This window comes from Sphingobium xenophagum, assembly GCF_031457465.1.
In the GTDB taxonomy this organism is placed as follows: domain Bacteria; phylum Pseudomonadota; class Alphaproteobacteria; order Sphingomonadales; family Sphingomonadaceae; genus Sphingobium; species Sphingobium xenophagum_A.
Map to the genome: position 1 here is coordinate 1 of NZ_JAVDWV010000017.1, position 54,031 is coordinate 54,031.

The 54,031-nt window shown below is 62.6% G+C and carries 61 protein-coding genes and 1 tRNA gene (1 of these 62 cut by a window edge); 31 read left to right on the forward strand and 31 right to left on the reverse strand.

Annotated elements, in window-relative coordinates; translation table 11 throughout:
- Nucleotides 1-109: 109 nt before the first annotated feature.
- Entirely contained in the window at nucleotides 110-1,015 is a 906-nt protein-coding gene (locus J2W40_RS16570; protein WP_310226882.1) for a pirin family protein, read from the reverse strand.
- Nucleotides 1,015-1,302, reverse strand: a complete 288-nt coding sequence (locus tag J2W40_RS16575; protein WP_037472779.1) for a BolA family protein — start codon at nucleotides 1,300-1,302, stop codon at nucleotides 1,015-1,017. Before J2W40_RS16575 ends, J2W40_RS16570 begins: the two co-directional genes overlap by 1 nt.
- A 44-nt stretch (nucleotides 1,303-1,346) precedes the next feature.
- Here J2W40_RS16575 and J2W40_RS16580 point away from each other — a divergent pair, with 44 nt between their 5' ends.
- The 8 genes from J2W40_RS16580 (at nucleotide 1,347) to J2W40_RS16615 (ending at nucleotide 8,036) form a co-directional block, all read left to right on the forward strand.
- Nucleotides 1,347-1,967, forward strand: a complete 621-nt coding sequence (locus J2W40_RS16580) for a molecular chaperone DnaJ (protein WP_310226885.1) — start codon at nucleotides 1,347-1,349, stop codon at nucleotides 1,965-1,967.
- A 180-nt stretch (nucleotides 1,968-2,147) separates the two neighbouring features.
- Nucleotides 2,148-3,440 (forward strand): Hsp70 family protein, encoded by a 1,293-nt coding sequence (locus tag J2W40_RS16585; protein ID WP_310226887.1) that lies wholly within the window; start codon nucleotides 2,148-2,150, stop codon nucleotides 3,438-3,440.
- Nucleotides 3,441-3,526: 86 nt separating this feature from the next.
- On the forward strand, nucleotides 3,527-4,534 hold the full coding sequence (gene cobS, locus J2W40_RS16590; RefSeq protein WP_310226889.1) for a cobaltochelatase subunit CobS: 1,008 nt from the start codon (nucleotides 3,527-3,529) through the stop codon (nucleotides 4,532-4,534).
- Between the two features lie 7 nt (nucleotides 4,535-4,541).
- Nucleotides 4,542-4,964, forward strand: a complete 423-nt coding sequence (locus J2W40_RS16595) for a HEPN domain-containing protein (protein WP_310226891.1) — start codon at nucleotides 4,542-4,544, stop codon at nucleotides 4,962-4,964.
- Nucleotides 4,943-5,317, forward strand: a complete 375-nt coding sequence (locus J2W40_RS16600) for a hypothetical protein (protein ID WP_310226893.1) — start codon at nucleotides 4,943-4,945, stop codon at nucleotides 5,315-5,317. The genes J2W40_RS16595 and J2W40_RS16600 overlap by 22 nt, the downstream gene beginning before the upstream one ends.
- A 2-nt stretch (nucleotides 5,318-5,319) precedes the next feature.
- Nucleotides 5,320-5,736, forward strand: coding sequence for an OsmC family protein (locus J2W40_RS16605; RefSeq protein ID WP_310226895.1), 417 nt, complete (start codon nucleotides 5,320-5,322; stop codon nucleotides 5,734-5,736).
- A complete protein-coding gene (gene cobT / locus J2W40_RS16610; RefSeq protein ID WP_310226896.1) occupies nucleotides 5,736-7,562 on the forward strand; it encodes a cobaltochelatase subunit CobT in 1,827 nt (608 codons plus the stop codon). Before J2W40_RS16605 ends, cobT begins: the two co-directional genes overlap by 1 nt.
- A gap of 3 nt (nucleotides 7,563-7,565) precedes the next feature.
- On the forward strand, nucleotides 7,566-8,036 hold the full coding sequence (locus J2W40_RS16615) for a GreA/GreB family elongation factor (RefSeq protein ID WP_310226898.1): 471 nt from the start codon (nucleotides 7,566-7,568) through the stop codon (nucleotides 8,034-8,036).
- A gap of 54 nt (nucleotides 8,037-8,090) precedes the next feature.
- On the opposite strand, the gene J2W40_RS16620 is transcribed toward J2W40_RS16615, so the two are convergent.
- The 3 genes from J2W40_RS16620 to J2W40_RS16630 all read right to left on the reverse strand — a co-directional run bounded on the left by J2W40_RS16620 (nucleotide 8,091) and on the right by J2W40_RS16630 (nucleotide 9,582).
- Nucleotides 8,091-8,582 (reverse strand): Dps family protein, encoded by a 492-nt coding sequence (locus tag J2W40_RS16620; protein ID WP_310226900.1) that lies wholly within the window; start codon nucleotides 8,580-8,582, stop codon nucleotides 8,091-8,093.
- A gap of 99 nt (nucleotides 8,583-8,681) precedes the next feature.
- Entirely contained in the window at nucleotides 8,682-9,248 is a 567-nt protein-coding gene (locus J2W40_RS16625; protein ID WP_310226902.1) for a TMEM165/GDT1 family protein, read from the reverse strand.
- Nucleotides 9,249-9,261: 13 nt separating this feature from the next.
- On the reverse strand, nucleotides 9,262-9,582 hold the full coding sequence (locus J2W40_RS16630) for a hypothetical protein (protein WP_310226904.1): 321 nt from the start codon (nucleotides 9,580-9,582) through the stop codon (nucleotides 9,262-9,264).
- A gap of 255 nt (nucleotides 9,583-9,837) precedes the next feature.
- Between J2W40_RS16630 and J2W40_RS16635 the strand changes: the two genes are divergently transcribed.
- Both J2W40_RS16635 and rpmG read left to right on the forward strand, forming a co-directional pair.
- Nucleotides 9,838-11,958, forward strand: coding sequence for a calcium-binding protein (locus J2W40_RS16635; protein WP_310226906.1), 2,121 nt, complete (start codon nucleotides 9,838-9,840; stop codon nucleotides 11,956-11,958).
- 183 nt (nucleotides 11,959-12,141) lie between these two features.
- A complete protein-coding gene (gene rpmG, locus J2W40_RS16640) occupies nucleotides 12,142-12,309 on the forward strand; it encodes a 50S ribosomal protein L33 (protein WP_037472289.1) in 168 nt (55 codons plus the stop codon).
- 89 nt (nucleotides 12,310-12,398) lie between these two features.
- Here rpmG and J2W40_RS16645 read toward each other — a convergent pair whose 3' ends face one another.
- A complete protein-coding gene (locus J2W40_RS16645; protein WP_310226908.1) occupies nucleotides 12,399-12,782 on the reverse strand; it encodes a response regulator in 384 nt (127 codons plus the stop codon).
- 74 nt (nucleotides 12,783-12,856) lie between these two features.
- On the opposite strand from J2W40_RS16645, the gene J2W40_RS16650 reads away from it, so the two are divergent.
- The 5 genes from J2W40_RS16650 to J2W40_RS16670 are packed head-to-tail and all read left to right on the forward strand — an operon-like array spanning nucleotide 12,857 to nucleotide 16,087.
- Nucleotides 12,857-13,144: a DUF3572 domain-containing protein gene (locus J2W40_RS16650; protein ID WP_069065580.1), complete on the forward strand. Its 288-nt coding sequence runs from the start codon at nucleotides 12,857-12,859 to the stop codon at nucleotides 13,142-13,144.
- On the forward strand, nucleotides 13,141-13,797 hold the full coding sequence (locus J2W40_RS16655) for an HAD family hydrolase (RefSeq protein ID WP_310226911.1): 657 nt from the start codon (nucleotides 13,141-13,143) through the stop codon (nucleotides 13,795-13,797). Before J2W40_RS16650 ends, J2W40_RS16655 begins: the two co-directional genes overlap by 4 nt.
- Nucleotides 13,794-14,255 carry a RidA family protein gene (locus tag J2W40_RS16660; protein ID WP_037477227.1) on the forward strand — a complete coding sequence of 154 codons (462 nt, stop codon included), beginning with the start codon at nucleotides 13,794-13,796 and terminating at the stop codon, nucleotides 14,253-14,255. Before J2W40_RS16655 ends, J2W40_RS16660 begins: the two co-directional genes overlap by 4 nt.
- A complete protein-coding gene (locus J2W40_RS16665) occupies nucleotides 14,239-14,964 on the forward strand; it encodes a glycerophosphodiester phosphodiesterase family protein (protein ID WP_310226913.1) in 726 nt (241 codons plus the stop codon). Before J2W40_RS16660 ends, J2W40_RS16665 begins: the two co-directional genes overlap by 17 nt.
- Nucleotides 14,957-16,087: a GNAT family N-acetyltransferase gene (locus J2W40_RS16670; protein WP_310226915.1), complete on the forward strand. Its 1,131-nt coding sequence runs from the start codon at nucleotides 14,957-14,959 to the stop codon at nucleotides 16,085-16,087. The genes J2W40_RS16665 and J2W40_RS16670 overlap by 8 nt, the downstream gene beginning before the upstream one ends.
- Nucleotides 16,088-16,090: 3 nt before the next feature.
- Here the strand turns inward: J2W40_RS16670 and J2W40_RS16675 are convergent, their stop codons facing one another.
- Entirely contained in the window at nucleotides 16,091-16,387 is a 297-nt protein-coding gene (locus J2W40_RS16675) for an SEL1-like repeat protein (RefSeq protein ID WP_037477232.1), read from the reverse strand.
- A 227-nt stretch (nucleotides 16,388-16,614) separates the two neighbouring features.
- Here J2W40_RS16675 and J2W40_RS16680 point away from each other — a divergent pair, with 227 nt between their 5' ends.
- Complete coding sequence (locus J2W40_RS16680; RefSeq protein ID WP_310226917.1) at nucleotides 16,615-17,889, forward strand: multidrug effflux MFS transporter; 1,275 nt, start codon at nucleotides 16,615-16,617, stop codon at nucleotides 17,887-17,889.
- A gap of 78 nt (nucleotides 17,890-17,967) precedes the next feature.
- Here J2W40_RS16680 and J2W40_RS16685 read toward each other — a convergent pair whose 3' ends face one another.
- Entirely contained in the window at nucleotides 17,968-19,551 is a 1,584-nt protein-coding gene (locus J2W40_RS16685; protein WP_310226919.1) for an amino acid permease, read from the reverse strand.
- Between the two features lie 149 nt (nucleotides 19,552-19,700).
- Between J2W40_RS16685 and pgeF the strand changes: the two genes are divergently transcribed.
- A complete protein-coding gene (gene pgeF / locus J2W40_RS16690) occupies nucleotides 19,701-20,462 on the forward strand; it encodes a peptidoglycan editing factor PgeF (protein ID WP_310227025.1) in 762 nt (253 codons plus the stop codon).
- A 27-nt stretch (nucleotides 20,463-20,489) separates the two neighbouring features.
- Here the strand turns inward: pgeF and J2W40_RS16695 are convergent, their stop codons facing one another.
- Complete coding sequence (locus J2W40_RS16695; protein WP_310226921.1) at nucleotides 20,490-21,374, reverse strand: bestrophin family protein; 885 nt, start codon at nucleotides 21,372-21,374, stop codon at nucleotides 20,490-20,492.
- Between the two features lie 217 nt (nucleotides 21,375-21,591).
- Here J2W40_RS16695 and J2W40_RS16700 point away from each other — a divergent pair, with 217 nt between their 5' ends.
- Nucleotides 21,592-22,842 carry a dicarboxylate/amino acid:cation symporter gene (locus tag J2W40_RS16700; protein ID WP_409050396.1) on the forward strand — a complete coding sequence of 417 codons (1,251 nt, stop codon included), beginning with the start codon at nucleotides 21,592-21,594 and terminating at the stop codon, nucleotides 22,840-22,842.
- A gap of 87 nt (nucleotides 22,843-22,929) precedes the next feature.
- Here J2W40_RS16700 and J2W40_RS16705 read toward each other — a convergent pair whose 3' ends face one another.
- The 6 genes from J2W40_RS16705 to J2W40_RS16730 form a co-directional block, all read right to left on the reverse strand.
- A complete protein-coding gene (locus tag J2W40_RS16705; protein WP_310226926.1) occupies nucleotides 22,930-23,112 on the reverse strand; it encodes a hypothetical protein in 183 nt (60 codons plus the stop codon).
- A gap of 5 nt (nucleotides 23,113-23,117) precedes the next feature.
- On the reverse strand, nucleotides 23,118-24,407 hold the full coding sequence (locus J2W40_RS16710) for an adenylosuccinate synthase (RefSeq protein ID WP_310226928.1): 1,290 nt from the start codon (nucleotides 24,405-24,407) through the stop codon (nucleotides 23,118-23,120).
- A 132-nt stretch (nucleotides 24,408-24,539) separates the two neighbouring features.
- A complete protein-coding gene (locus J2W40_RS16715) occupies nucleotides 24,540-25,676 on the reverse strand; it encodes an ATP phosphoribosyltransferase regulatory subunit (protein WP_310227027.1) in 1,137 nt (378 codons plus the stop codon).
- Between the two features lie 2 nt (nucleotides 25,677-25,678).
- Nucleotides 25,679-26,071: an endonuclease domain-containing protein gene (locus tag J2W40_RS16720; RefSeq protein ID WP_310226930.1), complete on the reverse strand. Its 393-nt coding sequence runs from the start codon at nucleotides 26,069-26,071 to the stop codon at nucleotides 25,679-25,681.
- 53 nt (nucleotides 26,072-26,124) lie between these two features.
- On the reverse strand, nucleotides 26,125-27,705 hold the full coding sequence (gene serA / locus J2W40_RS16725) for a phosphoglycerate dehydrogenase (protein WP_069065783.1): 1,581 nt from the start codon (nucleotides 27,703-27,705) through the stop codon (nucleotides 26,125-26,127).
- A 118-nt stretch (nucleotides 27,706-27,823) separates the two neighbouring features.
- Nucleotides 27,824-28,984, reverse strand: coding sequence for a phosphoserine transaminase (locus tag J2W40_RS16730; RefSeq protein WP_310226933.1), 1,161 nt, complete (start codon nucleotides 28,982-28,984; stop codon nucleotides 27,824-27,826).
- Between the two features lie 158 nt (nucleotides 28,985-29,142).
- Between J2W40_RS16730 and J2W40_RS16735 the strand changes: the two genes are divergently transcribed.
- The 4 genes from J2W40_RS16735 (at nucleotide 29,143) to dapD (ending at nucleotide 32,393) form a co-directional block, all read left to right on the forward strand.
- Nucleotides 29,143-29,823, forward strand: coding sequence for an extensin family protein (locus tag J2W40_RS16735; RefSeq protein WP_409050394.1), 681 nt, complete (start codon nucleotides 29,143-29,145; stop codon nucleotides 29,821-29,823).
- 41 nt (nucleotides 29,824-29,864) lie between these two features.
- A complete protein-coding gene (locus tag J2W40_RS16740; RefSeq protein WP_310226937.1) occupies nucleotides 29,865-30,740 on the forward strand; it encodes an LOG family protein in 876 nt (291 codons plus the stop codon).
- A gap of 148 nt (nucleotides 30,741-30,888) precedes the next feature.
- Nucleotides 30,889-31,560, forward strand: coding sequence for a pyrimidine 5'-nucleotidase (locus J2W40_RS16745; RefSeq protein WP_310226940.1), 672 nt, complete (start codon nucleotides 30,889-30,891; stop codon nucleotides 31,558-31,560).
- Nucleotides 31,557-32,393 (forward strand): 2,3,4,5-tetrahydropyridine-2,6-dicarboxylate N-succinyltransferase, encoded by an 837-nt coding sequence (dapD, locus tag J2W40_RS16750; protein WP_310226941.1) that lies wholly within the window; start codon nucleotides 31,557-31,559, stop codon nucleotides 32,391-32,393. Before J2W40_RS16745 ends, dapD begins: the two co-directional genes overlap by 4 nt.
- A gap of 51 nt (nucleotides 32,394-32,444) precedes the next feature.
- On the opposite strand, the gene J2W40_RS16755 is transcribed toward dapD, so the two are convergent.
- The gene (locus J2W40_RS16755; protein ID WP_310226942.1) at nucleotides 32,445-33,017 is read right to left on the reverse strand and encodes a PAS domain-containing protein; all 573 of its coding nucleotides are present in this window, start codon (nucleotides 33,015-33,017) and stop codon (nucleotides 32,445-32,447) included.
- A gap of 278 nt (nucleotides 33,018-33,295) precedes the next feature.
- Between J2W40_RS16755 and J2W40_RS16760 the strand changes: the two genes are divergently transcribed.
- Together J2W40_RS16760 and J2W40_RS16765 are read left to right on the forward strand one after the other, a co-directional pair.
- Nucleotides 33,296-33,835 carry a glycoside hydrolase family 108 protein gene (locus tag J2W40_RS16760; RefSeq protein WP_310226944.1) on the forward strand — a complete coding sequence of 180 codons (540 nt, stop codon included), beginning with the start codon at nucleotides 33,296-33,298 and terminating at the stop codon, nucleotides 33,833-33,835.
- 10 nt (nucleotides 33,836-33,845) lie between these two features.
- Nucleotides 33,846-34,118, forward strand: a complete 273-nt coding sequence (locus J2W40_RS16765) for a 3TM-type holin (RefSeq protein WP_310226946.1) — start codon at nucleotides 33,846-33,848, stop codon at nucleotides 34,116-34,118.
- Between the two features lie 4 nt (nucleotides 34,119-34,122).
- Here the strand turns inward: J2W40_RS16765 and J2W40_RS16770 are convergent, their stop codons facing one another.
- The 12 genes from J2W40_RS16770 to coxB all read right to left on the reverse strand — a co-directional run bounded on the left by J2W40_RS16770 (nucleotide 34,123) and on the right by coxB (nucleotide 45,190).
- Complete coding sequence (locus tag J2W40_RS16770) at nucleotides 34,123-34,794, reverse strand: hypothetical protein (protein ID WP_310226948.1); 672 nt, start codon at nucleotides 34,792-34,794, stop codon at nucleotides 34,123-34,125.
- 26 nt (nucleotides 34,795-34,820) lie between these two features.
- Nucleotides 34,821-35,591, reverse strand: coding sequence for a hypothetical protein (locus J2W40_RS16775; protein ID WP_310226950.1), 771 nt, complete (start codon nucleotides 35,589-35,591; stop codon nucleotides 34,821-34,823).
- Nucleotides 35,592-36,144: 553 nt separating this feature from the next.
- On the reverse strand, nucleotides 36,145-36,696 hold the full coding sequence (locus tag J2W40_RS16780) for a hypothetical protein (protein WP_310226951.1): 552 nt from the start codon (nucleotides 36,694-36,696) through the stop codon (nucleotides 36,145-36,147).
- A gap of 57 nt (nucleotides 36,697-36,753) precedes the next feature.
- Entirely contained in the window at nucleotides 36,754-37,623 is an 870-nt protein-coding gene (locus J2W40_RS16785; RefSeq protein ID WP_310226953.1) for a class I SAM-dependent methyltransferase, read from the reverse strand.
- Nucleotides 37,624-37,703: 80 nt separating this feature from the next.
- Nucleotides 37,704-39,104 (reverse strand): threonine synthase, encoded by a 1,401-nt coding sequence (gene thrC, locus J2W40_RS16790; RefSeq protein WP_310226955.1) that lies wholly within the window; start codon nucleotides 39,102-39,104, stop codon nucleotides 37,704-37,706.
- Between the two features lie 44 nt (nucleotides 39,105-39,148).
- Nucleotides 39,149-39,808 carry an SURF1 family cytochrome oxidase biogenesis protein gene (locus J2W40_RS16795; RefSeq protein WP_310226957.1) on the reverse strand — a complete coding sequence of 220 codons (660 nt, stop codon included), beginning with the start codon at nucleotides 39,806-39,808 and terminating at the stop codon, nucleotides 39,149-39,151.
- Nucleotides 39,809-39,893: 85 nt separating this feature from the next.
- A complete protein-coding gene (locus tag J2W40_RS16800) occupies nucleotides 39,894-40,721 on the reverse strand; it encodes a cytochrome c oxidase subunit 3 (protein ID WP_310226959.1) in 828 nt (275 codons plus the stop codon).
- Nucleotides 40,722-40,758: 37 nt separating this feature from the next.
- Nucleotides 40,759-41,334: a cytochrome c oxidase assembly protein gene (locus J2W40_RS16805; RefSeq protein ID WP_310227029.1), complete on the reverse strand. Its 576-nt coding sequence runs from the start codon at nucleotides 41,332-41,334 to the stop codon at nucleotides 40,759-40,761.
- Nucleotides 41,334-41,471 (reverse strand): hypothetical protein, encoded by a 138-nt coding sequence (locus J2W40_RS16810; protein WP_171899237.1) that lies wholly within the window; start codon nucleotides 41,469-41,471, stop codon nucleotides 41,334-41,336. The genes J2W40_RS16805 and J2W40_RS16810 overlap by 1 nt, the downstream gene beginning before the upstream one ends.
- The gene (locus J2W40_RS16815; RefSeq protein WP_310226962.1) at nucleotides 41,468-42,376 is read right to left on the reverse strand and encodes a heme o synthase; all 909 of its coding nucleotides are present in this window, start codon (nucleotides 42,374-42,376) and stop codon (nucleotides 41,468-41,470) included. The genes J2W40_RS16810 and J2W40_RS16815 overlap by 4 nt, the downstream gene beginning before the upstream one ends.
- 90 nt (nucleotides 42,377-42,466) lie before the next feature.
- Entirely contained in the window at nucleotides 42,467-44,161 is a 1,695-nt protein-coding gene (gene ctaD, locus J2W40_RS16820; RefSeq protein ID WP_310226964.1) for a cytochrome c oxidase subunit I, read from the reverse strand.
- A gap of 15 nt (nucleotides 44,162-44,176) precedes the next feature.
- Nucleotides 44,177-45,190, reverse strand: coding sequence for a cytochrome c oxidase subunit II (gene coxB, locus J2W40_RS16825; RefSeq protein ID WP_310226966.1), 1,014 nt, complete (start codon nucleotides 45,188-45,190; stop codon nucleotides 44,177-44,179).
- A gap of 284 nt (nucleotides 45,191-45,474) precedes the next feature.
- Here coxB and pyrE point away from each other — a divergent pair, with 284 nt between their 5' ends.
- The 4 genes from pyrE to lepB all read left to right on the forward strand — a co-directional run bounded on the left by pyrE (nucleotide 45,475) and on the right by lepB (nucleotide 48,246).
- Nucleotides 45,475-46,056 carry an orotate phosphoribosyltransferase gene (gene pyrE / locus J2W40_RS16830; protein ID WP_310226968.1) on the forward strand — a complete coding sequence of 194 codons (582 nt, stop codon included), beginning with the start codon at nucleotides 45,475-45,477 and terminating at the stop codon, nucleotides 46,054-46,056.
- A 3-nt stretch (nucleotides 46,057-46,059) separates the two neighbouring features.
- Nucleotides 46,060-46,797, forward strand: coding sequence for a pyridoxine 5'-phosphate synthase (locus tag J2W40_RS16835; protein ID WP_310226970.1), 738 nt, complete (start codon nucleotides 46,060-46,062; stop codon nucleotides 46,795-46,797).
- A gap of 160 nt (nucleotides 46,798-46,957) precedes the next feature.
- Entirely contained in the window at nucleotides 46,958-47,359 is a 402-nt protein-coding gene (acpS, locus tag J2W40_RS16840) for a holo-ACP synthase (protein WP_310226972.1), read from the forward strand.
- A gap of 62 nt (nucleotides 47,360-47,421) precedes the next feature.
- A complete protein-coding gene (lepB, locus tag J2W40_RS16845; protein ID WP_310227031.1) occupies nucleotides 47,422-48,246 on the forward strand; it encodes a signal peptidase I in 825 nt (274 codons plus the stop codon).
- Here the strand turns inward: lepB and bla are convergent, their stop codons facing one another.
- Complete coding sequence (gene bla / locus J2W40_RS16850; protein ID WP_310227032.1) at nucleotides 48,247-49,077, reverse strand: subclass B3 metallo-beta-lactamase; 831 nt, start codon at nucleotides 49,075-49,077, stop codon at nucleotides 48,247-48,249.
- A 194-nt stretch (nucleotides 49,078-49,271) separates the two neighbouring features.
- On the opposite strand from bla, the gene J2W40_RS16855 reads away from it, so the two are divergent.
- Nucleotides 49,272-50,162, forward strand: coding sequence for a LysR substrate-binding domain-containing protein (locus tag J2W40_RS16855; protein ID WP_310226974.1), 891 nt, complete (start codon nucleotides 49,272-49,274; stop codon nucleotides 50,160-50,162).
- 111 nt (nucleotides 50,163-50,273) lie between these two features.
- Here the strand turns inward: J2W40_RS16855 and J2W40_RS16860 are convergent.
- Nucleotides 50,274-50,348, reverse strand: a tRNA-Thr gene (locus tag J2W40_RS16860).
- A 115-nt stretch (nucleotides 50,349-50,463) separates the two neighbouring features.
- On the opposite strand from J2W40_RS16860, the gene J2W40_RS16865 reads away from it, so the two are divergent.
- Nucleotides 50,464-50,589 carry a hypothetical protein gene (locus J2W40_RS16865; RefSeq protein ID WP_257785054.1) on the forward strand — a complete coding sequence of 42 codons (126 nt, stop codon included), beginning with the start codon at nucleotides 50,464-50,466 and terminating at the stop codon, nucleotides 50,587-50,589.
- Here the strand turns inward: J2W40_RS16865 and J2W40_RS16870 are convergent.
- Nucleotides 50,586-52,376: an aminopeptidase P family protein gene (locus tag J2W40_RS16870; protein ID WP_310226977.1), complete on the reverse strand. Its 1,791-nt coding sequence runs from the start codon at nucleotides 52,374-52,376 to the stop codon at nucleotides 50,586-50,588. The genes J2W40_RS16865 and J2W40_RS16870 overlap by 4 nt on opposite strands.
- A gap of 121 nt (nucleotides 52,377-52,497) precedes the next feature.
- On the opposite strand from J2W40_RS16870, the gene J2W40_RS16875 reads away from it, so the two are divergent.
- Nucleotides 52,498-54,031, forward strand: partial view of a S9 family peptidase gene (locus J2W40_RS16875; protein WP_310226980.1) — the 5' portion only. Its footprint extends 530 nt past the window's final position; 1,534 of the gene's 2,064 nt are visible here — the first part of the coding sequence; it begins with the start codon at nucleotides 52,498-52,500; its stop codon lies off the right edge, out of view.

Sequence of the window (54,031 nt, forward strand, 5' to 3'; positions counted from 1 at the left end):
CCCGGACAAGGGATCAATCAAAGGCAAAATCAAACGAGCAGGGTGGAACGATGCATTCCTTCTCTCAATGCTTGGTCATATGCGATAGCCCTGCCGTGCCGGGGAGGAATTAGGGGTAGCTTACCGTTTTGGGGCGGCCCTGGGGAATGGGGATATACTCCTGATCGTCGCCGGGGATCAATGGGAAGCGGAGGGCTTCCCAGTCTTCGCGCGCCTGCATGAGGCGGTCGGGGCGGGATGAGACGAAATTCCACCAGACATGGCGGGGCGAGGTGAAGGCTTCGCCGCCGCACAGCATCACGCGGCCGCCATCGACGCTCCTCAGCGTGGCGCGGGTGCCGGGACGCAGGACGTAGAGCGTCTGCGGCGTCAGCATCATGCCATCGAGTGCGGCATCGCCGCCGGAGACATAGATGGCGCGTTCGTCGGCTGATGGGTCGATCGGGATGCGGCCACCGGGTGCCAGCTGGATGTCGGCGTAGATGGTCTGCGCATAGGTGGTGACCGGGGAGGTTTCGCCCCAGAGGGACCCCATGATGACCCGCGCGCGGCTGAGGCCGTCCTCGATCACTGGCAGGCGGCCTTCGCTGACATGTTCGAAGGCGGGGTCCATTTCTTCCAGCGCGTCGGGCAGCGCCAGCCAGGTCTGGATCGCGGACAATTTGGAGGCCTTGGCCCGTTCGTCATTGGGCGAGCGTTCGCTATGAACGATGCCCTTGCCCGCCGTCATCAGGTTGATCGCGCCCGCTTCGATCAGTTGCTCGGTGCCCAGCGAATCGCGGTGGAGGAAAGCGCCTTCATACATATAGGTGACGGTCGACAGGTTGATGTGCGGATGGGGGCGCACGTCGATGCCATGGCCTGCATCCAGCTTTGCCGGGCCAGCCTGATCGAAGAAGATGAAGGGGCCGACCATCGTGCGCCCCTTGGTCGGGAGGGAGCGGTGGACCTTGAAATCGCCCAGATTATGGGTGGTGGGCGCGATGCTTTGCAGGATGAGGTCGTCCAGGGTCATCAGGCTTCTCCGGGGGCGCGGGCCTTGATCGCCAGCGCGTGGACTTTATCGCGCAGCAGATCGGCCAGCGCGGCGTTGACGAGACGCTGACGCGCGACGCGGCTTTGCCCGGTGAAGCGATCAGCGACGATGTCGACGGTGAAATGGCTTTCGCCCGACCCGTCATGCCCGGCATGGCCGCGATGCTTTTCGCTGTCGTCGATCACGGCGAGCTGTTGCGGGTTCAGGGCGTCGCGCAGCCGCGCCTCGATTTCGGTGGCCACGGGGCCTTTCAGAATCTGGGTCATGCCCCCTATATAAACGCTTTGCCGCATCATGCATCAGGACAAGTTTGTCGACCGACCCTTTCTCGAACCGTCGTTTCAACCGCTTTCATGGCCGGGTGGAAGGCGACCGCCCCTGTGCGGCGCCCGGATGCCCGGAACCCGGCGAATTCCGCGCGCCCCCGGCAGAAGGCAGCGCCCGGCCGGGCGATGAGGGGCCGCGCTGGCGCTGGTTCTGCCTCGACCATGTCAAGGCGTTCAACCAGGGCTATAATTTCTTCACCGGCATGACGCCAGACGAGATCGCGGCGGCGCAGCGCCCCTATGCGGGGTGGGAGCGGGAGACGCGCGCCTTTTCCGCCAACGCGCATAGTCCTTCTCCCAAATGGGCCGATTTCGTCGATCCGCTCGATGCGATCGGCGCGAAGTTCAAGGAACGGATGGCCAAGGCGCGCGCCGATGCGCAGGTGCGGCAGGATGGCCAATTTCTGTCGGCCGAGGATCGCAAGGCCTTGGGCGTCATGGGGCTGGGCATCGATACCGACCGCAAGGCGCTGCGGACGCGCTACACCCAGTTGGTGCGCCGCTATCACCCCGACCATAATGGCGGCGACCGCAGCCATGAGGGCGCGTTGCAGGGCGTGATCCAGGCCTATGCCCATTTGCGCAAGGCGGCGGTTTTCGCTTAGCTTCGCATATTTCCCGCTATTTTCGATATTTTCGTTCGCCGTCTCGTAATTTTATTACGTTGCCTCTGGCCTCGACACCATATGCTTATAGCGATCGGCGGCCTTGTAGGACAGAGGCTAGCCTTGCGGGCACACGGCGCTGCTGTCATAGCGCGCAGCCCCCTTCCCCGGAGATGAAACATGCAGGATGTGCCGCGCGCGCTGGGCCTAGATTTCGGCACGACCAACAGCGTCGTCGCCATCGCGACCGGCCAGCAGTCCGATCTGGTGGACTTTGTCGGCGATCAAGCGACCGGCGCGGTGTTTCGATCGGCCTTGTGCTTCTGGCATGAGGAAGGGGCCAAAGGCGGTTTGGCGCATGAGGCGGGGCCGTGGGCGATCGCCGAATATATGGAATATCCCGAAGACAGCCGTTTCCTCCAGTCGTTCAAGTCGGTGGCCGCCAGCCCGATCTTCGAGAGCGCCAACGTGTTTGAAAAACGGTTCCGGTTCGAGGAACTGGGCGCGATGTTCCTGGCGCGCATGATCGACCATGCAGGGGGTGCGCTGGCAACCCGGCCGGAGCGGATCGTCGTCGGGCGACCGGTGGAATATGCCGGATCGCGTCCCGACGAAGCGCTGGCGCGCAAACGCTATGACGCGATGTTCGCCGGGTTCGGCACCGACATCCATTATGTCTATGAGCCGCTGGGCGCGGCGTTCAGCTATGCCAGCCGCCTGACCGAACCCGCGACGATTTTGGTCGCCGATTTCGGTGGTGGCACCAGCGATTTTTCGATCGTGCGCGTGGAAGCCCCCGGCGCGGCGCGACGGTGCGTGCCGCTGGGGTCGGCGGGCATCGGCATAGCGGGCGACCGGTTCGATTATCGGATCATGGACCATCTGGTGCTGCCGATGCTGGGCAAGGGCGGCAGTTATCAGTCGTTCGGCAAGACATTGGAGATACCGCGCAGCCATTTCGCCGATTTCGCCGACTGGTCGCGCCTGGCGCTGATGCGCAACCGGCGGACGATGGACGAGCTGGCGCGGCTGAAGAAGGCGGCGACCGACCCGGCGGCGATCGGGCGGATGATCACCGTGATCGAAAAAGAATTGGGCTATCCGCTCTATGATGCGGTGGGGTCGCTCAAGCGCGCCTTGTCCGACGCGGACAGCGCGACGTTCCGCTTTTCGGGCGGGGGGCTGGAGATCGAGCAACAGGTGCAGCGGCGCGATTTCGAGGCGTGGATTGCGCCCGATATTGCGCGGATCGAAGCGACCGTGGACGCGGCGCTGGCCAAAGCTGGGGTGACCCCGGATGCGATCGACCGGCTGTTCCTGACTGGCGGATCGTCGCTGATCCCGGCCATTCGCGCGATCTTCCGCAAGCGCTTTGGCGAGGGGCGGATTGCCAGCGGCGGCGAGCTGACCTCCATCGCCCATGGGCTGGCGTTGATCGGACAGGAAGCCAATCTGGCCGAATGGGCCGCTTGATCCGGCTGGCGGCAGCCCCCATTGTCTCGACATCGCCTTCCTGGATCGGTTAGGGCTGGCATGACTCGCAGGAAGATGATGACCCGATGAACGATATTTCCAACGTCCAGCCCGATACCCGCGCCGAAACGCTGCTGGATGCCCCCGATCGGTTTGTGAACGCGCGCGATATGTTCGGCATCGATGTCGACATGCAGATCCCGGCCTTTTCCCAGGCCGACGAGCGCGTGCCCGACCTCGACCCCGCTTATGTGTTCGATCCCGACACCACGCTGGCGATCCTGGCGGGCTTTGCGTTCAACCGCCGCGTCATGGTGCAGGGCTATCATGGCACCGGCAAGTCGAGCCATATCGAGCAGGTCGCTGCGCGGCTGAAATGGCCGTGCATCCGCATCAACCTGGACGCGCATATCAGCCGTATCGACCTGGTCGGCCGCGACGCCATTGTCCTGAAAGAAGGCCAGCAGGTTACCGAGTTCAAGGAAGGGCTGCTGCCCTGGGCCTTGCAGCGGCCGGTCGCCCTGGTGTTCGACGAATATGATGCGGGGCGCCCCGACGTGATGTTCGTGATCCAGCGCGTGCTGGAAACCGACGGCAAGATGACCTTGCTCGACCAGAATCGCGTGATCCGGCCCAACCCCTATTTCCGCCTGTTCGCGACCGCCAATACGGTGGGCCTGGGCGATACGACCGGCCTCTATCATGGCACGCAGCAGATCAACCAGGGTCAGATGGACCGCTGGAACCTGGTCGTGGCGCTCAACTATCTGCCCGCCGCGACGGAAGCGCAGGTGGTGTTGGCCAAGTCGGGCGAATATGATCATGAGGGCGGCCGCAAGGAAGTCGAGAATATGATCAAGGTCGCCGAACTGACGCGGCAGGGCTTCATCAACGGTGATATCTCGACTGTCATGTCACCGCGCACGGTCATTAGCTGGGCGCAGAATGCGCTGATCTTCAAAAATGTCGGCTTCGCCTTCCGCTTGAGCTTCCTCAACAAATGCGATGAGGCGGAGCGGGCGCTGGTGGCGGAATATTATCAGCGCGTGTTCGGCAAGGATCTGCCCGAAAGCGTCGCGGGTCGGGTAAGTTGAGCGAGTCATGCAGAGCCTGAGGAAGGAAGACCTTAAAGCGCTTAGTGCTGCAAAATTAGCTGATGCTCAGCTTTTATTTAGGCACGATCGGTGGTCAAACGCATATTACTTGGCTGGATACGCAGTTGAGCTAGCCATAAAGGCATGCCTTGCTGGACAATTTTATGCAGACGCGATACCGGACAAAAAGCTTGTCCTAGATTTGCATACCCACGACTTACCCAAGCTGGTATCGTTAGCAGGATTACAAACTGAACTGAAGAATCGTCAGGACCAGGATAACGAGTTCGCTCAAAATTGGGGTCTTACCGCAGAATGGAAACCCGATTCTCGGTATGAGACAAATGACAAAAGTTCAGCAGATTACCTCATTCAAGCGGTCGGTAACGACGCGCACGGAGTCCTGCCATGGATACAGATATTTTGGTGAAAGAAGGCCAGCGGCTTGTTCGCTATCTTGATGACAGCAAGTTGCGTCCACTTGGAGCTGTATGGGTTTATAGCTCTGACACAAGCAATTGGAAATTATGGATAATTCCTTCTTCTGATGTAACAGACAAGAGGGAATTTTATCGCATCGTGGCACAAACCATCAGCGAACATCGAACAGATTTACCTAGCTTGGATGTGGGGCTTGTGGAGTTTAAGAAGGCCGATCATCCGGCAGTCAAAGGTCTCGGCAAATTCATGCGCATGGAAGGTATCGGAGCCGTTACATTGTCGAACAATCGCTTCAATGGCTTCTTTTTGCCCGATGGCGTCATATTGCGCATGGCGGTCTGAACATGATCGTCGTCGAGCGGATCGCGCCGGACGGGACGGCGCATCGGATCAGCATAAGGGGGCATGAGATCGTCGCCGACATGGCCGCGCCCGATGGCGCGGATGAAGGCCCGGACCCGCATGACCTCTATGATGCGGCGCTCGGCACCTGCAAGGCGATGACGATGCTATGGTATGCGCAGCGCAATGCGATTCCGGTGGAGGGCATCCATGTCGGCGTGATCCGCGATGCGAGCGAGGAGCGCAAGGGCGTCTACAAGCTGACCACGCGCATTGCGCTGACCGGGCCGATGACCGACGAGCAGCATGAGAAGCTGATTGCGGTCGCGGCGAAATGCCCGATCCACAAGCTGATGGCGCAAGTCGAGACGCAGATCGAGACGATCGCCGTGCCGCGCACCGGCGACCCGGAAGGCTGATGACCGAACGCTCCCCCATTGATGCCTTCAAGGATGTGCTGTCGGGCACGGCGCGGTCGATTGCGCGTGATGCGGAGGTGGAGGTGGGCTTTACCGCCGATGCGCCGCATGTGGCGGGCAAGGCGATCAAGGTGCCGACGCCGGGGCGCAATCTGCCCGCCGATCAGGTCGCGCTGGCGCGGGGTTTTGCCGACGCCAATGCGCTGAAGCTGCGCTATCATAACGCGAAGATTCACGGGTCTTCCGCGCCGGGCGAGGCGGTGGCGCGGGCGGTGTTCGATGCGGTCGAGCAGGCGCGGGTCGAGGCAATCGGGTCGCGGGCGATGGCGGGCGTGCGCGCCAACCTCAACCATGCGCTCGACATGCGGCTGAAATCCGATGCGATCCGCCGGGCGCGGTCGGCCGACGAGGTGCCCTTGTCCACCGCGCTGGCGCTCAAGGTGCGCGAACGGCTGACCGGACAGGCGATCCCCAAGGATGTCGCGGCGGGCGTGGCGATGGTCGATCAGTGGATCGAGGACAAGGCCGGGCATGACCTGGACGCGCTGGCGCTGGCGATCGATGACCAGCGCGCGTTCCAGAAGCTGACCACGGCGATGCTGGAACATCTGCAACTGATCGATGCCGATGTGCCGCCCGATCTGGACGAGCCCGAAGCGCAGGATGAGGGCGAGGATCAGGAGGATCAGTCCGAGGACGGCGACAGCGGGCAGGACGAGTCCGGCGACAGCGATGTGAATGCCGAGGCGCGCGCCGAGGACCAGGGCGGCGATACCGAAGAGGGTGAGACCGACTATAGCGACGAGTTCGAGGCCGACAGCGATGCGGGCGCGGACGATATGGGCGAGGAAGGCATGATGCCGGTCCGCCCCAATCGGCCGATGTCCGACCTGCCGCCGGGCTTCGATTACAAGGCCTATACGCTCAAGCATGACGAGATCGTCACGCCCGACGAATTGTGCGACGAGGATGAGCTAGTGCGGTTGCGCGGCTTCCTCGACCAGCAATTGGTCAGTTTGCAGGGGGCGGTGACCAAGCTCGCCAACCGGCTGCAGCGGCGGTTGATGGCGCAGCAGTCGCGGTCATGGGATTTCGATCAGGATGAGGGGATGCTGGATGCGGCGCGGCTGGCGCGCGTCATCATCGACCCGACCCGATCGCTGACCTACAAGATCGAGCGCGATACCGAGTTTCGCGATACGGTGGTGACGCTGCTGATCGACAATTCAGGCTCCATGCGCGGGCGGCCGATCAGCATCGCGGCGATCAGCGCTGACATCATGGCACGCACGCTGGAACGGTGCGGGGTCAAGACCGAGATATTGGGCTTTACCACGCGGGCGTGGAAGGGCGGGCAGGCGCGCGAGGAATGGCTGGCGGCCGGACGCCCGCCAATGCCGGGGCGGCTCAACGACCTGCGCCACATCGTCTACAAAAAGGCGGATGATCCGTGGCGGCGGGCGCGCAAGAATCTGGGCCTGATGATGCGCGAAGGGCTGCTGAAGGAAAATATCGACGGCGAGGCGCTGCTGTGGGCGCATAGCCGGTTGATCGCGCGCCAGGAGGAACGGCGCATCCTGATGGTGATTTCCGATGGCGCGCCGGTCGATGATTCGACCCTGTCGGTCAATAGCGGCACCTATCTGGAACGGCATTTGCGGCAGGTGATCGACTGGATCGAGAATAGGTCGCCGGTGCAACTGGTTGCGATCGGCATCGGCCATGACGTGACGCGCTATTATAAGCGGGCGGTGACGATCATGGATGCCGAACAATTGGGCGGGACCATGGTGGAGCAACTCGCCGGGTTGTTCGATGAGGATTGAGGCGTGAGTGTCGCCTTTCGCCGGGAAGGCGACGACGAGCATATGGAGCCCAAGTTCGAGCTGCCGCTGCCGCCCGGTCCCAATTGGGTGACGGCGCGGGGGCTGCGGCTGACGCAAGAGATGGCGGCGACGCTGGAGGTCGTCGATATTGGCGCCATGGAGGAAGATGCCGCCAAGAAGCATAAGCGGCTGTTGCGCTATTGGCGGACGCGGCGGGCTACGGCGCAGTTGCAACCGGTTGCCGATGGCGAGGCGGTCAGCTTTGGGTGCCGGGTGACCTATCGCCTGAATGGGCGTGACAAGAGCGTCATGATCGTCGGCGATGACGAGGCCGATCCCACCGATGGGCGGATCAGTTTCTCCTCGCCGCTGGCGCGCGCGATGATGGACGCGGGCGTTGGCGAGACGGTGGATTTTGCCGGGAAGGCGGATGCGGTCGAGATCGTCGCTATTTCGGTCGTCACAGAGGCCTGACTTCCCCCGCCGTTCGGCTCGAGCCTGTCGAACCGAACGGTTGAGGACTAAAAATCAGGCGCCGCGGCCTGCTTCGAACAGGAACCAGGCGCGCTGTTCGGCCTGGTCGGTCCAGTCATCGACGACGCCTTCGGTGGCATTGTCGCCTGCATCCGCCGCCGCTGCCTTCACGACGCGGAAGGTTTCGACCAGCGCCAGATTGTCGTCGCGCAATTCCTTGAGCATGTCGACCGGGCTGACGAAATCGGCGTCATTGTCCTTGAGGCTCTGATGCCGGGAGATGTCGCCGATCGAGCGCAGGGTGACATTGCCGGTCTTGCGCACGCGCTCGGCAATCAGATCGGTCGTAGCGAGGATTTCGGCAGCCTGCTCGTCGAACATCAGATGATAGTCGCGGAAATGCGGGCCGGAGACGTGCCAGTGGAAATTCTTGGTCTTGAGGTAGAGCGCATAGCTGTCCGCGAGCGCACCGTTCAGCGCCTGCGCGACGGACTTGGTCTCGTTGCTCTTGAGGTCGGTCGGGGTCTTGAGATCGGGGGCTGTCATGGATGTGCTCCTGTTTCGCGAAATGGTTTCGGACATATAATGATCGGCGATCCATAAGGTGCCACCAAAAAACGCGATCAGCCTTATGAAAGAAAGCGATCAGAGCAGGCCGAGCGCCGTAATCGCCATGATGCCGCCCGTCAGCAGCAGGATCGCCGCCCCCACCCCGCGAATGAGGCGCACCGGTATCGACGCCAGCAGGCGGTCGCGCAGAAGGACGATGGGCACCAGCGCCGCGATGACGCCGATCGCGCCGCCGATCGCGGCCAGCGCCGGGTCGCCGGTGCGGGTGGCGATGCCCAGGATGAGAAATTGCGGACCATCGCCGAAACCCAGGATGAAAAGGCCAAGCGCGGTCGTCAGGAACGCGCCGGTCGGCCAGCCGGTGAGCGTGTCGGGCATCTTGACCCGCCAGAGCAGCCCGGCGCCCAGGAACAGGACCGACAGCGCGAGGAAGAGCAGCCGGGCATCCGCGCCCAGCATCGGGCCGATCCATGCTCCGGCGAAGGCGGAGATCAGCGCATTGGCGGTCGCGGCGACGATGATCCCGGCGATGACTGCGCCATTGCGGTTATAGCGCGTCGCCAAAGCGAGAATGAGCAACTGGCTCTTGTCGCCGATTTCGCCGAGCAGGCAGCCAAGAAGGGCGAGCAGCAGAGCGTCCATCAGCGGCGCGCGTTCAGGCGCGCAGCGCGATAGGCGACGGGGTGCGGGCGACGGGCGGCATCATGGTGGCGACCGGCATCTCGGTCGCGATCGCGTCGCGCATCAGGTCGAGATAGGACAGTACCACCGGGCCAAGCCCGTGCAGCGACAGCGCCGATTCGAGCGTGCCCGCCAGCCCTTCGACTGCATCGAGGTGAAAGGCGCGGGCGATATGCCGGATCTGGTCGACTTCGTCATGCAGGCGCACCACGGACACATGGCCGCGTTCACCCGCAATCCCATCGACCCGGCGCATCAGGTCCGCCAATATGGCCAGCATCGGATCATGTCGCATGGGAAGCCTTCCCTCTTCTTGCCCCGCTAGCGATCATGCGCGCATGGGGTTAAGGCCGCGTAAACCGATAAAAATTTCTGTAATTTCGCGATTGACCGACAGCATATATTGAACAAATTCATTGGTAATGTTCATCATTACTTGGACCGAATTGACTTAAAATCACTTGTGTCGATTACTTCTATGTAGTTATGATCTTATTTAAAGTCGAATCAGGAAACAAAATTTTCCCAATTGCCGAAAGGACTTAGCGCTATGGCGGTCATCCAAGGTACAAATTTGTCGGAAACAATCAACGGCACAGCGGCAGGTGAAACGATACTTGGTTATGGCGGCAATGATGTGCTCAACGGGATGGACGGGGATGACGCCCTTTCAGGCGGCGCAGGCTATGATACGCTAACTGGTGGGGCGGGTGCTGATCTTTTCGTATTCGACGTCCGGGGTTTCAGCACTGATGTCATAACGGATCTGGAAGCCGCCGACCGGATCGATTTGCGCGCCCTCAATATCGGCAGCTTTTCGCAATTGACCCCGTTCATGAGCCAGGCGGGATCGAACGTGCAGATTAACTTTATGTGGGGCAGCGGTGTCGAGCGGATCGTTATAGCGTTCAAGCAGATCGCTGACATTACGGCGGCACATTTCCTGTTCAACACGGCTAGCGACCCCCTGGTCGTCAGCGGCACATCCGGCGCCGACACGCTTTTTGGCGGCGCGGGGGCCGACCAGCTTTTCGGCGGATCAGGCAATGACAGCCTGAGTGGCGGCGCGGGCGATGATGTGCTCATCGGCGGGGCCGGAAATGACAGTCTGCGCGGCGGCAGCGGTAATGATCGCTTCCTTTATACGGATAGAGGGTTTGGCACTGATACTATCCGGGATTTCGCGGCGGGCGACCGGATCGACCTTAGCGCTCTGCATATTGGAGGGATGGCGCAGCTAGCGCCCTTCATGAGCCAGGTTGGGTCAGACGTGCATATCAACTTTAGCTGGAGCAATGGTGTCGAGGGCATCATCATCGCCAACAAGCAGATAGCCAACATGACGGCCGCGAACTTCTTGTTCGATACCGCCAATGACCCCTTGCTGGTCAGTGGCACATCAGGTGCAGATACTTTGTTCGGAGGGCCGGGCGCAGACACTTTGTCCGGCGGATCGGGAAACGACAGTCTAAGCGGCGGGGCAGGGAACGACATATTGATAGGCGGCGGTAGCGATGACACCCTGCGTGGCGGCGGCGGGTCAGACCGTTTCCTCTATAACGACCGGGCCTTTGGTGTCGATACGATCCTCGATTTTACCAAGGGTGACGTAATCGACCTTAGCGCCTTCAACATCGGCGGCATTTCACAACTTGCACCCTTCATGAGCCAGGTTGGGTCAGACGTGCAAATCAACTTTAGCTGGAGCAATGGTGTCGAGCGCATCATCATCGCAGGCAAGCAGATCGCCGACATCACGGCGGCAGATTTTCGCTTCAAGACCGGGAATGACCCCTTATTAGTCAATGGAACGTCCGGCAGCGACACCCTATTCGGCGGCGAGGGCGCTGATCGGCTTATCGGTGGGTCAGGTAATGACAGATTAAGTGGCGGAGCCGGTAGTGACATATTGATTGGCGGTGATGGCAACGACATATTGCAAGGCGGCGGTGGAAATGACCGCTTCCTCTATGATGAACGCGGTTTTGGCGTTGATACGATTATAGACTTTGCAAAAGGTGACGTAATCGACCTTAGCGCCTTCAACATCGGCGGCATTTCGCAGCTTGCACCCTTTATGAGCCAGATTGGGTCAGACGTCCAAATCAACTTTGGCTGGAGTAATGGTGTTGAGCGCATCACCATCGCAGGCAAGCAGATCGCCGACATCACAGCGGCAGATTTTCGTTTCAAGACCGGTGCCAATCCGCTGGTGGTTAGCGGTACGTCCGGCGCAGATACCCTATTCGGTGGTCCAGGTGCGGATCAGCTTTTCGGCGGATCAGGCAATGACAGCCTGAGCGGGGGAGCCGGCAACGATGTGTTGGTTGGCGGCACCGGGATGGATATGTTGCGCGGCGGCGGTGGCGCGGATCGCTTTGTCTTCGGTGCTGGGGACAGCAACATAGCCCAAGCTGACAGCATTCTGGACTTTTCTCAGGCCCAAGGGGACAAGATCGACCTCCGCAGCATCGACCCATTTCTGGAAGTTGGCGATCAGGCGCTGACTTTCGTCTCCGGGGCATTTACCGGCGTGGGCCAAGTGCGCATTCAGCAGGTGGGATCGGACTTTCAGGTCCAAGTCAATCTCGACGCAGATCTGAATACCGTCGAACTGGGTGTAAATGTCATAGGTGTGCCGTCTTTGTTCGTGACGGACCTGATGCTTTAAGGCGTCGCTCCTTCGGGGCTTTGGGGGTGCCACCAACGGACAATTGGTAGTGGTTGATCATGGCCCAGCCTTGACATCAACCCGAATCTGCCCCAAGGGCGGGCGCTGAAACGGGGCAGCCCTCCTCGATACGCTTGGGGGGACGCTTTTTCTTTTACATGATTCGACCAGGGATTTTGGGCCATGGCCAAGCCAGCAACTGTCAAGATTCGCCTCGTCAGCACGGCTGACACCGGCTTCTTCTACGTCACCAAGAAGAACCCGCGCACCAAGACCGAGAAGTTCAGCTTCAAGAAATATGACCCCGTCGTGCGCAAGCATGTCGAGTTCAAGGAAGCCAAGATCAAGTAAGCCGTTGCGGGCCTTTCGTCCGCACGCCTGATCGCTTTTGGAAGCAGCAAAAGGCCCGTCCCTTATGGGAACGGGCCTTTTGCTATGGGCTATTCCCCTGCGTTCGCATCCTGCAATAAGGCGCTGACCTGCGCGATGAAGCGCAGTACCGAGATCGGCTTTGACACATAGGCCTGCGCTCCGGCGGCACGAATCCGGTCCTCATCACCCTTTCCGGCATAGGCGGTCACCGCCATGATCGGTACGTTGCGCAGTCGTGCGTCGCCCTTCAGGGAAATGATCAGATCCAGCCCGCTGACATGCGGCAAGTGAATGTCGGTGATGACAAGGTCGGGCAGGAACGCCTGCGCCTGCGCCAGCACGTCGCGCCCGTCGCGCAGCGGCAGCACGTCATAGTCATGCGCCCGCAGCAGATCGCAAAAAAGTTTGAGATTGAGTTCGTTGTCCTCGACAACGAGCACGCGCTTTGTCACCAGTCACCCACGATTTTAACGATCATCCCAAGGCTAGCACGCCGTCAACGCGGCTTTCCCGTAGAGAAACACCCATGCGACCCGACCAACCGAATGGCAAGCAGGATAGCGTTAACGACGCGATGACGCTGGCGCTGATGGCGCTGGGCTGGACGCTGGCGGAGGAATCGCGGGCGGACCGGTTGCTGGCGCTGACCGGGATCGACGTCGAAACCTTGCGCGCGGGCGTGGGCGATCCGGCGATCATGGCGGCCATCCTCGCCTTTCTGGCCAATCATGAGCCGGACCTGATAGCCTGTGCGCAGGCGATCGACACCACACCCGCCGCGCTGATCGCGGCGCAGGAGATTTTGAGCCGATGACCCGCCCCCTGATCATCACCGATTGCGACGAAGTGCTGCTGCACATGGTCGTGCCGATGCGCGCCTGGCTGGATGAGACCCATGCCGTCGATTTCGACATGCGCGAACGCGGCTTTGCCGAAGCGCTGCGCCACAAGGATAGTGGCCTGCTACTGGAACGCGAACATGTGTGGGAATTGCTGATCGCCTTTTTCGATACCGAAATGCACCGCCAGTCACCGATCGCGGGCGCGGTCGAGGCATTGGGGCGCCTGGCGCAGGTCGCCGACATCGAAGTGCTGACCAATATCGGCGAACGCCATCATGCGCAGCGCGTCGAACAACTCGCCGCCTATGGCCTCGACATGCCGGTTCACTGGAATAACGGGCCGAAGGGTCGCCCGCTCGCCCGCATCGTGGCGGCGCGTGCGCCCAGCGTCGCGCTGTTCATCGACGACCTGGCCGAACATCATGAATCGGTCGCGCGCCATGCGCCCGACGTGTGGCGGCTGCACTTTGTCGGCGAGCCGGATATCGCCGCCGACGTGCCCGACGCCCCCCATGCCCATGCGCGGATCGACAATTGGGTCGCGGCCGAAGCCTGGATCATGGACCGGCTGGCCCACAGTCCGGCCCCCCTTCCCCTTATCCCCACTGATGGAGCCTTACCATGAGCATCGACGCCCGCCTTGCCGAACTCGGCATCACCCTGCCCCAGGCCGCCACCCCGGTCGCCGCCTATGTATCGAGCGTGGAAGCGGGCGGCATGCTGCATATTTCCGGGCAGATTTCGCTGGCACCCGACGGCCTGATGACCGGCCGCCTGGGTGAAGACCGCGACCTCGACTATGGCGTCGCCGCCGCGCGCATCTGCGGCCTCAACCTGATTGCCCAGATGAAGGCGGCGCTCGGCAGCCTCGACCGGGTCGAGCGGGTCGTAAAGCTCGGCGCGTTCATCAGCAGCGCGTCGTCCTTCACTGATCAGCCCAAGGTCGCCAATGGCGCGTCCGAACTGATGGTCGATGTGTTCGGCGATGCGGGCAAGCATGCGCGCAGCGCCGTGGGCGTGCCCGTGCTGCCGCTGGGCGCGGTCGTCGAAATCGACGCGATCGTCCTTGTCCGGGCGGCCTGATCGGCTGTCCTGGCTGACCGCCCGCCCCTTTGCCCATCGCGGGCTGCATGGGGCGGGCGTCAGCGAAAATGGCATGGCGGCGTTTGAGGCCGCCATCGCCGCCGGATACGGCATCGAATGCGATGTGCGGGCGAGCCGGGATGGCGCCGCCTTTGTCTTTCATGATGCGATGCTGGCGCGGATGACCGGCGTGGCGGGAGGCGTCGGCGAGCGTGAGGCGGCCGATCTCGATGCTATGGCCTTGCCCGATGGCGGTGTCATCCCGCGATTGGCGGCGTTGCTGGAGCGGTGCGGCGGTGGCGTGCCGCTGCTGGTCGAGATCAAGGTGCGGGGGCGCATCGTTGCGCCGCTCTGCGCGGCTGTTGCGCGCGATATAGCCGCATGGACCGACGCCCCCGTGGCGATCATGTCCTTCAACCCCCTGGTGTTGCGCTGGTTCAGACAATATTTGCCGCAGGTCGCGCGCGGATTGGTGGTGACACAGCAGGGCAAGGGAATGATGCGGGGCAAGATCGGCCGCGCCCTTGCGCTTTGGTCGGGGAAACCCGACTTTCTCGCCTGTGATATTCGTGACCTCCCCTCCCCCTTTGCCAGCCGCGCTCGCGCCAAAGGGCGGCCCGTGCTGACCTGGACGGTGCGCAGCGACGATGAGCGGGCGCGCGCGGCGCGGCATGTCGATCAGATCATCTTCGAGACGCCCCATGACTGAGTGGGTCGCGCGCATCGCCGCGGGCGTTTCCGAGCTGCCGCGCGACCAATGGGATGCCTGCGCCGGATCGGCCAACCCCTTCGTCAGCTGGGATTTCCTGACCGCGCTGGAACGATCGGGCAGTGTCGGGGAAGGGACTGGCTGGCAACCTTTGCCATTGGTGATTGACGGGCCGGACGGACGGATCGCCGCCGCTGTGCCCGCTTATGGCAAAAGCCATAGTCAGGGCGAATATGTGTTCGACCATGGCTGGGCCGATGCCTGGGAACGGGCGGGCGGACGCTATTATCCCAAGATCCAGATCGCCGCGCCCTTCTCGCCCGTGCCCGGTCCCCGGCTGCTGCTGCGTGACGAGGCCTTTGCCCCGGCGTTGATCGCGGGGATCGAGACACTGGTGGAACGCAACAGCCTATCGTCGGCGCACGCGACTTTTGTCGAGGTCGATCAGGTGCCGCTGTTCGAAGCGGCAGGCTGGTTGATTCGCGAGGACAGTCAGTTTCATTGGACCAATCGCGATTATGGCGATTTCGGCGATTTTCTGGCCGATCTGTCGAGCGAGAAGCGCAAGAATATCCGCAAAGAGCGGGCGCGGGCAGTCACGGGGCTGGAGATCATTCACCTGACCGGCAGCGCGCTCACCGAAGCCCATTGGGACATATTCTGGGATTTCTATCAGGATACCGGCGCGCGCAAATGGGGGACGCCCTATCTTACGCGATCCTTCTTTTCGCTGCTCAGTGAGATGATGGCGGACAAGGTGCTGCTGGTTCTGGCATTGCATGAAGGGCGAGCGATTGCGGGCGCGCTCAACCTGATCGGCGGCGATGCGCTCTATGGCCGCTATTGGGGGTGCAACGAGGACGTGCCCAACCTGCATTTCGAGCTATGCTATTATCAGGCGATCGACATCGCCATATCGCGCGGGCTCAAGCGCGTGGAGGCGGGCGCGCAGGGCGGGCACAAGCTGGCACGGGGCTATGCCCCTGAACCGACATGGTCAGCCCATCATATTCCCAATCCCGGTTTCCGCCGGGCGGTGGCGGATTTCCTGGCCGCCGAGCGGGCGGGCGTGCGACAGGACCGCCAATGGCTGGCGGAGCGAACGCCGTTCAGGAAGGGATAGCGGTCAGGCGACGCCGATCTGCGTCGTCACCATCCAGGCGCGGGCCTGACGCTGCGCTTCGGCAATTTGGCGCGCGGTCATTTCCTCGGCGATTTCGGCGCGCATCGATTGGCCTTCCTCGCTGCCGCGCAGAGCGGCCAGGTTGAACCATTTATGGGCTTCGACAAGATCGACCGGCATGCCGCCGGTGCCGCAGCTATAGGCGACACCCAGGTCAAAACAGGCTTCTGCCGATCCGCTCGTCGCGTGCGACAGGCGGCTTTCCATCAGAAACTGCGCGCTCTTGCTACTATTGCCCATAACCCCTGTTTCCTTTGCCCCGGCTAATTCAATGGATCGACCCTGTGCTTTTTCATTGCGGGCAGGTTGGACCAGCATCCGATAAAAAATGGTTAACGGGTCCGGCACCCTTTTTTCTGAATGCGCGATAGTGCTGGGCAAATTAGCGTTAACACGGTCAATGACGAACCGCTGCGCAGGGCAGATAAGGGCTGGCATCACCGCGCTATCATCCCCATAGCCCTCGCATGGCCCAAAAGTCTCCCCAGCCCGCAACGCCGCGCGAAAAGCAAATTGGTTTCCGCGAGTTCGTTTTACTGTGCGCTTGCCTGATGGCGATGAACGCGCTGTCGACCGACCCGATGCTGCCCGCCCTGCCCGCCATCAGCCTCGACCTGGCGATCCCGCAACCCAACGACCGGCAACTGATCATCAGCCTCTATTTTCTGGGGTTGGGACTTGGCTCCTTGTTGTTCGGCGTCCTGTCTGACCGATTCGGGCGCAAGAGCGTGTTGGGATGGTCGATGGCACTGTTCATCATGGCTTCGATCGCGTGCGCGGTGGCACCGAGTTTCACCATGCTGCTTGTCGGCCGCACCTGCGCAGGCTTTTTTGCAGGTGCCAGTCGAGTCGTTACTGTCGGCATCGTGCGCGACCGGTTCAAGGGCGATGCCATGGCGCGGGTCATGTCGCTGATCTTCGCGGTGTTCATGCTGATCCCGGTGATGGCACCGAGTTTCGGACAGCTCATCTTGTGGATTGCGCCATGGCGCTGGATCTTCTGGGCGCTGGCGATCCAGGCGAGCCTGATCCTGCTGTGGATGCTGATCCGCATGCCCGAAACGCTGCACCCCGATAACCGGATGCGGATCACCCCGCGTGCCTTGTTCGCGACAGTTGGCATCGTCATGCGGACGCGCAGTTCGATCGGTTACATGCTGGCCAGCGGTGTCGTGATGGGCGGCCTGATCGGATTCATTCTCTCGGTGCAGCAGATTTTCTTCGATATATTCGACGCGCAGGCCTTCTTTCCCATCGGATTTGCGCTGATTGCCGGTTCGATGGGCGTCGGCAGCCTGATCAACAGTCGCCTGGTCTCGCGATTCGGCGCTCGCAGGTTGAGCCAAGGCGCGTTGCTTATCTTCGTCCTGATCGCACTGGTGCATAGCATTGTGATCTGGGCAGGCCGGGAAACCCTCTTCACCTTCATGCTGCTGCAAGCCATGACGATGATGACCGTCGCCTTCACCGCCTCCAATTTCAGTGCGATTTCTATGGAGCCATTCTCCAAAGGCGCAGGCATCGCCTCGTCTTTTCAGGCATTTCTTACCACGGCGCTGTCCAGCGCTTTGGGGACGCTGATTGGACGGGCCTTCAACGGCACTACCTTACCGTTGACGCTCGGCATGCTAGTATTTGGCACACTCTCCTTTTTCATCGTCGTCTGGGCGGAGCGGGGCAAGATGTTCACCCGACCTAATATGAGCAGCCTGCGCGATATTGAGTTCAAGGCTTTGCACTGAACCGACGGGTTGGCAGGCTGGGCGCTCGCTGACAGATATCCAATAAAAAGGGGCGGTTTCTCGCCCCTTTTTATTGGATCAGGCATCTTTTCCACCCGGCGTATGCGCGCCAGGCATCGGCGGCACGGGCTGCGGCGGGATGCCCGCATCATGCTCCGGCACGTCCCCATCATTACCGCGTCCGACATGACTGCGGCTACGGCTGTAGGCGAAGTAGACGATGAGGCCGACCGTCGCCCAACCGACGAACATCAGCTTGGTTTCGACGCCCAGGCTCCAGAACAGATACATGCAGCCCGCAATGGCGATCGGCGCGGTGAACATGATCGCAGGCGTGCGGAAGGGGCGCTTGCGGCTGGGATCGGTCCGTCGCAACATCAGCACGGCAATCGACACAGCGGCGAAGGCGAAAAGCGTGCCGGAGTTGGAGATGTCCGCCAATATGCCGACCGGGAAAAAGGCCGCGAACAACGCCACGAAGATGCCGGTCAGAATGGTGATGACGTAAGGCGTCTTGTAGGTCGGGTGAACCTTGGAGAACATCGCCGGCAGCAGGCCGTCACGGCTCATGACGAAGAAAATGCGGGTCTGGCCGAACATCATCATCAGGATGACCGATGGCAGGGCAAGACCAGCGGCAAGGCCGAGCAGGTTGCCGATCTGCGGCCAGCCGATTTCACGCAAGGTCCAGGCCAGCGCTTCCTTCGAACAGGTGACCGCTTCCGTTCCGGCAGCGGCCAGCGCCGCACATTGCTGCGACAGCGCCGTCGATCCGGGAGCCAGCGCGATGCCGCCCTGTGCGATCGGAATGCCTGCTTCGGTCACGGGCTGGGCACCAACCGTGCCAATCACACCGGCGGCGACGAGCATGTAAAAGATGGTGCAGATGGCGAGCGAACCGATCAGGCCGATCGGCATGTTGCGCTGCGGGTTCTTGGTTTCTTCAGCGGCGGTGGAGACGGCGTCGAAACCGACATAGGCGAAGAAAATCGACGCGGCCGCCGCCGATATGCCGGAGAAGCCAAGCGGTGCGAACGGGGTGAATTTCTCCATGTTCATGACTGGCAGGGCCAGGACGATGAACAGCGTGAGCGCCGCAACCTTGATCAACACCAGAACGGCGTTGACCGAAGCGCTTTCCTTCGTACCGATGACCAGCAGCCAGGTCACAAGGCCCGCGATCAGCATGGCAGGCAGATTGACCATGCCGCCATCAAATGGTCCGCGCGTCAGAAGATCGGGAATGTCCATCGAGAATGTATGTTCGATCAAGCCGACGACATAGCCGGACCAACCGACCGATACCGCACCCGCCGCAACCGCATATTCCAGAATCAAGGCCCAACCAACCATCCAGGCGATGAGTTCGCCCATGACGGCATAGCTATAGGTATAGGCGGAGCCGGACACCGGCACCATCGCCGCCATTTCAGCATAGCATAGAGCGGCCACCGCGCAGACAAAGCCTGCGATGATGAAGCTGATCATCATGCCTGGCCCGGCCTTTTGCGCGGCTTCGGCCGTCAGCACGAAAATGCCGGTGCCGATAACCGCGCCGATACCCAGCATGGTGAGCTGAAATGCGCCCAGCGAGCGATGTAGCGATTTTTTCTCGGCCGTCGCCAATATGGCGTCGAGAGACTTTACGCGCCCGAAAATCATGAATGGAACCCTTTATCGATATCTTGCCCTGGGCAGCCGGTGGTCCCGCCCCCCTTCGCTCTGATAGGGGAGACTATCGCCTAAATCGCTCCGCGCAAGTATGTTGCGCGGCGATGACATGAATGACGATGGCCAATAAAGGATCAGATGTGGTCGAACTGATGAAAGCGCCGACGCTGGCGGGCATTCCCCATGGCTTTGCCGGGCGACGCGGCGGCGTATCCACCGGGCTTTATGCCGGTCTGAATGTCGGGATCGGATCGCAGGATGACCGCGCGGCGGTGCAACGCAATCGCGCGCTGGCCCGTGACGCCGTGCTGCCAGGGTCTTGCCTCATAACGGCGCATCAGATTCATTCGGCCGAAGTGATAACGGTGCAGAACCCAATAAGCGATGACGCACGGCCAATGGCCGACGCTTTCGTGACGGATCGGCCGGGTCTGTTGCTGGGTATCCTGACAGCGGATTGCGTGCCGATTCTGTTCGCGGACCCCGATGCGGGCGTGGTCGGCGCGGCCCATGCCGGATGGAAGGGCGCGCTTGCCGGGGTGACCGACAGGACGATTGCCGCGATGGAAGAATTGGGCGCGCAGCGCGGCACCATCCGCTGTGCGATCGGCCCCTGCATAGGCCGTGCCTCCTACGAAGTAGGCGATGATTTCGCTGATCAATTTATTGCATCGGATGCCGCCAACGCGCATTTCTTTTCAGAAGGGCGTCCCGGCCATCAGCAATTCGACATTGCGGCCTATGTGGCATCCAGGCTGGCGGCAGCGGGCGTGAACCGTGTCGAGATGCTGGATGAGGATACCTACAGCCAGCCCGATCGGTTTTTCAGCTATCGCCGGTCATGCCATCTGGGCGAAACCGACTATGGACGGCAGATGTCGATGATCGGATTGGCCGGCTGATGGCAGTCGTCACGCGCATAGGCATCTTCACCACAATACGCCGCGCACTGGCTTGAGCGGGTCGGGCGCAGGGTCGCCGATCGACTGAAGCAGGTCGATCTCGATCGTGCGGCACATGGCGCTCAGGGAAACGTCATGAACATTATTGGCGAAGGGGTCGACCAGATCGTCGCCGATACGAAGAACGGCCAGGAACATGAGGCCCGCCACCGTCGAACCGAGCGGTGTTGCCAAGCCCAATGTTTCGACAAGCCCAATCGGCAGAAAGATGCAGAAAAGATGCGTGAATATCGTTGGTAGGTAGCGATATTGGACTGGCAGTGGCGTGTTTTTCAGCCGCTCCATGCCCCCTTGGGCGTTGGCGATATCGACCAGCACGGCCTCCATCTGCGTCTGCTGAATGGTGTCGATCCAGCCTGCTTGCCGGGCCATATCAATACGGCGGCCGGTGCTGTCGAGCAGGCCGTTAGCGGAATTGGTGCGGGCCAGTGCCAGCCCCTTGTCCTTTTCCTCCAAAAAGCGCGTTACATCGTCGTCGAGCGGCTGCCGTCGCAACTGGCAACGCAGCGCATTCACATAGGCGATCTGCCGCTTGACGATCTCGCGCTTCAGATCCCGGCCATCGGGATCGGGCAGAAAGTTGCGGGTCGCGCGCGCAAGACTGCGCGAGGCGTTGATCATCGCGCCCCATAGCACTCGCCCTTCCCACCAGCGTTGATAGGCGGAGTTGGACCGAAAGCCCAGGAACAGCGCCAGCGCCGAACCGAAAATCGTAAGCGGGAGCGAGGGTGCCTTGAACGGCAGCACATAATAGACGATCGTGACGAGGCAGTCCCAGATGAACAACAGGGTCAGTGGTTTCCACACTTCAGATGCCATGCGGCGCATGGAGGGAACGGGATCGACAATCATGCAGGTCTCCAAAAGAAGAGACCGCGCCAACGCGAGGGACGTGCAAAGGCTCCCTCGATAGCCTTGACGCAAGGACCGGCCGGATCGCGCAACCAGCGCCGGGCCGAACCGTTGGGAGAGGAACGAAAGCCATGAGGATAGGCCATTGACCGGCACAACGCCCACCACGGATAGCGAAACCGGCAAGACGTCAGCGGCGCTATCCCTGCAATGGCAGATGCTGGCGGGCTTCATCATCGGCCTGTCGCTGGGTCTTGTCGCCTATGTTGCCGCACCCGACGCGCGTTGGATCAACAGCATCACCACCTACATCACCGGGCCGATCGGTCAGCTTTTCCTGCGACTGCTCTTCATGCTGGTGATACCTTTGCTGGTATCGGCATTGATCGTGGGCATCGCGGAAATGGGCGAAATCCGGGCGTTGCGGCGGGTGGGGCTTCGCACGCTGGTCTATACTTTTGTCGTGTCGGCCATTGCGGTCGCGGTCAGCTTGTTGGTGGTGGACCTGTTGCGGCCCGGCGCAGGCATTGATCCGGTAGCCGCGCGCGCAATGCTGAGCGATGCAGGGCCGGGCGCGCAAGCGATACTGAACCGGGGAGAGGATGCGCCGCAAGGGATGGCCGCCTTCATCGCGATCGTTCCCGACAATTTTGTCGCAGCAATGGCCGGCAACGACATTTTGGCGGTGATGGTTTTTTCGCTCTTCTTCGGCATCGGGCTGGTGCTGGTCCAGACGCCGCAAACGAAATTATTATTGTCGGCCATGGAAGGCGTGCTGGCGGTGACGATGCGGCTGATGGGGCTGGTTATCCGCCTCGCGCCGATCGCTATCGCCTGCTTCATGTTCAACCTGGCGTCGCAATTTGGCTGGGACTTGCTGATCCGGCTGTCGGCCTATGTCGGCGTCGTGCTGCTGGCCCTCGCGATCCAGATGTTCGGCGTCTATTCGCTGCTGATCGCCTTCATCGCCAAACGCTCACCCTTGCGCTTTTTCGCGGACGTGCAGGAGGCCACGGTCATGGCCTTCGCCACTGCCTCCTCCAATGCGACATTGCCGACGGCGCTCCGCGTGGCGGAGGATAATCTGCACCTGCCGCGCCGCATCGCCCGCTTCGTCCTCACCATCGGCGCGACCGCCAACCAGAATGGCACGGCGATGTTCGAGGGGATCACGGTGATCTTCCTCGCCCAGTTTTTCAGCATCGAGCTGAGCATCCCGCAACAGTTGATGGTCATGATGATGTGTATATTGGGTGGCGTCGGCACGGCCGGGGTGCCGGCCGGATCATTGCCGGTGGTGGCGATGATCCTGGGCATGGTCGGCATTCCACCCGAAGGCATCGGGCTGGTGCTGGGCGTCGACCGGTTGCTCGACATGTGCCGCACCGCGCTCAACGTCACCGGCGATCTGGTCGCGGCGACGGTGATCGCGGCGGGCGAGGAGGAAACGCCCGCCGCTGCCTCGTAGCCTTGCGGGAGACGGTTACCTGGCGAAGGCCGGGCCCCAATTCTGACCGTGGGACTGGACCCCGGCCTTCGCCGGGGAACAGCGGAATCACCGCAATTTAGCGATGTTCAGTCCGTCCTCCTTGGCGCGGGCCTTGGTCGATTCCTCGGTGCGCGTCAGCGCCTTGGCGATGGCTTTGAGGCCCATGCCCTTCTTGGCCAGCGTGTGCAGCTTCTGGATTTCATCCTGCGTCCAGGGCTGCCGGTGCCGTTCGAATTTCTCGCCCGCCATCGCCCTTAATCCGCGAAAGGATCGCGCACGAGGATGGTATCCTCGCGCTCAGGACTGGTGGAGACGAGCGTGACCGGGCAACCGATCAGCTCTTCGATCCGGCGGATATATTTGATCGCCTGGGCAGGCAATTCTGCCCAGCTGCGCGCGCCCGCCGTGGTGTCGTGCCAGCCTTCGATGCTTTCGTAGATCGGCTGGGCCTTGGCCTGATCCTGCGCATGAGCGGGCAGATAGTCGTAGGTCTGCTCGCCGATCTTGTAGCCGACGCAGATTTGGAGCGTGTCGAAGCCGTCCAGCACGTCGAGCTTGGTGAGCGCGATGCCGGTTACGCCGGATACCGCGACCGACTGGCGCACCAGCACGGCGTCGAACCAGCCGCAGCGGCGCTTGCGCCCGGTGACGGTGCCAAATTCATGGCCGCGCTCGCCCAGCCGCTGGCCGGTGGCGTCCTCCAGCTCGGTCGGGAACGGGCCGGAGCCGACGCGGGTGGTGTAAGCCTTGACGATGCCCAGCACGAAGCCAGCCGCCGAGGGACCAAGGCCCGTGCCGCTCGCTGCCGTCCCCGCCACGGTGTTGGACGAGGTGACGAAGGGATAGGTGCCATGGTCGATGTCGAGCAACGTGCCCTGCGCCCCTTCGAACAGGATGCGCTTGCCCGCCGCCTTGGCGCGGTTGAGCGTCAACCAGACCGGCTTGACGAAGGGCAGGATGAAGTCGGCGATTTCGGTCAATTCCGCCATCAGTGCGGCACGGTCGATCGGCGGTTCGCCAAAGCCGGTGCGCAGTGCGTCATGATGGGCGGTCAGACGATCGAGCTGAGGACCAAGATCGTCGAGATGCGCAAGGTCGCACACGCGGATGGCGCGACGGCCGACCTTGTCTTCATAGGCAGGACCAATGCCGCGCCGGGTAGTGCCGATCTTGCCCGCACCGCTGGCATCTTCACGCAGCCCGTCGAGGTCGCGGTGGAAGGGCAGGATGAGCGGGCAAGTTTCGGCGATCTGAAGATTGTCGGGCGTGATGGCAACGCCCTGCGCGGACAATTTCGCGACTTCATCGCGGAAATGCCATGGGTCGAGTACCACACCGTTACCGATGACGCTGAGCGTGCCGCGCACGATACCCGACGGCAGCAGCGAGAGCTTATAGACTTTCTCGCCGACGACGAGCGTGTGGCCGGCATTATGACCGCCCTGGAAGCGGGCGACGACATCGGCGCGCTCCGACAGCCAGTCGACGATCTTGCCCTTGCCCTCGTCGCCCCATTGGGCGCCGATCACGGTTACATTTGCCATGGATACAGATCTCCGCCCGCCGCGCGGACCGGCCATGCCCTTCGACGGGACTCGGCATGCCGGTAGGATCGATTGGACGCAAAGCCGCCCTGTTCGCGCGGCGGTTAGCCCTGTGGCGGCCCCCAAGTCAAGTCAGAAGGGGCGAAGCTCCGTGCCGTCGAGCCAGTGCGAACAGCGCAGCTTCGCGCCATCCTCATCCCCGACCAGCGCCGCGACGGTGTGCCAGCCTTCGGCGCGCAGTTCAGCGGCGCGGGTCGCATCGGCACCCAGCGGCAGGAACAGGCGCTTGGGCGTTTCGCCGCCAAAGCCCGCGTCGATCAGCGGATCGGGATAAAGCGAGAAGCCCATTGCCGGTTCATCCTGCCCATTGGCATGGCAGATCGCATAGCTGCCACCCCGGCCGATTTCGCCGATAAAGCCTTCGGCGAAGATCGAGAAGCCAAACCAGTTCTGATATTCAAAGCCGTGTCGCTCGGTCGGGTCGAGCGTCAGGGTAATGTCCCAGCCGATCGGTTTCGCGATCGCGCGCAGACCAGCGATGCGGCTGTCGATCGCGCCGCCCAGGCTGGCGTTGAAGGCTTCCAGACGCTCCATCGCGGCGTGGAAGGGGCCGGTCGCTTCGATGAGGGGCAGATAGGCGGCGGCCTGCGGGCCAAGCGCAACCAGCGCGCCCGCATCCTTGGCGTCGAGTTCAGTACGCACCGCTTCCAGTTCGCCCGCCGCCAGTGGCAGCGGCCCGGCGGCCAGCATGTCGATCAGGTCGGGCAGGGTGAAGTCGATGGTGAGGCCGGTGACGCCCGCCGCCTGCAAGGCTTCGATCGCGACATTGACGATCTCCACGGCAGCGGCGACGCTGTCCGTGCCGATCAATTCAGCGCCGACCTGCAATTTCTCGCGCTCCGGGCGCAACTGGTTGGCCTTGAGGCGGATCACTGGCCCGGCATAGGACAGGCGCAAGGGGCGCGGTGCGGCGGCAAGGCGCGTGGCGGCGATGCGGCCGACCTGCGCGGTCATGTCCGGGCGTAGCGCCAGACTGCGCTGCGACACAGGATCGACGGCGCGGACCAGATCCTGCGCGCGCATGGATTTGAGGCGCTGGGTCAGCGTATCTTCAAATTCCGCGAGCGGCGGCATGACCCGCTCATAGCCATGGGTCGCCACCGTATCGAGCACGCGGCGGGCAAGCCGCGCGGAAGCTTCGGCCTGCGGCGGCAGGCGGTCGGATAATCCTTCGGGAAGAAGGCCGGGCGGGATCATGGGGGACGTCATGGTCATGGCCTTTGCTCCCTCTCCCCTGGGGGAGAGGGTTGGGGAGAGGGGGACACGCGCAACGCATCGGCAATCACGCTCAGAACACCCTCGATATTGTGCATGACATCGGGATTGGCAAAACGGATCACAGTATAGCCCAGCGATTCCAGAAACTCGGTTCGTCGGGCGTCATAGCGATCTTTGGCGGAATGTGTATCCCCATCAACTTCGATGATGAGGCGCGCGGCCTTTGAGGCGAAATCAACGATATAGGGGGCGATAATCGTCTGGCGCGTGAATTGCTGATTTTCGAAGCGGTTGGCACGCAGGGCGAGCCATAGCTTTTGTTCGGCGGGGGTAGGGTTGGCACGCATATATTTGGCGCGCTGCTTCAGTGTGGGATCTAGCCGCACCGTTGCTCCCCCTCTCCCAACCCTCTCCCCGGAGGGGAGAGGGCTTTAGGGCTTCACGCAAAGCGCAGCAGCTTGACCTGCTTCACGCCGGTCAGGTTGCAGATTTCCCAGCGCAGCGGTTCGGTGACGGTGCCATCGACCGAGAGCAGCAGCACCGCTTCACCGCCCTGGTTGCGACGGCCGAGGTGGAAGGTGCCGACATTGACGCCCGCCTCGCCCAGCGTCGAGCCCAGACGGCCGATGAAGCCAGGCGCGTCCTGGTTGACGATATAGAGCATGGTGCCGTCGAGATCGGCCTCCACCTTGATGCCGAACAGTTCGACAAGGCGCGGGCTGGTGGGGCCGAACAGCGTGCCTGCGACCGACTTGTCGCCATTTTCAGTGGTGACGGTGACGCGGATCAGCGTCTGATAGGCGCCTTCGCGGTCATGGCGCACTTCGCGCACGTCGAGGCCGCGTTCCTTGGCAAGGAAGGGCGCGTTAACCATGTTCACCGTGTCCGAATAAACGCGCATCAGGCCCGCCAGAACCGCCGCGGTGATGGGCTTCTGGTTCAGTTCGGCGGCATGGCCTTCGACTTCGACGGCAACGCCGGTGATCGCGTCGCCTTCAAGCTGGCCGACCAGGCTGCCGAGCTTTTCGGCGATCGCCATATAGGGCTTGAGCTTGGGGGCTTCTTCGGCCGACAGCGACGGGACGTTGAGCGCATTGGTGATGCCGCCGTCGAGCAGATAGTCGGACAGCTGGTCGGCGACTTGCAGCGCGACATTGACCTGCGCTTCGTCGGTCGATGCGCCCAAATGCGGGGTGCAGATGAAGTTCGGCGTGCCGAACAAAGGCGAATCCTTAGCCGGTTCAGTCTGGAACACGTCGAGCGCAGCGCCCGCTACCTGGCCCGAATCGAGCGCATCCTTGAGCGCGGCTTCGTCGATCAGGCCGCCGCGCGCACAGTTGATGATGCGCACGCCCTTCTTGGTCTTGGCCAGATTTTCGCGGCTCAGGATATTGCGGGTCTGGTCGGTCAGCGGCGTGTGCAGCGTGATGAAGTCGGCCTTGGCGAGCAGCGTGTCGAGATCCGCCTTTTCCACGCCCATTTCGATGGCGCGTTCGGGCGTCAGGAAGGGATCGAAGGCGACGACCTTCATCTTGAGGCCCAGCGCGCGGCTGGCGACGATCGAGCCGATATTGCCCGCGCCAATGAGGCCCAGCGTCTTGCCGGTGACTTCCACGCCCATGAAGCCGTTTTTGGGCCAGAGGCCTTGCTGGGTCTGGGCATTGGCTTCGGGCAATTGGCGGGCGAGCGCGAACATCAGCGCGATGGCATGTTCGGCGGTGGTGATCGAATTGCCGAACGGGGTGTTCATGACGATCACGCCCTTGGCGCTGGCATAGGGAATGTCGACATTGTCGACGCCGATGCCGGCGCGGCCGATGACCTTGAGGTTGGTGGCGGCGTCGAGGATCGCCTTGGTCACCTTGGTCGAGGAGCGGATGGCGAGGCCGTCATAGTCGCCGATGATGGCGATCAGTTCTTCGGGCGTCTTGCCGGTGATTTCATCGACTTCGACACCGCGTTCACGGAAGATTGCGGCGGCGCGGGGGTCCATCTTGTCGGAGATTAGGACTTTGGGCATGGATATGATCCTTAATATTACACCGTTCGGGCTGAGCCTGTCGAAGCCCTGCCCTTCTTGAAACGGTCGAAAGAAGTGCGGCCCTTCGACAAGCTCAGGGCGAACGGATGTTGGGCGTTCAGGCAGCCTTCACGGTCGCATAGGCCCAGTCGAGCCACGGACCCAGCGCTTCGATATCCGCCGTTTCCACGGTCGCGCCGCACCAGATGCGCAGGCCCGCCGGGGCATCGCGATAGCCCGCAATGTCATAGGCTGCGCCTTCCTTTTCGAGGAGGGCGGCGAAGGCCTTGATGAAGGCTTCGTCGGCACCTGCGACGGTCAGGCAGACGCTGGTCTTCGAGCGCGTGGCTTCATCGAGCGCGAGATGGCCGAGCCAGTCGCGTTCGGCCACGATCTTGCCGAGTGCAGCGGCATTGGCGTCGGAGCGGGCGATGAGACCCTGCAGCCCGCCCAACGACTTGCCCCATTCCAGCGCGAAGATCGCATCTTCGACCGCCAGCATGGACGGGGTGTTGATCGTCTCGCCCTTGAAAATGCCTTCGGCGAGTTTGCCCTTGGCCATCAGGCGGAAGACCTTCGGCAGTGGCCAGGCAGGCGTGTGGGTTTCGAGCCGTTCGACCGCGCGGGGGCCGAGGATCAGCACGCCATGGCCGCCCTCGCCGCCCAGCACTTTCTGCCAGGAGAAGGTGGCGACGTCGATCTTGGCCCAGTCGATGTCATAGGCGAACACCGCGCTGGTCGCGTCGGCGAAGGTCAGGCCTTCGCGGTCAGCGGGAATCCAGTCGGCATTGGGCACGCGCACGCCGGACGTGGTGCCGTTCCAGGTGAACAGCACGTCATGGGCGAAGTTCACACCGTTCAGATCGGGCAACTGGCCATAGTCGGCGCGGATGATCGTGGGGTCGAGCTTCAACTGCTTGGCGGCATCCGTGACCCAGCCTTCCCCAAAGCTTTCCCAGGCAAGCGTCGTGACCGGGCGGGCGCCCAGCATCGTCCACATGGCCATTTCAAAAGCGCCCGTGTCGGAGCCGGGCACGATGCCGATGCGGTGGGTGTCAGGCAGGCCGAGCAGTTCGCGCATCAGGTCGATGCAATAGGCCAAGCGGGTCTTGCCGATCTTGGCGCGATGCGAGCGGCCGAGCGACTCGGTTGCCAGCTTGTCCGCGCTCCAGCCCGGTGGCTTGGCGCAGGGACCGGAAGAAAAGAAGGGGCGGGCCGGACGGGTGGCGGGCTTTTCGGCGCGCGCAATGGTGGCGTCAACGGCAGTCAAATCAGTCATGTAGCGTCTCCTTACAGAGAGCAGCGCGGCGTTGGGGCCGCGTGGCCCGCCGATCGCCCTAGAGATTTCGGCGGGCCTGTCAAGGATGTTGCGAAAACGGGACGAGCTGATCGCGGCGTTAACTATCGTAAAGATTCGGGCTGCTACAGTGACGACTCATGACAGAGCGGGCGACATATATGACCCTATTGCGCAACATGGTCCTGGCCATGTTCATGGCAACGATGCTGAGCGCGTGCGGTAGCAATCTGGTCCCACGCGGCCGGGTAGCCAGCGTGTCCAAACCCGTGCGCCCGGCCCCCGTGCCAACGATGGAGGCGCGCCAATGTTTTGCGAAACTCCAATCGCAGGACGTGGCTTTCACGCCCCTGCCCGACCGCACCTTTGGCGGCGGATGCAGCGCGTTGAACAGCGTCAAGCTGCTCGACATCGGTGTGCCTGCCACCAATTTGGGGGCGATGACCTGCCCCTTGGCGGCCAATTTCGCCGCCTGGGCGCGCTATGGCGTGCAACCGGCCGCGCGCAGTATATTGGGGGCGGAAATCGTGCGGATCGAAACCTTTGGCACCTATAATTGCCGCCCGATCGCAGGCAGCGGCAAATTGTCCGAACATGCGCACAGCAATGCGATCGACATTGCTGCCTTCGTATTGGCCGACGGCCGCAAGATTTCGGTGCAGCAGGGCTGGCAGGGCGACCGGGATACAAGGCAGTTCCTCAAAACCGTGCATGCAAGCGCGTGCAAGCGGTTCAATACAGTACTTAGCCCCGATTATAATGCGGCGCATCACGACCATTTTCATTTCGACATGGGTGGCAAAGGTGGCTTTTGCCGGTAATCCGTCTTGGCAATGTCATCTCCACTCCTTAAATCGTGGGGATGACTAAGAAAGAGATTGAAGAACGCAAATTCCGTCCGGCCCGCGAAGAGGCCGACGATGCCGCCAAGCAGGTCGGCACCCCGCAAACCCAAAGCGCCGCCTATCGCCTCGCCTTTCAGGATACCGAATTCCTGTTGCGCGAAGATTTGCGCCCGGTGCGGTTCCAGTTGGAATTGTTGAAGCCCCAACTGCTGATGGACGAGGCGCGGATCGAGTCGACCTTCGTCTTCTACGGGTCGGCGCGGATTCCCGAACCCGACCAGGCGCAGGCACGGATCGACGCGGCCACCACGCCGCAGCAGCGGAAGATCGCGGAAAATCTGGCGGCCAAGGCGCGCTATTATGAGGAAGCCCGTGCGCTGGCGCGGATCGCGGCGCAATATCCGGTGAACGAAGCGGGATGTCGGCATTTCGTGGTCTGTTCGGGCGGTGGCCCCTCGATCATGGAAGCCGCCAATCGCGGTGCGACCGATGTCGGCCAGACGACGATCGGCATGAATATCGTCCTGCCGCATGAGCAGGCGCCCAATCGGTTCGTGACCCCGGAACTCAGCTTCCAGTTCCATTATTTCGCGCTGCGCAAGATGCATTTCCTGCTCCGCGCCCGCGCGCTTGCCGTCTTTCCCGGCGGGTTTGGCACATTCGACGAGATGTTCGAGCTGTTGACGCTGATCCAGACCGGCAAGATGAAGCCCATCCCCATCCTGCTGTTCGGCAAGGATTTCTGGAACCGGGTCGTGGATTTCGAGGCGCTGGCCGATGAAGGCGTGATTTCGCATGCCGACCTCGACCTGTTGACCTGGGTCGAGACGGCAGAGGATGCCTGGCAGGCCGTGCAGGCTTTTTATCATGACAGCGAACCGCTGGGATGCTGACGGTTTGCATCTAATAGTCGCTGGCCCGTCGATCTGAGATGAGAGGTGGGGCGATGGGGGCCCGCCTGCGCGGGGATGACGGTGAAGGGGAGGTTTTGACGCCCCTCGCCCCCTTGCCCTTACCCGCGCACCGGATTAGGGCGCGGCGATGCTTGGCGCACTGGACCATGTCGACACCTGGATCTTCGATCTGGACAATACGCTCTATCCGGCGAAGACGGACCTGTTCGCGCTGATCGATGTGAAGATGGGCGAATTCATCCAGGGCTTGCTGGGATGCGACCCGCAAGTCGCCCGCGAAACGCAGAAGCGCTATTTCATGGAGCATGGCACGACGCTGTCAGGGCTGATGCATCACCATGGCATCGCGCCGCATGATTTCCTCGACTATGTGCATGACATCTCGATGGACCGGCTGGAGGTCGACGCCGCCCTCAACGCGCATATCGCCGCGTTGCCGGGCCGTCGCCTGATCTTCACCAATGGCGACGCGGCCTATGCGGGCCGGGTGCTGGACAAGCTCGGCCTGGGCGACGCATTCGAGCTGATCCACGACATTCACGCCTGCCAATATGTGCCCAAGCCCGATCCGTCGGGCTATGCCGAACTGTGCCGGGTCCATGCCATCGACCCGACCCGCGCCGCCTTTTTCGAGGATATGGCCCGCAATCTGGCACCCGCCAAGGCGATCGGCATGGCGACCATCTGGGTCAATAACGGGTCCGAAGCGGGCAATCACGATCATCATCCCGATTTCATTGATTTCGAAACCGACCATCTGAGGCCTTTTCTGGCCAGCATTTTTGGGGAAACCGCATGACCGACCTTATCGCCACGATCGACGCCGCCTGGGAAGACCGGGCCAATGTCAGCCTTTCGACGCAGGGCGCGATCCGCGATGCCGTCAATGAGGCGCTGGCGCTGCTCGACAGCGGCAAGGGCCGCGTCGCCGAACCGACGGCGGACGGTTGGCAGGTCAATCAGTGGCTGAAGAAGGCCGTGCTGCTGTCCTTCCGCCTGAACGACAATGTGCTGATCGAAAACGGCCCTGGCGGCGGCTTCTGGTGGGACAAGGTGCCGAGCAAATTCGCTGGCTGGGGCGAGGCGGAGTTCCGCGCTGCCGGTTTCCGCGCTGTGCCGGGCGCCTTCGCGCGGGCGGGCGCGCATATCGCCAAGAATGCGATCCTGATGCCCAGCTTCGTCAATATCGGTGCGTTCGTTGATGAAGGCACGATGGTCGATGCTTGGGTGACGGTGGGGAGCTGCGCCCAGATCGGCAAAAATGTCCATTTGTCGGGCGGCGTGGGCATTGGCGGCGTGCTGGAGCCGTTGCAGGCCGATCCCGTCATCATCGAGGATGACTGTTTTATCGGCGCGCGGTCCGAAGTGGTCGAGGGCGTGCGCATCGGCAAGGGTTCGGTACTGTCAATGGGCGTGTTCATCGGCCAGTCGACCAAGATCATCGACCGTTCGACCGGGGAAATCTTCATGGGCGAAGTGCCGCCTTATTCGGTCATCGTGCCCGGCAGCCTGCCTGGCAAGCCCCTGCCCGACGGCACGCCTGGTCCCAGCCTCTATTGCGCCGTGATCGTCAAGCGGGTGGACGCGCAGACCCGCTCCAAGACCGGTATCAACGACCTGCTGCGCGACTGACGCAAAGCCGGTCGGTGCCCTTCGCGGTGCCGACCGGTCGCCGGACGCCGCTTAGTAGCCGGCCTCGATCGCCAGGCGAATCGCTTCGGCCCCGGTACGCACGCCCAGCGCCTTGAGCATGGCGGCGCGGTGCATCTTCACCGTGCGTTCGGTCAGACCCATGTCCCAGGCGATCTGTTTGTTGAGCTTGCCCGCCGTCATCGCCACCAGCACGTCGCGCTGGCGCGCGGTGAGCGCGTCGATCCGCAGACGCGCTTCGGCGGACCGCTGGGTCGCCTGCCCGTCCGGCTCGCCCACCGCCATTTGCGATCCCAGGAAATATTCGACCTCGCCCGTTTCGCCGAAGATCGGCGCGACCATCACGGCATTGCGGAACGGCGTGCCGTCCTTGCGATAATTCCACAATTCCACGATCGCTGGACGTTTCTCGCGAACCGCCTGGCGCAATTCGTCGGTTCGTTCCGCTTCGGTCGCCGGTCCTTTGAGGAAGCGACAATTATGCCCGATAATCTCGTCGCGACTATAGCCGGTCAGCGTCATGAAGGCTGCGTTGCAATCGACGATCGGATTGTCAGGCAGGCGCGGGTCGCTGATGACGGCGGGGATCGCACTGCTGGCAATCATTTCGGAAAGAGGCATGGACAAACGCACTCGCATCGAGGGGAGCGGGTTACAGAGAATGAACCGCACCCTTTGGTGCATATTGCCCCATATGGAATGGTTTCTGCAAGGGCGGGGCGAGAGGGAGACGGAATTTCCCAGTCCTGTCAGGGGATTCCGCCAGATCCACGCTCTTACTCGCGACGGAAACGCCATCCCTATGGTGCCGTCTGAATTTTTCCGCTGTCCTACATATAACCATATAGGATAAATGATTCGCCTCTTATTATGAGGAGGCGGATATGGACGTTGCGGACCTAATCGACGAAGTCATTGCGCGCGAGGGTGGCTATAGCAATCATCCCGCCGATCGCGGTGGGCCGACACATTGGGGGATTACGCAGGCCGTGGCGCGCGCCAATGGCTATGTCGGCCCGATGCAGGCGTTACCCCGCGCCCAGGCGGTGGCGATCTATCGACGGCTCTATTGGGACCAACCGGGCTATGGCTTCGTTGCCGAACTCGCGCCCACCATTGCCGCCGAACTGTTCGATACCGCGGTTAATATGGGCGTTTCGACGGCCACCGGCTTTTTACAGCGCGCGCTCAACGCGCTCAATCGCAACCAGCAGGATTATCCCGACCTCAAGCTTGACCGGGTGATTGGCGCGCGCACCCTTGGTGCCTTGCGCGCCTTCCGCGCCCTGCGTGGGGCAGCGGGAGAGCGCGTCTTATTCAAGGCGATCGACGCGATGCAGGGCGAACGCTATATCGCGCTCGCCGAACGCCGCCCCGCCAATGAAGCCTTCCTCTATGGTTGGCTCGCCAACCGTATCGGTTAGGGAGGGGCGTATGACGCAAACAAGCGAGGCGGCCGACGCGGCTGATCCCTGGACGCGGCGGGCGCGGCCGACCTTCCTCTATGTCATCTATGCGCTGCTGCTCTGGTCGGTGCCGATGGGCCTGATCGCAGGCTGGCGACCAGCAGTGGCGGACGCGATCATCGCCGGGATGCGCGCCTATTTCAACGCCCTGCCCGAACCGCTCTATGCGCTCTTTGGCACGGGCTATCTGGGCTATACTGCGGCGCGCGCCTGGGGGAAGGCGAAGGGTGTTGAGCGCTGAACGCTCAACGCCCTAAAGTAAGCAGCGCAATTAGAATAGCCGCCGACAAGGCGGCGACAAATACCAGGATCGCGCCGCCCCATGCCCGCAAAGGGCGCATATACAACATGGTGCGAAAAAGCATGGATTGAACCCAAAGATACCAGAGCGTCGCCAATCCGACGGCGCTCTGCCCTATTACCCACCGTTCCGGGCTGGCATGCTGCGTCGTCATCGTGGCGATCGCGACCATCAGCGCATAGACCGACACCAGATAGCATTGGCCGAAGAAGGGCGGCCGCAGATATTTGCGTTCGAGCGGCTGCCGCTTGCGCCGCACAACATGCAGAGCGGCGAACAGTGGGAGCAGACCATAGACGAAGGATCGCCACAGGATGAGGTTCTCATCCGAACCGACCACCATTGCGCCCACCGCATTATGCGCCTGAATATGTTGTGTGTTGAGGCCCAGTTCCAAGCCGTGCAACAGGCCTAGCGTGATCAGCAGCAGTAGGGGCGGACTGAGCGTATCGGTATATTGCTCTTCGTCGGCATCAGTCTGTTCGTGATTGGAATAATCGATCATGCGCAGCGGGTGCCGCACCACCAACCAGAGGGTGCGGGGATAGTAGATCAGCCAGCACAGCAATTCGAAGAGCAGATCTTCGAACGAGCGGATGAGCTTGAGAAAATCCAATCCCCGTCCCTTTCCTGGTGCGATCGTCAGAAGCGTCGATGCGCTGCGGCATCCACGGTGTCGCAAGTGCCGCGAAAGGCGTAGTCGGCCAAACCCTTGATGCTGATCTGTCCACTGTTGCGATTAATCTCGATCCGGGGCTTGTTAAGGCCATTCAGCCGATATTCGCCGGTAATCCGGTCAGGCTGCATCGAGACGTTATAAATGTCCCACCAACCATCGTCGGTGCCGCGCGAATGGAGCGGCGGGATGAGTTTCCTGGGCAGCTTGATATGGCCGCCCGCCTCCCAGAACTGGATCATGACCGAAGCGTCGAACTGCTCCGCCGTCATTTCGACGCGATTGCCATAGCGATAGCGCTTTTTGTCGGAATCCCAGGTCCAGCCATAGCTGTTGGCAACGCCAGGCCGCTGTCCATCGCCGAAACAGACCAGGCCGAGTTGGACCCGATCATTCGGCTGGGCGCTGTCATCCGCAGCATAGCTTGGTGCTGCACGGTCAGGCTGGGTCCGCGCATAGCCGATATCGGGCCTGTGGGGTGCCCCACCATGGCCACCTGGCGCGCTGGCAGATTCGCCGCAATCGAGCGCGGGGGATTCGGTGATGGCCTGATAGCGGCCGTCATAGGTGACGACGCTGAGGCATTGCCGACGATCGCCATTCCACCAAAAGGTCCATTTGCGGTCATCGCCGGTTTCGATCCGCACGAAGCGGTAGCCGCGCGCTTTGAGCTGGGTCTCGCCGCCTGCACCCTTGGCACCGACCAGATCGGCAACGTCGGCGGGCGTCTGGGCCATCGCCGACGCGGACAAAGACAGACCGAGGATGAAAAAAATATGGGACGCACGGATCACGGACATGGAGATACTCCCTGTTTCGTCCGCCCGCCGATCACAAGCATAGCGACTTTAAGCATAGGGAAAATAGCAAAAAGATGCGGTGCACTGAAAATGAGAGGGGCCGCCGAACCCACGGTTCGACGGCCCATCATTGACATGGTCAGCGGCCGAAAGTGCCGCCCAGGGGAAATGATTGTCGCGCTATCCTGCCTGCACGGGGATGGCCTGTCTGTTGGCGCTTGAAATCCCGTTTGCAGGGAGGATCGACGGCACAGCGTCGCTCAGCGGCGCATTTCCCGAATGGACTTGACCGACCCCATTGCTGAACCATGAGACATCGGATCACCTCCTTTCGCTATGTTGAAGCCCGCGTGGCCCGCTTCAGGCGTCTGCCCTTAGCCTGTCCACACCGCGAATGTGAATCAGGTGGGGAGGATGATCAAGCCTTGTAAAATTCTTTTTTCGAATCATACTTCTTCGTCCGCGCTTTTCCCAAGTGCGTCGAAATTCCCTATCCCCGGCAATCCTCGATCACCCGCGCAACCTCCGCCCAGGCAGGCAGGATCAACGGGGCGAGCCCTTGCACCTCCACCGCGAACTTGCCCCGGCTATAGGCGATCTGGTCCAGCGTGACGTCGGACGCGGCGCGGACGGCCTGGACCTGCGGTTGCGGCGCGGCAACGCTGGTGGTCGGCCACAGGACAGCGCCATAGCTCGTGCGCAGCGTCATCGCTCCCTGCCCGGTTCCCATGCGCATTATGACGATCCGGCTCGTCGCCCGGTCGCAGCGGAAGGCGAGCTGCGGAGTAGTCGCAGCGGGGCCGAATGACGCGACCGATCCGGTCGGTTCTGTCCGGTAGGTCCAGGTGCCGGGCGTCGTCGGGCGATTATGCCATTCCGTAGCTACCGGCGCGGGGCTAACAGGCGCAATCGGCTGTGTGGTCGGACCGGGTCGCGGGGTGGGCGTCGGCGCTGGGGCGGGTGCGCGCTGCGCGGGGCCGACACAGGAGCCGAGCAGGACCAGCAGGGGGGACAGGGCGGCAATGGAAGGAATGAGGCGCATCACCAACCCATGCCGGAGCCGGGCGGGCGGCTCAAGGCGAAAAGGCCAAAGTGACGCTTAGCGCCGCCAGCGCGCCCAGATGGCGGTGGGCAACAACAGGCCGCGCGCTTCCTCGCGCACCGCCAGTTCCCCGACCTCGACCGTGCCGGGCAGGTCGGCGAACGCCTGCCGCAGCAATTCGCCGATCGCCAGCGCCGACATGCGGACGGCATAGACGGTCAGGAACAGGAAACGGCTATCGGCATCAAGCAATTGGCGGCAATTGGCGATGAGGGCTGGCAAATCCTCCTCCAGTCGCCACACTTCGCCGTCGGGGCCGCGCCCATATTTGGGCGGGTCGAGCAAGATGCCGTCATAGCGGCGGCCGCGCCGGACTTCGCGGGCGACGAATTTGGCCGCATCCTCGACGATCCAGCGAATCGGCTTGTCCGCCATGCCGGAAAGATCGGCATTGGCACGCGCCTGCGCCACCGATTTCTTCGACGCATCGACATGGACCATGCGCGCGCCACTGGCCGACATGGCGAGCGTACCGACGCCGGTATAGCCGAACAGGTTCATGACCTCTGCCTCCGCCTTGTCGGCGGTGCGTTCCCGCATCCAGTCCCACACAGGCGCCATGTCCGGGAAGAAGCCGAGATGGCGGAAGGGGGTGCAACTCGACTGGAAGGTCACTTCCTGCCAGCGCAGCGGCCAGCCATCGGCCGGGACCGGCTGGTCATAATACCAGCGACCGCCGCCATCCTCGTCCGATCCAGGGACGAATTCGGCGTCGGCCTTCCAGTCGTCGGTTGCGGGTGCCCACATGGCCTGCGGTTCGGGGCGGATGAAACGGTAGCGGCCATAGCGCTCCAGCTTGCGGCCGTTGCCCGAATCGATCAGGCCATAATCGGCCCAGGGTTCGCCGATGAGGGTTTTGAGTTCCATAACAATTTCCCGTTCGGTTCGAGCCTGTCGAGAACCCTCGCGCATCCGGTTCTCGACAAGCTGGAACCGAACGGAGTTGGTTATGCCCTGGGCGTCGCGCGCTCGGCGACATAGGCGGTTACCGCCTCGAACGTGCCGGGCAGCTTCACATAGCTTTCCTCACGCGCGAACAGGTCGCCGACGCGGGCGGGCAGCGGTGGACGGGTGCCGGTCGCGCGCTCGACCGCGTCGCGGAACTTGGCCGGGTGCGCGGTTGCCAGCGTGACGACCGGGATCGACGCATCGACGCCAGCCTCGCGCGCGGCGGCAAGGCCGATGGCGCTGTGCGGGTCGATGATCTGCCCCGATCCGTCATAGGCCCAGCGCATCGCCATGGTCATGCTGTCGGCATCAATCCGGGCCGACGAGAAAAGCGCCGCCGCGCCGTCGCGCTGGGCGTTGGTCAGGCGCATAGCCTTGCTGGCTTCGAACCCGCGCATCTGATCGGCGAGCGCTTGGCCATTCCGACCGCCCGCGTCGAACAACAGCCGCTCGAAATTGGAGCTGACCTGGATGTCCATGCTGGGCGTCGCGGTCGGCACGACCTGACCCTGGCTGTAATCGCCGTCGGACAAGGCGCGATGCAAGATGTCGTTGACGTTGGTTGCGACGATCAGCTTGGCGACGGGCAGCCCCATCTTAGCCGCGACATAGCCCGCAAACACGTCGCCGAAATTGCCGGTGGGGACCGAAAAGGCGACTGGCCGTTCGGGCGCGCCCAAACGAACCGCGGCGTAGAAATAATAGACGACCTGCGCCATCAAGCGCGCCCAGTTGATGGAGTTGACCGCAGACAGGTTGAAGCGGCGCGAGAAATCCACATCGTTGAACATGCGCTTCACCAGCGCTTGCGCATCGTCGAAACTGCCGTCGATCGCGATATTATAGACGTTGGGCGCGCGCACCGTCGTCATCTGCCGCCGTTGCACGTCGGACACCCGGCCATCGGGATGGAGCATGAAGATATCGATTTTCTCACGACCCGCCACGGCATCGATCGCCGCCGACCCGGTATCGCCCGACGTTGCGCCGACGATCGTCAGATGATCGTCACGGCGCGACAGGAAGCGTTCGAACAATTGCCCCAGCAGTTGCAGCGCGACGTCCTTGAACGCCAGCGTCGGGCCGTGGAACAGTTCGAGCAGCCAATGCTGATGATCGAGTTGCACCAGCGGCACGACCGCCTGATGGCTGAACCGGCTATAGGCAGTGGTGCAAAGCTCGCGCAGTTCTTCTTCGGTCAGCGATTCCGCGACGAAGGGCGTCATGACCCGCACCGCGGTTTCGACATAGGACAGGCCGCCAAGGGCGCGAATGTCGTCGGCCGAGAAACTGGGCCAACTTGTCGGCAGATATAGCCCGCCATCGGACGCCAGCCCCGCCAGCGTCACATCCTCGAAACCGAGCGACGGCGCGCTCCCCCTGGTGCTTTGATATTGCATGATGGGAAAGCGCGGTAGCGACCCACGCGCCGCTGGGCAAGTATTTACGGGGCTTTGGCCGCGTTCCGGCGGCGCAGCGCGAGAATATAGATGATGATGGCGATTGCGGCGAAGAAGAACCACTGCACCGCATAGGCGAGATGATTGTTGGGGACGTCGGCCGCGCTGGGCGGCGCGCTGGCCTTCATGCCCGTTGGCGCGGTGCGCGCGATGAGCATGGGTCGCAGCGGCGTCGCCTTGCCGCCTATGCGCGAAATGAGGGCGCGATGGTCCGGCTCTTCGCTGATCCATCCTGCGATCTGGCCGCCGGTCCAATCGGGCTTGGCATCGGGCCGCTGCGTCACGCCGATCGCGACGAGTGCGCCCGGTCCTTCCGCGCCGGTCGCACATTGCGCGATATGGCGATAGCCGGTGCTGCCGTCCGCCGCGCGGCCAGCCTCCACCTGCCAGCCGACCACGCGCAGGCAATGGAGCGACGAAGGGCGAAAGAGCAGGTCGGGTCCGACCGGGGGCATCGCCGGAAAGGCGACGGGCGGCTTGCCGGGATTGCTGGCCGCTAGGTTCAACGCCGCTGTCTTTTCGGCACGCCGATCAATCTGCCAGATGCCGAGGCCGATCATGACCAGGACGGCGAGCGCAACGATGATGGTCGGGATCAGGGGGATGCGCGTGGTGCGCGGGGCGGGATCGGGCAAGGGGTCCATGGGCTGGATGCATAGCGCCCCGCGGCGCAAAAGAAAACGGCCGGAGCGATGCCCCGGCCGTGCGTCTCATTATCGGGGATGGTGCTTAGCCGTGAACCGGCGCGCCCCAGCCACCCCAGACATAGATGGCGACGAAGAGGAACAGCCACACCACGTCGACGAAGTGCCAGTACCAGGCGGCCGCTTCGAAGCCGAAATGCTGACGCGGGGTGAAGTGGCCCTTATAGGCGCGCGCCAGGTTGACGATCAGGAAGATCGTGCCGACCAGAACGTGGAAGCCATGGAAGCCGGTCGCCATGTAGAAGGCCGAGCTATAGGGATTGCCGCCGAAATCGAACGGGGCGTGGGCATATTCATAGGCCTGCACGCAGGAGAAGACCGCGCCCAGGATGATCGTGCACCACAGACCCTTGATCATGCCATCGCGATCGCCGTGGATCAGCGCATGGTGCGACCAGGTGATGGTCGTGCCCGAACAGAGCAGGATCAGCGTGTTGAGCAGGGGCAGTTCGAAGGCATTCATCACTTCCACGCCCTTGGACGGGAACAGGCCGTCGATCGGGGGAAGTTCGCTGGGGAACAGGGCGAAATCGAAAAAGGCCCAGAACCAGCCGACGAAAAACATCACTTCGGACGCAATGAACAGGATCATGCCGTAGCGCAGATGGAGTTGCACCACCGGGGTATGATCACCGGCATGGGCCTCGGCGACGACATGCGCCCACCAGCTGTAGAAGGTGAAGAGAACGCCCGCGAAACCGAGCATGAACACCCAGCCGCCGCCGGCGGGCAGTGCATCGGGATGCATCCACATGATCGCGCCGAACGCCATGATCAGCACCGACATCGAACCGAACAACGGCCAGATGCTGGGCGGGAGAATATGATAATCGTGATTCTTGGCGCCTGCCATGACGTGCTCTTCCCTGTTCGCGTTATCGTTGCTTGCCTTAGCTTGCCTTCTTGCCCGGCTCAACCGGGTAGAATGTGTAGCTCAGCGTAATCTGTTGCGTGTCCTTGTTGTCGGGATCGTCGAGGATCTTGGGATCGACGAAATAGAGGACGGGCATCCGCACCTCCTGGCCCGGCTGCAAGGTCTGCTCGGTGAAGCAGAAACACTGGATCTTGGTGAAATAAGCGCCCGCCTGGCTGGGCGTGACGTTGAAACTGGCGGTGCCGGTCACTGGCTTGTCGGACATGTTCTTCGCGATGAAGATCGCCATGTCCTTGCGCCCGACGGTGACGGTGTCCGTCCGATGTTCGGGGTAGAATTGCCAGGGCATGCCTGGCTGGACGTTCGAATCGAAGCGGATCGACATGGCGTGGCCAGCCGCTTCGCTGACCTGCACATTGGCGTCCGCGCGCATGGTGGTGCCGCCGAACCCGGTCTGTTCACAAAAGATGCGGTAGAGCGGGACCGACGCGAAACCGAGCGCCAGCATCGACAGGCCGACGCCCGCCATGGTGAGCATCGTCCGGCGGTTGCGCCGGTCGCGATCGAAGGGGGACGGCGGTAGTGTTGCCATCATAGCGTGTCGCTCGTGCCGATCTTCGCCAGGGTGATGGCGAAGAAGAGGATGACGAAAAAGCCGAGCAGCAGGCCCGTGACGAGCGAGCGCGACTTCTGCCGGGCGCGGATGATGTCTTCTTCTTCGGGGGTCATGCCATTACCCAGCGGTCGACGACCACTGCTCCAAAGAGAAGGAAAAGATAGAGGATCGAATATTTGAACAGACGCCGCTCCGGCCCCATCCGCGTCTGATCGCTTTCACGGCGGCGATAGACCTGGAAGGCGAAAACCGCGAACAGTGCCGTGCCGAGAAAGGCGACCGTGCCGTAGATCGGCCCGGTCAGGCGCAGAAGCACCGGGGCCATGGCCGCGACCGCCATGATCGCGGTGTAGAACCAGATCTGGCGGCGGGTGACGACTTCGCCGGACACGACGGGCAGCATCGGAATACCGGCAGCGGCATAATCGGTCTTCACGAACAGCGCGAGCGCCCAGAAATGGGGCGGTGTCCAAAAGAAGATCAGCATGAACAGCGCGATCGGCAGCGCGGTGATATCGCCAGTGACGGCGGCCCAGCCGATGACTGGCGGGAATGCGCCCGCTGCGCCGCCGATGACGATATTCTGCGCCGTACGGGGCTTGAGCCAGATGGTGTAGACGAAGACGTAGAAAAGGATCGAGACGGCCAGGACCGCAGCGGCGAGCCAGTTGGTCGCCATGCCCATCAGGATGACCGAGAAGAAGGACAGGCCGACGCCGAAATGGAGCGCCGACTGGCGATCCATCCGCCCGGCGGGCAGCGGCCGATTGGCGGTGCGCTTCATCTTCGCGTCGATATCCGCCTCATACCATTGGTTGAGGCTGGCGGCCGCCCCTGCGCCAAGGGCGATGCAGAGGATGGCCGTAAAGGCGAGGACCGGATGGATGGAACCAGGCGCGGCGAGAAGCCCGCACAGACCCGTGAACACCACCAGCGTCATGACGCGCGGCTTGGTCAGCGCGAGGAAGTCGCGCCAATGGGCCGTAATCGGGGTCGAGGTCATCGTCGCGGTCGTCATATCGGTTCCGGCCCCACCATTTGGGGGCATATAGCATAAGGGGGGCGGGCGACCATCACCCGCCCCCGATCATGTCAGTCCGTGCTGCGATCAGTGATGCGCGGCATCGTCGATCACGGGCAGGGTTTCGAACTGGTGGAAGGGCGGCGGGCTGGACAGGGTCCATTCCAGCGTCGTTGCGCCTTCACCCCAGGGATTGCCTGCGGCCTTCTTGCCGGCCGCCAGCGACCAGAAGATGTTGATGAAGAAGATCAGGATACCAACGGCCATGATTTCATAACCATGGCTGGCGATCTTGTTCCAATAGGCGAAGGCTTCCGGATAATCGGGATAGCGACGCGGCATGCCCGACAGGCCCAAGAAGTGCATCGGGAAGAACAGCAGGTTCACGCCCACGAAGAACACCCAGAAATGCAGGTGGCCGAGGAACTCGTTATACATGCGGCCCGACATTTTCGGGAACCAGTAGTAGAAGCCCGCGAACAGGCCGAACACGGCACCCAGCGAGAGGACGTAGTGGAAGTGCGCCACGACATAATAGGTGTCGTGCAGCACGTCGTCCACGCCGCCATTGGCCAGCACGACGCCGGTGACGCCGCCCACGGTGAAGAGGAAGATGAAGCCCAGCGCCCAGACCATGGGGGTCTTGAAGCTGATAGACCCACCCCAGATGGTCGCGATCCACGAGAAGATCTTGATGCCCGTGGGCACCGCGATGACCATCGTGGCGGCAGTGAAATACATCTTCACATTGACCGACATGCCGGTGGTGAACATGTGGTGCGCCCACACGACGAAGCCGACGACACCGATCGCGACCATGGCATAGGCCATGCCGAGATAGCCGAAGACGGGCTTGCGGCTGAAGGTGGAGATGATCTGGCTGACGATACCGAAACCGGGCAGGATCATGATGTAGACTTCGGGGTGGCCGAAGAACCAGAAGAGATGCTGGTACAGTTCGGGATCGCCGCCGCCGGCTGCATCATAGAAGGTGGTGCCAAAGTTGCGGTCGGTCAGCAGCATGGTGATCGCGGCAGCGAGGACCGGCAGCGCGAGCAGCAGCAGGAAGGCGGTGACCAGCACCGACCAGACGAACAACGGCATCTTGTGCAGGGTCATGCCCGGCGCGCGCATGTTGAGGATGGTGGTGATGAAGTTGACCGCACCCAGGATCGAGCCAGCGCCCGCAATGTGCAGCGAGAGGATCGCCATGTCGACGGCCGGGCCAGCCGAACCGCTGGTCGACAGCGGCGCATAGACCGTCCAGCCAGTGCCCGCGCCATAGCCGGTGCCACCAGGCACGAAGGCCGAGCCGAGCAGCAGCGCGAAGGCGGGGATAAGCAGCCAGAAGCTGATATTGTTCATCCGCGGGAAGGCCATGTCCGGCGCGCCGATCATGATCGGCACGAACCAGTTGCCAAAGCCGCCGATGATCGCTGGCATCACCATGAAGAAGACCATGATGAGGCCGTGCGCGGTGATCAGCGCGTTCCAGAGGTGATAGGCCTGATCGAGCGAGGCAGGCTCGGCGCCCAGCATCGCATGCTGGATATTGGCCCAGCCCTGCAGATACTGGATGCCCGGCTCTGCCAGTTCGACGCGCATCAGGCCCGAAATCGCGCCGCCGACAACGCCGGCGAAGATCGCGAAGATCAGATAGAGGGTGCCGATGTCCTTGTGGTTGGTGGACATGAACCAGCGCTGGAAGAAGGCCGGCTTGTGATCGGCGTCATGATGATCATGAGCATGATCGCCGTGATGATCTGCGGTGATAGTGGTCATGGCGTATCTGCCCTCTTAAAGCGCGTTGTTGCCGATGTCGCCGGACGGCGGTGCGGGCAGCGAGCTACCCTGCTGCGGGCCCATCGGCCCATCGGGCGCGGCCGTGCCATTCTGCAGCGTGCCACCTTGCGACAGCACCCACTGGTCAAATTGTTCGGGCGGCAAGGCTTCGATCGCGATTGGCATGAAGCCATGGCGCGCGCCGCACAGTTCCGAACATTGCCCATAATAGACGCCAGGCTTTTCGATGGTGAAGCTCTTTTCGTTCAGGCGACCCGGAACGGCATCCATCTTCACCCAGAGCGACGGCACCGCAAAGCTGTGAATCACATCAGCAGCGGTGATGATCAGCTTGACCGGACGACCGGCGGGCAGGATCAGGCGGTTGTCGACGGCCAGCTGGAACGGTTCGCCACCGGCCGTCGCCTGCTCCTTGGTCAGCATGTTCGATACAAATTCGGGGACGCCGACATCGGGATATTCATAGCCCCAATACCATTGATAGCCCGTAACCTTGACGGTCAGCGCATCCTTGGGCGCAGGCTTATACTGGTCGGCGAGCAAACCGATCGAGGGCACCGCAATCACCAGCAGGATGATGACCGGGACGACCGTCCAGATCACTTCGATGAAGGTGTTGTGCGACGTCTTGGATGGCACGGGGTTGGCGCTGCGGCGGTAACGCACCATCACATAGAGCATCAACACCAGCACGAGGATGGAGATCAGCGTGATCAGCGGCAGCAGCATGACATCATGCAGCCAGCGCGCGCTCTTGCCTGTCGAGGTAAATTGTTCCTGCAGGGTGATCTCGCCCGGCTTGGGCATGCCGATGCCTTCGGTCGGCTTCATGCGCGGCGGCGCGGCGACCGTCGCTGCGGGCGCAGCCGAATCAGCAGGCGCGGCGACAGTCTCCGCCGCCGGTGCGGCGACGGCGGCATTGTCCTGCGCGAACGCCGGACCGTTCATCGCCATTGTCGGCGCGAAAGCCAACAATCCTGCGAGAACGAGCGATTTGACCTGTTTCATAGCGTCTTCTTACCCCGTAACCCCTTGGCGCCGCTGCAACGAAGACGCGCGAATGCGCATCGTCCCCGCCCGGTCGGTTCTGCCGCGGCTTATAGGCATGGTTTTTTGATGCCTCAAGCTAGCAGGAGCAGATTTTCTTCGCTGTTGCAACGTTCCCTTCCGGCCCCTATTTCGCTGCTGCGCGCACAGGGGCGCGATCATGGCGCGCCTGTGCGTGCCGTGCCGACAGGGAAGCGGGCCGTGCCAAACAGGGGGCGGACCGCGCGACAGGATAGATAAACGGCATGACCGACGAAGAAGTTTTGGCGGAATTCCGGGCAGCAGGGGCGCTGCTCGAAGGACATTTCATCCTGTCTTCGGGCCGCCGCAGCGCCAATTATCTGCAATGCGCCCGCGTTCTGATGAGCGCCGAGCGGGCGGGCAGGCTGGCGTTGGCCGTGGTGCAGAAGCTGCCACGCGAATTGCGGCAGGAGATCGACCTAGTGGTTTCGCCAGCCATGGGCGGCCTCATCATCGGTCATGAAGTCGGCCGGGCGCTGGGCAAGGACGCGGTATTTCTCGAACGGCCCGAAGGGACGTTCGAACTGCGCCGGGGCTTTGCCATATCGCCGGGACAGAAAATATTGATGGTGGAGGATGTCGTCACCACCGGCCTGTCTTCGCGACAGGCGATCGAAGCGGTCGCGGCCGAGGGCGGCGTCGTCATCGCCGAAGCCGCGCTGGTCGACCGCTCGGCGGGCGAGGTGGATCTCGGTGTGCCCTTCTATCCACTCGTGTCGATCAATTTCCCGGTCTATGACGCCGATGCCCTGCCGCCCGAACTGGCGGCGATCCCGGCAATCAAGCCGGGCAGCCGGAAGGTCTAGCCAATGCCGCATTCCCCCGCACCGCTGCGCCTGGGTGTCAATATCGACCATGTGGCGACCATCCGCAATGCGCGCGGCGGGGATCATCCCGATCCGGTCAAGGCGGCTCTGTTGGCGGTGAAGGCGGGGGCCGACGGGATCACGGCCCATCTGCGCGAGGACCGGCGGCATATTCGCGATGAGGATGTCGCAACGCTGATGGCGGCGCTCAGCGTGCCGCTCAATCTGGAAATGGCAGCGACGGCGGAGATGCTGGACATCGCGCTGCGCTACAAGCCGCACGCTGCCTGCATCGTCCCGGAAAAGCGCGAGGAACGCACGACCGAGGGCGGGCTGGACGCGGCGGGGCAGTTCGAAACGCTACGGCCGATCGTCGCGGCGCTCAATGATGCCGGCATTCGCGTCAGCCTGTTCATCGAGGCCGACGCAGCGCAGATTGACGCGGCGATCCGGCTGGGTGCCCCGGTGGTGGAGTTTCATACCGGCGCCTATGCGCATCTGAGCGGCGAAGCGCGCGCGGTGGAATTGCGCAAGCTGGCCGATGCTGCTGCGCTGGCGGCCAAGAACGGCATCGAACCCCATGCGGGCCATGGCCTGACCTTCGACAATGTTGCGCCGATCGCCGCCATCCCGCAGGTCGCTGAACTCAATATCGGCCATTTCCTGATCGGCGAGGCGATCTTCGGCGGGCTGGAAGGCAGCATTCGCGAAATGCGGCGGCAGATGGATCTGGCGCGGTGATGGGTTGTGCGCATTCCTCCCCGGCACGGGGAGGGGGACCAGCCAAAGGCTGGTGGAGGGGGAGTGCCTCTTGGTGCGACATCTCGAAGGAGCGCGCGCTCCTCCTGCCCCCTCCACCACCGCTGCGCGGCGGTCCCCCTCCCCGTGCCGGGGAGGAATAATGATCATCGGTCTCGGCTCTGACCTCTGCAATATCGAGCGTATCCAGAACTCGCTCGACCGCTTCGGCGCGCGCTTCGAAAGCCGCGTGTTCACCGATGTCGAGCAGGCCAAGGCCAATCGCCGCCCCTTTACCAAGGCGGGAACGCTGGCCAAGCGCTTCGCCGCCAAGGAGGCCTTTTCCAAGGCGGTCGGCACCGGGTTCAAGGCAGGCGTGTTCATGAAGGATATCGGCGTGGTCAATGCGCCATCGGGCGCGCCGACGCTCAACCTTACCGGAGGCGCGCTAGCCCGGCTCGACAGCCTGGTGCCGGCGGGGCATAGACCCGTCATCCACCTGACCCTGACCGACGATCATCCCTGGGCGCAGGCCTTTGTCATTATCGAGGCGCTTCCCCTGTGACGACCGATCCCACCAACGCGCACGACACCACCGCCGATCCCCATGACCCGCCCGAGGACGTGATGCCCAAATCGGACGTCAACTGGTGGCAGGAGATCAAAAGCATCACGCTGCTGATCCTGGCGGTGCTGGCGTTCCACAGCTTCGTCGCCAAACCCTTTTATATCCCGTCCGAATCGATGATGCCGGTGCTGCTGACCGGCGATCGGCTGGTGGTGAGCAAATTCCCCTATGGCTGGTCCTATGTCTCCCCCAGCTTCCATCCGCTCCCTTTTATGAAGGGCCGGATCTTCGGACGGCTGCCGGTGCGCGGCGACATCGTCATCGTGTCGCCGCAAAATAGGCGCGAAGATTATATTAAGCGGGTGATCGGCCTGCCCGGCGACATCATCGAAGTGCGCGGTGGGCAGGTGCTGCTCAACGGCGTGGCGGTAAAGCAGCGGATATTGAAGCCCTTGCGCTTGCCGGTCGATAGCAATGCCCCCTGCCCCCCGCTGCAATTCCCCGGCGCGCGGATGCAGGGCGCAGACGGCAGGGATTATTGCGAATTGCCGGTGCGGCAGGAAATCCTGCCCAATGGCAAGACCTACCTCACCATCGACATGGGGCCAAGCGCGCTCGACTGGTATGGCCCGGTGCGCGTGCCGGAAAACCACGTCTTCCTGATGGGCGACAATCGCGACAACAGCGCCGACAGCCGCGCGCCGCTGGAAGAAAATGGCCTGGGCGGTCCCGTGCCCTGGGAAGCGATCGGCGGCCGCGCCGAGTTCATCACCTTCAGCCTGGACGGCGATTCAAGCTGGAACCCGCTGACCTGGTTCGGTGCCTTCCGCAGCGGGCGGGCTGGCAACAGCCTGCGGCCGGAGAGCGTTACCAACCCGCAATAGCTATTTCACAGCTTCGCCGCGTTCGCGGCCAAGTCGCTTAGCCAGCAGTTGCCGGGATCGGTCGGCATAGCGACGGCACCCTCCCGGCTTGTCGTCATATCGCCCTTCGCCGGCATTATCGGGGTGGGCGGATATCAGAATGTCGCATGGCAACTTGTTCATACGCGCATAGCTCGCCGCAAAGCCGTTAAGGATCGCCGCATTTGATGCTGCGGTATAGCGATAGCCATCGGCCGATACCGGATTGAGGCTGGAAGCGAAGAGCATCGTCTTGCAGGCCTTCTTGTCGCAGGCCCGCCAGCTCCAGCTCATGCTGCCCATCGTATGCCCCGGCGTCGCGTGCGCGGTGATGGCCGTGCGGCCCAGCCTCAACACCTCCCGGTCCTTGACCACGCACACATGCGTCACGCGCGGCCAGCGGCCACCATAGCCCAATTGCGGATCGTCCTTGGCGTGGACTCCCGACCGTAACCCTTCAGCACCGCGCGCGCTTGCGATCACCGTCGCGCCGGTATCACGGGCAAGCGCGGCCAGCCCGCCGCTATGGTCAAAATGCGGCTCCGTGCTCAGAATAAATTTAATGTCTTTCGGGTCAAACCCCAGTTTGCGGACATTGTTCAGTATCGCTGGTGCCGCTTGTGGCAGCGCACCGTCGATCAGTATCAGACCCGCCCCTGTATCGATCAGCGCGACGCTCAGCCCACCAAAACCAACGAGATAGCTGTTTCCGAAGATTTTTTCCGGCGGCAATGGCACAAGCCATTCTTTGGCCTGTTCCACAGCCATCGGACGGGTCAACGGGTCGGTCGCGCCCGGTGCCGGGTCGCGCATTTTCGTCACGCCTCCGTGCGCCTGGGCTGTAATCATCTTAGGTTGCAGCGCGTGGCCCCCGCCTGCGGCCATGATGGCGATTGCCATAGTTGCGATCATTTCGGTCTCCCTTCGCTAACGGGATGCCAATCGGGACCGTGCGTGACAAAGCATGATTTCTCGACAAAGCCATGAGATTAATCAATGTCAGGGCCATGGATCGTGCCCAACTCCCGCTCAACGCCCTGCGCGCATTCGAGGCGGCGGCGCGCCACCTCAACTTCACCCGTGCCGCGATCGAACTGTGCGTCAGCCAGGGTGCCGTCAGCCATCAGGTCGCACAGCTCGAACGTCGCCTTGGCACCCGCCTTTTCCACCGCTTGCCGCGCGGACTGGCGCTCACCGACGAGGGTCAGGCGCTCGTGCCGGTGCTCGCCGACGCCTTCGATCGCGTCGGCGCGACGCTTGACCAATATGCCGATGGTCGTTTCCGCGAGACGCTGAAAGTTGGTGTTGTCGGCACTTTCGCAACCGGTTGGCTCCTGCCGCGCCTCGACACGTTCGCGCGCGCGCATCCATCAATCGACCTGCGCATCTCGACCAACAATAATCGCGTCGATCTGGCGGGCGAAGCGCTCGATTTTGCGATACGCTTCGGCGATGGTGCCTGGCACGGAACGCATGCCGAGCCATTGCTTGCAGCGCCGATGGCTCCGGTCTGCGCGCCCGTCATCGCCGCACGGCTCAAGTCGCCTGCCGACCTCGTCCACGAACAGCTATTGCGTTCCTACCGTCCCGACGAATGGGCGCTGTGGTTCGACGCTGCGGCCGTGCCCGTACCTGTATTTCGCGGTCCCATTTTCGACAGTTCGGCGCTGATGGCCTCGGCTGCAACTGCCGGGCTTGGGGTCGCCCTCGTGCCGCTCGCCATGTTCACCCAGGCGCTTGCGTCGGAGCACCTCGTCCAGCCCTTCAAAATCACGATCGACGCTGGCCGCTACTGGCTGACGCGCCTGATATCGCGTCCCGAAAGTGATGCGATGCGCCGGTTTCGCGACTGGCTGATGGAAGACAGCGCAGCCACGCCTCTCCCGCAATCTTCATAGCGGAACGGTTCAACGGGATCGCGACGACCGACCTACGCCATGTCCTCTTTCATCCCCGGCTACGCGCCTGGTGGGGATATCTCGATTAAACACTGTTTAATGGAATAAAAATGGTGCTGCTGGGGAGGATTGAACTCCCGACCTCGTCATTACCAATGACGCGCTCTACCACTGAGCTACAGCAGCACTCTGTTTCTCATCCGCAAGCGCTCGTCGCGCTGGGAGCCGGGCCTATGGCTGCGTGCGCTGCCCTTGTCAAGGCGGGTTGCGGCGGATGATGCAATTTGCTTAGGGCGTCGGCATGGCCGAGACACAGGATGACAAAAAGGCGCGACTGGCGCAGGCGTTGCGCGACAATCTGCGCCGTCGCAAGGCGCAGGCGCGGGAGACGCCACCCGCCCCCGCGCCCGATCCCGCCAAGGATTAACCCGCCGTCAGCGGCGCGCAGGCCGCCTTGAGCCACGCCAGCGCGTCGCCCTCCAGTTGCGGCCCGACCACGTCCAGCACCTGGGCGTGATAGCTGTCGATCCACGTCTGCTCTTCCGCGCTCAACATGTCGGTGGCGATCAGCGCCCGGTCGATCGGCGCGAAGGTCAGCGTTGCAAAGCCCAGCATCGGCTTTTCCGCCCCCGGCACGGCGCGTTCCTCGACCAGCACCAGATTTTCGATGCGGATGCCATATGCGCCGGTCTTGTAATAGCCCGGCTCGTTGGACAGGATCATCCCCGCCTGTAACGGCTCGTCGCCGCCGCCGAAGGTCGCGATCCGCTGCGGCCCTTCATGCACCGACAGGAAGCTGCCGACGCCATGGCCCGTGCCATGAGCGTAATCCAGCCCCTGCGCCCACAGATATTGCCGCGCAAGCACGTCGAGCTGGCCGCCGCGCGTCCCCGCCGGGAACACGGCCCGCGCCAAAGCCACATGGCCCTTCAACACCAGCGTAAACCGCTCCTGCATCTCGCGGGTCGGCGTGCCGATCGCCAGCGTGCGGGTGACGTCGGTGGTGCCGTCGCGATATTGGCCGCCTGAATCGACCAGATAGAGCGTGCCCGTCTCGATCGGGCGGTTGGTCTTGTCCTCAACCCGGTAATGGACCACCGCGCCGTTCGGCCCGGCGCCGCTGATCGTGTCGAACGACAGGTCTTCGAGCAGGCCGGTGTCTTTGCGGAAGGCTTCCAGCCGGTCGGCGGCGGACATCTCCGTGAGGCCACCCTTGGGCGCTTCGACCGACACCCAATGGAGGAAGCGGCTGAGCGCCGCGCCATCGCGCGCCTGCGCAGCCTTGTGCCCGGCAATCTCGACGTCGTTCTTGATCGCCTTGGGCAGCACGGCGGGATCGCGCAGCGGCAGCACGGTCGCGCCGCCCTGTTCCAGCGCATCGAAGATCGCGGCGACCGCCCGTTCGGGGTCGGCCACCACCGTCTTTCCGGCAAAATCCTGCAGCGCGGCGGCGAAGTTCACACCGTCGCTGACCCGCACCGCATTGCCCAGATGCTGGGCGACGGCATCGTCCATCTTTTCCGGCGCGACATAGAGGTCGGCGGTCGCATCGGCATGGATGATCGCATAAGCGAGCGCGACGGGCGTGCGATCGACATCCTTGCCCCGGATGTTGAAGGCCCAGGCGATCGAATCCAGCGCGGACAGCACCGCGGCATCCGCGCCTGTCTCCACCAGCCAGTCGGCGATCGCCTGTCGCTTGTCGGCGGCGCTGCGCCCGGCAAAGCGATCCTCATGCACCACCAGCCGCGCGGCGCTGGGCGCGGGGCGGTCGGGCCAGACCGCGTCGATCGGGTTGGTATCGACCGCGACCAATGTCGCGCCCTTCTTCGCCAGTGCAGCGCTCGCCGCCTTCACCCAGGCGCTGGTATGCAGCCAGGGGTCGTAGCCGATCCGGCCACCCTGGGGCGCATGGATGCCCAGCCAGTCGGCGATCGAGGTCTGCGGCACGCTTTCATAGGCCCAATGCTCCCCATCCACCTGCTCGCGCACCTGCAGCGTATAGCGCCCGTCAGTGAAGATCGCCGCCTGTTCCGGCAACACCACCGCACTGCCTGCCGATCCCTGAAATCCCGTCAGCCAGGCAAGCCGCTGGGCATAGGCGCCGACATATTCGCTCATATGTTCGTCGGTCAGCGGCACGACGAAACCATCGAGCCGGTCCAACACCAACTGCGCGCGCAGCGCCTTCAGCCGGTCTTCATAGGTGGACATTCATGCTTCCTTGTCTATCGGCCCTTGCGCAGGCCGCAAAGGCGACAACATAAGCAGGCAAAGGCGCTTATGCCAGCGCCCCCGACCAGATCACATCGACCCGATCATATATGGACACTGAATGACCGATCTTTCCCAGCCGCCCGTTGCCGCCCGCCGTCCGCACAGCTTCACCCATCATGGCATCACCCTGACCGATGATTATGCCTGGCTGCGCGACCCCGGCTACCCGGAGGTAACGGACAGCCAAGTGCTGGACTATCTGGCGGAAGAAAACCGCTATTTCGAAGCGGCGATGGCCCCGCACAAGGCGCTGACCGACACGCTGTTCGCCGAGATGAAGGGGCGGATCAAGGAAGACGACCAGTCGGTGCCGCAGAAGGATGGCGACTATATCTATTGGCGCGCGTTCGAAATCGGCGCGCAATATCGCAAATGGTATCGCAAGCCCGTGGCGGGTGGGCCTGACCAGCTGATCCTGGACGAAACCGCCTTGGCGCAGGGGCATGATTATTTCCGGCTGGGCGCGATGTCGGTCAGCCCCGATGGCCGCTATCTCGCCTATGCGATCGACACCAACGGCTCCGAACGGTTCGAGGCGCGGATCAAGGATCTGCTGAGCGGCGAGATTCTACCCGAAATCATCCCCGACACGCTGTCATCTCTGGTGTGGACCAGCGACAGCAAGGGGCTGCTCTACGGCATCGCCAATGACAATTGGCGCACCGACAATACGCGGCTCCATTGGCTAGGCCAGAGCGTGACGAGCGACGTCGAACTTTTCCATGAGGATGATGAAGGCTTCCGCGTCTCCGTCGGCCTGACCTCCTCGGAAAAATGGATCGTCATCGCCACCGGCGACCATGTGACGACCGAAGCCTGGCTGATCCCCGCCGACAATCCGCTGGCCGACCCGATCCTGGTCGCGCCGCGCCAGCCGGGTCGCGAATATGATGTCGATGAGCATGAGGGCACGCTCTACATCCGCACCAACGATGCCCATCCCAATTTCCGGCTGGTGACAGCGTCGCTCGACGCGCCCGACCAATGGACGCAGGTGATCGCGCCCGACGATCATTTCTACCTGACCGACTTCACCCTGTTCCAGCGTTTCTACGTCACCGAAGGACGGCAGGATGGCCTCGACCAGATCGAATTGCGCGATTACGCCACCCATAGCCCCAAGCGCATCCCCTTCCCCGAAGCCAGTTATTGCGCGGGGTTGGACGATAATCCCGAATATGATGTGACGAAGCTGCGCATCGGCTATGAATCGATGGTCACGCCCGACACCATCTATGATTATCATCTGGATGACGGACGGCTCGAAGAGTTGAAGGTGCAGGCCATTCCGTCGGGCTATGACGCCAGCCTTTATACGACCGAGCGGCTGATGATCCCGGCGCGCGACGGCACCGCGATTCCCGTGTCGATCGTCTACCCCAGGGATCTGCCCCGCGACGGCAGCGCGCCGCTGCATCTCTATGGCTATGGTGCCTATGGGCTGGCGATGGAGCCGGGCTTTTCGACCGGGCGGCTGTCGCTGCTGGACCGCGGCATGGTGTTTGCGCTCGCGCATATTCGCGGCGGCGATGATCTTGGCCAGCAATGGTATCTGGACGGCAAGCTCGACAAGCGCACCAATACCTTCACCG

Excerpts from the sequence above, each read along its gene's own strand:
- J2W40_RS16570 (WP_310226882.1), bottom strand. The coding sequence starts at position 1,015 with ATGACCCTGGACGACCTCATCCTGCAAAGCATCGCGCCCACCACCCAT.
- J2W40_RS16575 (WP_037472779.1), bottom strand. The coding sequence starts at position 1,302 with ATGACCCAGATTCTGAAAGGCCCCGTGGCCACCGAAATCGAGGCGCGG.
- J2W40_RS16585 (WP_310226887.1), top strand. The coding sequence starts at position 2,148 with ATGCAGGATGTGCCGCGCGCGCTGGGCCTAGATTTCGGCACGACCAAC.
- cobS (WP_310226889.1), top strand. The coding sequence starts at position 3,527 with ATGAACGATATTTCCAACGTCCAGCCCGATACCCGCGCCGAAACGCTG.
- J2W40_RS16595 (WP_310226891.1), top strand. The coding sequence starts at position 4,542 with ATGCAGAGCCTGAGGAAGGAAGACCTTAAAGCGCTTAGTGCTGCAAAA.
- J2W40_RS16600 (WP_310226893.1), top strand. The coding sequence starts at position 4,943 with ATGGATACAGATATTTTGGTGAAAGAAGGCCAGCGGCTTGTTCGCTAT.
- J2W40_RS16605 (WP_310226895.1), top strand. The coding sequence starts at position 5,320 with ATGATCGTCGTCGAGCGGATCGCGCCGGACGGGACGGCGCATCGGATC.
- cobT (WP_310226896.1), top strand. The coding sequence starts at position 5,736 with ATGACCGAACGCTCCCCCATTGATGCCTTCAAGGATGTGCTGTCGGGC.
- J2W40_RS16620 (WP_310226900.1), bottom strand. The coding sequence starts at position 8,582 with ATGACAGCCCCCGATCTCAAGACCCCGACCGACCTCAAGAGCAACGAG.
- J2W40_RS16625 (WP_310226902.1), bottom strand. The coding sequence starts at position 9,248 with ATGGACGCTCTGCTGCTCGCCCTTCTTGGCTGCCTGCTCGGCGAAATC.
- J2W40_RS16630 (WP_310226904.1), bottom strand. The coding sequence starts at position 9,582 with ATGCGACATGATCCGATGCTGGCCATATTGGCGGACCTGATGCGCCGG.
- J2W40_RS16635 (WP_310226906.1), top strand. The coding sequence starts at position 9,838 with ATGGCGGTCATCCAAGGTACAAATTTGTCGGAAACAATCAACGGCACA.
- rpmG (WP_037472289.1), top strand. The coding sequence starts at position 12,142 with ATGGCCAAGCCAGCAACTGTCAAGATTCGCCTCGTCAGCACGGCTGAC.
- J2W40_RS16650 (WP_069065580.1), top strand. The coding sequence starts at position 12,857 with ATGCGACCCGACCAACCGAATGGCAAGCAGGATAGCGTTAACGACGCG.
- J2W40_RS16655 (WP_310226911.1), top strand. The coding sequence starts at position 13,141 with ATGACCCGCCCCCTGATCATCACCGATTGCGACGAAGTGCTGCTGCAC.
- J2W40_RS16660 (WP_037477227.1), top strand. The coding sequence starts at position 13,794 with ATGAGCATCGACGCCCGCCTTGCCGAACTCGGCATCACCCTGCCCCAG.
- J2W40_RS16670 (WP_310226915.1), top strand. The coding sequence starts at position 14,957 with ATGACTGAGTGGGTCGCGCGCATCGCCGCGGGCGTTTCCGAGCTGCCG.
- J2W40_RS16675 (WP_037477232.1), bottom strand. The coding sequence starts at position 16,387 with ATGGGCAATAGTAGCAAGAGCGCGCAGTTTCTGATGGAAAGCCGCCTG.
- J2W40_RS16680 (WP_310226917.1), top strand. The coding sequence starts at position 16,615 with ATGGCCCAAAAGTCTCCCCAGCCCGCAACGCCGCGCGAAAAGCAAATT.
- J2W40_RS16685 (WP_310226919.1), bottom strand. The coding sequence starts at position 19,551 with ATGATTTTCGGGCGCGTAAAGTCTCTCGACGCCATATTGGCGACGGCC.
- J2W40_RS16695 (WP_310226921.1), bottom strand. The coding sequence starts at position 21,374 with ATGATTGTCGATCCCGTTCCCTCCATGCGCCGCATGGCATCTGAAGTG.
- J2W40_RS16700 (WP_409050396.1), top strand. The coding sequence starts at position 21,592 with ATGCTGGCGGGCTTCATCATCGGCCTGTCGCTGGGTCTTGTCGCCTAT.
- J2W40_RS16705 (WP_310226926.1), bottom strand. The coding sequence starts at position 23,112 with ATGGCGGGCGAGAAATTCGAACGGCACCGGCAGCCCTGGACGCAGGAT.
- J2W40_RS16710 (WP_310226928.1), bottom strand. The coding sequence starts at position 24,407 with ATGGCAAATGTAACCGTGATCGGCGCCCAATGGGGCGACGAGGGCAAG.
- J2W40_RS16715 (WP_310227027.1), bottom strand. The coding sequence starts at position 25,676 with ATGACGTCCCCCATGATCCCGCCCGGCCTTCTTCCCGAAGGATTATCC.
- serA (WP_069065783.1), bottom strand. The coding sequence starts at position 27,705 with ATGCCCAAAGTCCTAATCTCCGACAAGATGGACCCCCGCGCCGCCGCA.
- J2W40_RS16730 (WP_310226933.1), bottom strand. The coding sequence starts at position 28,984 with ATGACTGATTTGACTGCCGTTGACGCCACCATTGCGCGCGCCGAAAAG.
- J2W40_RS16735 (WP_409050394.1), top strand. The coding sequence starts at position 29,143 with ATGACAGAGCGGGCGACATATATGACCCTATTGCGCAACATGGTCCTG.
- J2W40_RS16740 (WP_310226937.1), top strand. The coding sequence starts at position 29,865 with ATGACTAAGAAAGAGATTGAAGAACGCAAATTCCGTCCGGCCCGCGAA.
- J2W40_RS16745 (WP_310226940.1), top strand. The coding sequence starts at position 30,889 with ATGCTTGGCGCACTGGACCATGTCGACACCTGGATCTTCGATCTGGAC.
- dapD (WP_310226941.1), top strand. The coding sequence starts at position 31,557 with ATGACCGACCTTATCGCCACGATCGACGCCGCCTGGGAAGACCGGGCC.
- J2W40_RS16755 (WP_310226942.1), bottom strand. The coding sequence starts at position 33,017 with ATGATTGCCAGCAGTGCGATCCCCGCCGTCATCAGCGACCCGCGCCTG.
- J2W40_RS16760 (WP_310226944.1), top strand. The coding sequence starts at position 33,296 with ATGGACGTTGCGGACCTAATCGACGAAGTCATTGCGCGCGAGGGTGGC.
- J2W40_RS16765 (WP_310226946.1), top strand. The coding sequence starts at position 33,846 with ATGACGCAAACAAGCGAGGCGGCCGACGCGGCTGATCCCTGGACGCGG.
- J2W40_RS16775 (WP_310226950.1), bottom strand. The coding sequence starts at position 35,591 with ATGGCCCAGACGCCCGCCGACGTTGCCGATCTGGTCGGTGCCAAGGGT.
- J2W40_RS16780 (WP_310226951.1), bottom strand. The coding sequence starts at position 36,696 with ATGCGCCTCATTCCTTCCATTGCCGCCCTGTCCCCCCTGCTGGTCCTG.
- J2W40_RS16785 (WP_310226953.1), bottom strand. The coding sequence starts at position 37,623 with ATGGAACTCAAAACCCTCATCGGCGAACCCTGGGCCGATTATGGCCTG.
- thrC (WP_310226955.1), bottom strand. The coding sequence starts at position 39,104 with ATGCAATATCAAAGCACCAGGGGGAGCGCGCCGTCGCTCGGTTTCGAG.
- J2W40_RS16795 (WP_310226957.1), bottom strand. The coding sequence starts at position 39,808 with ATGGACCCCTTGCCCGATCCCGCCCCGCGCACCACGCGCATCCCCCTG.
- J2W40_RS16800 (WP_310226959.1), bottom strand. The coding sequence starts at position 40,721 with ATGGCAGGCGCCAAGAATCACGATTATCATATTCTCCCGCCCAGCATC.
- J2W40_RS16805 (WP_310227029.1), bottom strand. The coding sequence starts at position 41,334 with ATGGCAACACTACCGCCGTCCCCCTTCGATCGCGACCGGCGCAACCGC.
- J2W40_RS16810 (WP_171899237.1), bottom strand. The coding sequence starts at position 41,471 with ATGACCCCCGAAGAAGAAGACATCATCCGCGCCCGGCAGAAGTCGCGC.
- J2W40_RS16815 (WP_310226962.1), bottom strand. The coding sequence starts at position 42,376 with ATGACGACCGCGACGATGACCTCGACCCCGATTACGGCCCATTGGCGC.
- ctaD (WP_310226964.1), bottom strand. The coding sequence starts at position 44,161 with ATGACCACTATCACCGCAGATCATCACGGCGATCATGCTCATGATCAT.
- coxB (WP_310226966.1), bottom strand. The coding sequence starts at position 45,190 with ATGAAACAGGTCAAATCGCTCGTTCTCGCAGGATTGTTGGCTTTCGCG.
- pyrE (WP_310226968.1), top strand. The coding sequence starts at position 45,475 with ATGACCGACGAAGAAGTTTTGGCGGAATTCCGGGCAGCAGGGGCGCTG.
- J2W40_RS16835 (WP_310226970.1), top strand. The coding sequence starts at position 46,060 with ATGCCGCATTCCCCCGCACCGCTGCGCCTGGGTGTCAATATCGACCAT.
- acpS (WP_310226972.1), top strand. The coding sequence starts at position 46,958 with ATGATCATCGGTCTCGGCTCTGACCTCTGCAATATCGAGCGTATCCAG.
- lepB (WP_310227031.1), top strand. The coding sequence starts at position 47,422 with ATGCCCAAATCGGACGTCAACTGGTGGCAGGAGATCAAAAGCATCACG.
- bla (WP_310227032.1), bottom strand. The coding sequence starts at position 49,077 with ATGCGCGACCCGGCACCGGGCGCGACCGACCCGTTGACCCGTCCGATG.
- J2W40_RS16855 (WP_310226974.1), top strand. The coding sequence starts at position 49,272 with ATGGATCGTGCCCAACTCCCGCTCAACGCCCTGCGCGCATTCGAGGCG.
- J2W40_RS16865 (WP_257785054.1), top strand. The coding sequence starts at position 50,464 with ATGGCCGAGACACAGGATGACAAAAAGGCGCGACTGGCGCAGGCGTTG.
- J2W40_RS16870 (WP_310226977.1), bottom strand. The coding sequence starts at position 52,376 with ATGTCCACCTATGAAGACCGGCTGAAGGCGCTGCGCGCGCAGTTGGTG.